The following is a 48,434-nucleotide window of genomic DNA, read 5'->3' as shown; positions in this document are numbered from 1 at the left end:
GGGGGGGGCGAGGTTGGGGGGGGAGGGGGGGGAGGCTTTTTGTGGGGGAAGGAGGACGAACGGAGAGAGGAGAGAAGGACGGGGGGGGGGGGGGGGGCGGTGGTCCCCCCCCCCCCCCCCCCCCCCCCCACCGTCGTACGGTCGTCGGCCCTTGACGTATGGCGTCGGTCCTCGGCCTGTGGCGTCAGTCCTTGCGGTGCCTGCCGCCGCGTGCGGCGTCCACGGCGGGCTCCACGGATGCGCCCTCCAGGGCCTCGCGCTCGGCCTTCTCGCGCTCCGCCTTCTCCTCCGCGGCCTTCTCGGCCTTCTCGGCCGCCTCCATCTCCGCGAACACGTCGATGGGGGCCGGCGCCTTCGCCAGGAACACCCAGGTCAGCCACACGGCGAGCAGGAACGGCGGGATCTTCAGGGTGACCAGGACCCACCCGAGCTGCTCGGTGTCGGCCCACCAGTACAGCGGGAAGAGGATCGCGCTCTTGCCGAGCAGGATCAGACCCCAGGCGTAGCTGGCCTTGGTGTACGCCTTCTTGCGGCCCGGGTTGCGGGTGCGCCAGGAGAGGTTCTCCTTGAAGACCGGGCCGAGAATCAGGCCGATCAGCGGTACCCCGGCCAGCGAGGTGACGATGTACGCCATGGCCAGGCCCAGGGTGTAGAGCATGCCCGGCAGGTAGAAGTTCTTGGCGTTGTCGGTCATCATCGCGAAGACCACGCCGAAGGCGACGCCGAAGACCCCGCTGAAGGCGTGCTTGACGGTGTCCTTCATCGCCAGCCGGACCACGACCAGCACCAGCGAAACGGCCAGCGCGGCGATCGCCGACATGTGCAGGTCGTTGTTGAGCGTGAAGATGGTGACGAAGAGCAGCCCCGGCAGCACCGTCTCGACCATGCCCCGCACGCCGCCGAACGCTTCGAACAGCGCGGCCTCCGTCACCGCCCGGGCGTCGTCCGCTTCCGTCTCTTCGGTCGGCTTGTCGAGCGACGTCACCGGCTACTCCCGTCCGAGGGGTCTCAGTTCGTATTTCGGGTTGAAGAGCACCCGGCGGCCCCGGCTCATCGAGATCCGGCCCGATGCGATGAGCTTGCGCCCCGGCTCTATGCCCACGATCGAGCGTCTGCCCAGCCACACCACGTCCAGGGCGGCGGAACCGTCGAAGAGCTCGGCCTCCAGCGCCGGGACGCCCGCACGCGGTCGCAGGGTGACCGTGCGCAAGGTACCAGTAACCGACACGATCTGCCGGTCCTGACAGTCACAGATGCGGGTGCAGCCGGCGGTGTCGGCGTCCTCGCGCAGTTCCTCCGACTCCAGGTCCTCCTGCGACGAGGAGAGCCGGTCGAACATGCGCCGGAACCGGCCCACCGGCTTGTCGGGACGCGGAGCAGCACTCATATCTGAAGCGTACCGGGGCGCGCCGACAGCCAGACACCCTCTTCGGGCCGGTATCGCGAGGCTCACTCTCCGCACGCCTCGCTTCCCCGTCCCGCCCGTCACCCGCTCACTCCTCCGCCCCGCCTCCCGCTCACTTCTCCGCCCCGCCTCCCGCTCACTTCTCGAAGCGGTACCCCATGCCCGGCTCGGTGACGAAGTGCCGCGGGTGTGCGGGGTCCGCCTCCAGCTTGCGGCGCAGCTGCGCCATGTAGACCCGCAGGTAGTTCGTCTCCGTCCCGTACGACGGCCCCCACACCTCCTGCAGCAGCTGCTTCTGGCTGACCAGGCGACCGGTGTTGCGCACCAGCACCTCCAGCAGATGCCACTCGGTGGGGGTGAGCCGTACGTCCTTCCCGCCCCGGTTCACCTTTTTCGCGGCCAGGTCGACGGTGAACTCCGCGGTGTCCACGACCACGTCGTCCTCGCCGCCCGGGACCGGCTCGGCCCGGCGGACGGCGGCGCGCAGCCGGGCGAGCAGTTCGTCCATGCCGAAGGGCTTGGTGACGTAGTCGTCGGCGCCCGCGTCGAGCGCCTCCACCTTCTCGTCCGAGGACTGCCGCGCGGAGAGCACCAGGATCGGCACCCGGGTCCAGCCGCGCAGCCCTCTGATCACCTCGACACCGTCCATGTCGGGCAGGCCCAGGTCCAGGACGATCACGTCCGGGTGGCGGGCGGCGGCGAGCTGGAGGGCGGTGGCGCCGTCGTGGGCGGCGTCGACCTCGTAGTGCCGGGCCTTGAGATTGATCACGAGGGCACGCACGATCTGCGGTTCGTCGTCGATCACGAGCACCCGGGTCATCGGGCGGCCTGCCTTTCTGCTGTCGTGAGATGGGGGGCGCGGGCGGGTGATCCCGCCGCGCGGAGGGTGAGCACCATCGTGAGGCCGCCGCCGGGGGTGTCCTCGGCGTTCAGGGTGCCGCCCATCGCCTCGGCGAAGCCGCGGGCCACGGCCAGGCCGAGCCCCACGCCGGCGCCGCGCGGGGCGTCACCGTAACGCTGGAAGGGCTCGAAGATGCGGTCCTTGGCCTCGTCCGGCACCCCCTGCCCCCGGTCGACGACCCGTACCTCGACGCGGTCCGCGAGGGCGCTGGCGGCGACCAGGACGGTCCGGCCGCCGGGGCTGTACTTGACGGCGTTCTCCACCAGGTTGGCCATCGCCCGCTCCAGGAGACCGGCGTCGACGGCGGCCATGGGGAGGGTCTCGGGGACGTCCAGCTCGACGCTCCCCTCGGGCACCCCGCCGAGCGCCATGGGCACCACCTCGTCGACGTCGATCTCGCGGATCAGGGGCGTGACCGTGCCGGTCTGGAGGCGGGACATGTCGAGCAGGTTGCCGACCAGGTGGTCGAGCCGGTCGGCGCCCTCCTCGATGCCCTCGAGCAGTTCCGCCTCGTCCTCCTCGGACCACGCCACGTCGTCGGACCGGAGGCTGGTGACCGCCGCCTTGATCCCGGCGAGCGGCGTACGCAGGTCGTGGCTGACGGCGGCGAGCAGCGCGGTGCGGATGCGGTTGCCCTCGGCCAGCGCGCGGGCCCGGTCGGCCTCCTCGCGCAGGCGCCGCCGGTCCAGGACGACGGCGGCCTGGTTGGCGAAGGCGGCCAGTACCCGGCGGTCCTCGGCGGGCAGGACCCGGCCGGACAGCGCGAGGGCCATGTGGTCCCCGACCGGCATGTCCACGTCCGCGTCCTCCGGGCGCCGCACCGGCGGCCCCGTCCCGGCCCGGCCGGCGCAGGTCCAGGGCGCCACGTCGCCCTCCCGTTCCAGCAGGGCGGCCGACTCCATGCCGAAGGTCTCGCGGACCCGTTCCAAAAGCGCCTCCAGGCTGGTCTCGCCGCGCAGGACGTTGCCCGCGAGGAAGGAGAGGATCTCGGACTCGGCGCGGAGCCGGGCGGCCTGGTGGGTGCGGCGGGCCGCGACGTCGACCACGGAGGCCACGGAGAGCGCCACGCCCACGAATATGGCGAGTGCAAGCATGTTCCTGGGGTCGGCGATGGTGATCCGGTTGACCGGGGGTGTGAAGTACCAGTTCAGGAGAAGGGACCCGACCGCGGCCGAGGCGAGCGCCGGGTACAGTCCGCCGAGCAGGGCCGCGGCCACGGTCAGCGCCAGGTAGAGCAGGACGTCGTTGGCGAGGCCGAGGTGGACGGTGTTCAGCAGCAGCGTCAGCAGCACGGGCCCGCCGAGTCCCGCGAGCCAGCCCCACACGATCCGGGAGCGGCCGAGCCGCGCACCCCTGGCCACCGGCAGTCCGCGGCCCTTGGCGGCCTCCTCGTGGGTCACGATGTGGACGTCCAGGTCGGCTCCGGACTCGCGGGCGACCGTGGCGCCGACGCCGGGACCGAAGACGTACTGCCAGGCCTTGCGGCGCGAGGAACCGAGGATGATCTGGGTGGCGTTGACGCCGCGCGCGAAGTCGAGCAGGGCGGCCGGTATGTCCTCGCCGAGCACGTGGTGGAAGGTGCCGCCGAGGTCCTCCACCAGGGTGCGCTGCACCGCGAGTTCCTTCGGGGAGGCGGAGGTCAGCCCGTCACTGCGGGCTATGTAGACGGCCAGCACCTCACCGCCGGCGCCCTTCTCGGCGAGGCGCGCGGCCCGCCGTATCAGCGTCCTGCCCTCGGGGCCGCCGGTCAGGCCGACCACGATGCGCTCGCGCGAGCCCCAGATCTTCGACACGCGGTGCTCGCTGCGGTACTGCTGCAGGTACTCGTCGACCCGGTCCGCCACCCACAGGAGCGCGAGTTCCCGCAGGGCGGTGAGGTTGCCGGGCCGGAAGTAGTTGGAGAGGGCGGCGTCGACCTTGTCCGGCTGGTAGACGTTGCCGTGGGCCATGCGGCGGCGCAGTGCCTGCGGTGACATGTCGACCAGTTCCACCTGGTCGGCACGCCGCACCACCTCGTCCGGCACGGTCTCCTGCTGCCGCACCCCGGTGATCGACGCCACGACGTCGCCGAGCGATTCGAGGTGCTGGATGTTGACGGTCGAGATCACGTCGATCCCGGCGGCCAGCAGCTCCTCCACGTCCTGCCACCGCTTGGCGTTGCGGGCGCCCGGGATGTTGGTGTGGGCCAGCTCGTCCACCAGCGCCACCCGGGGGGCGCGGGCCAGCACCGCGTCCAGGTCCAGCTCCGTGAAGACCGCGCCGCGGTGCTCCAGCTCCCGGCGCGGCACCTGCTCCAGGCCGTGCAGCAGCACTTCGGTGCGCGACCTGCCGTGGTGTTCCACGAAGGCCACCACGCAGTCGGTGCCCCGTTCCGCGCGGCGGTGCGCTTCGGACAGCATCGCGTACGTCTTGCCGACGCCCGGCGCCGCGCCGAGGTAGATCCGAAGCTTGCCACGTCCCATGGCCTCATTGTCTTCCGGTCAACGCTGATCGCGCAGCGTCGACCCTACGGCGAGCAATCCCGACAAATCAGGGCGGGGGACGGGATGCGGGTGCTCTTTGACGGAACCCTGACGTCCGCGGCCGTCATGACTTGGCACTCGCTCGGTTACGAAAGCTGCGGCGACCGTCTGTGGTGTCCAGTGGCGCGGGGGTGTCCAGCGGCGCGGGCATGTCCAATCGGCGCGGGCATGTCCAGTGGCGCGGGCATGTCCAGTGGCGCGGGGATGTCCAGTGGCGCGAGGATGTCCGGTGGCGCGGTTCGTGGGCGGCGACCAGGACGGTGGCTCTCCCCTCATGGCCAGGGCGGCCTCGGGTGCCCCCGGCCCCGGGCAACGACCCGCCGCGGCTCCACCACGGCGTGCCGGTCTCCGCGTACGGCCGGCCGGTGGGATCGTCGGCCCGAACAGCGACGGAGCTGTCGGCGAGAGCCTCACGAACGCGTGCCGCTCCACTCGGCGGCCCGGCCCGGATCACCACCGGTGCCCCAGTACGGCAGGAGGGCCGCGTCCCGTACGGGACGCGGCCCTCCGTTGGGAGTCGTTGCCTAGCGGACCTCGGTGATCTCCGGTCCGCGCTGGAGCTGGCCCATGCCGCCGGAGAAGCGGGAGCCCTCCTCCTGCTGGACGCCCTCGGGGACCATCTGCGCGTCGTTCGGCAGCTTGAGGACGATCGGGTCGCGGGGGGCCATCGGGCCGTCACCGCGGACCACGACCGTGTCCCGGAAGATCTGCTCCAGCAGACCGGCGGCCTGGGGCTGCACCGCGCCCTGGCCCGAGATCACTCCGCGCAGGAACCAGCGGGGGCCGTCCACACCGACGAACCGCACGACCTGGAAACCGCCCGTGCCGTCCGGCAGCTGCACCGGCACCTGGGCCCGCAGCTCCCAGCCCAGCGGGCCCTCGACCTCGTCGATGATGCCACCCTGCTGGGTGATGCCGGAGCCGATCTCCTCGCGCACCTCGCCCCAGATGCCCTCCCGCTTGGGCGCCGCGAAACCCTGCAACTGGATGGCGCTGTCGCGCAGCACGACGGTCGCGGCGACGATCGCGTCACCCGCGACCTCCACGCGCAGTTCCATGCCGTCGACTCCGGGTACGAACAGGCCGCCCAGGTCCACCCGGCCCTCCGCCGGGTCGCGTACCTCGGTGCTGTCCCAGGGCCCGTCGGGCCGCGGTTCGGGCTCGAGTCGCACGCGCTCGCGCTCTTCGTCCGCCTCGGTGTCGACGCTGTCGACGACCTGCTCGGTCTCGCCGGCCGCGTCCTCGGCGGCATCCCTCTTCTTGCGACGTCCGAACACGTCACTGTCCTTCCCGGTCGGATACGACCGAAGCGTATCGATTCCCACCCGTCGGGCCGCCTTCGGCGACCTGACCGCTTGTGCCGCTTGCACGGTCCGTTCCGGCGTGGCCGCCGGTGGACCCGAAGCCCCCTCCGGCCCGCGCCGAGTCGGGAAGCTCCGCGACCTGGCGGAAGCGGACCCTCTCGACCTGCTGGACGACCAGTTGGGCAATCCGGTCGAAGCGCTCGAACCGCACGGTCTCGCGCGGGTCGAGATTCACCACGATCACCTTGATCTCCCCACGGTACCCGGCATCAATCGTCCCCGGGGCATTCACGAGGGCGACACCGCAGCGGGCGGCCAGCCCGGAACGTGGATGCACGAAGGCCGCGTACCCCTCCGGGAGCGCCACAGACACGCCCGTGGGCAGTACGGCCCGCTCGCCGGGAGCGAGTTCGCAGTCGGCGGTGGTGCGCAGGTCGGCGCCCGCGTCGCCGGGCTGCGCGTACGCGGGAAGCGGTACGTCGGGGTCGACGCGGCGGATCAGGACCTCGAGGTCCGGCCTGGACTCCCGGCTCACGGGTTCACCTCGAAGGCGCGGGTGCGGCGGACCTGGTCCGGGTCGTCCATGGCGGCGCGGATCTCCTCCTCGCGGCCGTGGTCGACGAAGTGATCGATCTTGACCTCGATGAACAGCGCGTCGGCGCGCACGGCCACCGGTCCGTCGGGGCCGCCGATCCGGCCGGTGGCGGTCGAGTAGATCTTCCGGCCGGCCACGGCGGTCACCTCGGCCTCCAGGTGCAGCGTCGTGTCGACGGGCACCGGCCGCAGGAAGTCGGTCTCCAGCCGTCCGGTCACCGCGATCGTGCGCAGCAGCCAGTTCAGCGAACCGAGGGTCTCGTCCAGGGCCGTGGCCAGCACGCCGCCGTGCGCCAGTCCGGGGGCGCCCTGGTGGGCGGGCTGCACGGTGAACTCGGCGGTGATCGACACGCCTTCGCCCGCCCGCGCCTGGAGGTGCAGTCCGTGGGGCTGGTCGCCGCCGCAGCCGAAGCACTGGCCGTAGTGCGCGCCGAGCAGTTCGCCGGGGGCGGGCGCGTCGGGGTGCCGTACGGGTTTCACGGCGTCGGCGGGGGGCTGAAGACCTGGGGAAGTACCACTCACAGGCGCAGACCTTACCCGCGCGTCGGCCGAACACCGATACCGTGCCAAGCTTGGTTCATGCAGCTCTCCACCGCCCCGTACGAAGAACGCCTCACCGCGCCCCGCTCCTGGTGGCTGGTCTCCTTCCTGGTGGGGCTCTCGTTCGCCCTGATCCTGCTGCCCTTCGGCACGCTGCCGATGCTGGGCGGCCTGGCCGGCGGGACGGCGGTGGCGGCGGTGGCCGCCAGTTCGTACGGCGCGGTCCGCATCCGTGTGGTGGGGGACTCGCTGATCGCGGGCGAGGCGAAGGTGCCGGTCTCGGCGTTGGGCGAGGCGGAGATCCTCGACCCGGAGGAGGCCCGCGCCTGGCGCACCCACAAGGCCGACACCCGCGCCTTCCTGCTGCTGCGCGCCTACATCCCGAGGGCCGTGCGCGTGGTGGTCACGGACCCAGAGGACCCGACTCCTTACCTGTACCTGTCGACCCGCGAGCCGGAGCGGCTGGTGGAGGCCCTGACCGCGGCGAAGGCCGCGGCGTAGCGCACGCGCGGGTCAGTGTCCGTCGTCCCCTCCGGGACGGCGGCTGAGCCCTTTGGGGTCGAATCCCTTCGTGAGTGCGCCCATGTCCAGCGCGTCCCGCGGTCCCTCCAGCGCCGGGAGTTCGCCGAGAGCGCTCCACGGCACCTGCTTCCCGCGCAGGTCCGTCCGGATTCTGGTGGCCAGCTTTCTGGTGTCGTGGCGGTTCATGACGGCGCCGACGGCCGCGCCCACCATGAAGGGCATCAGGTTCGGCAGGTCACGCACCATCCGCTTCATGATCTGCTGACGCAGCTGGCGCTTCATGTGGCTGTTCATGGCCGAGCCGAGAGTCGACGGCTTGGACACGTCGACGCCGCGCTCGTCCGACCAGGAGTTCAGGTAAGCGGTGCTGCGCTGCGCGAGGTTGCCGGGCGGTCGTACGCCGTAGACCTCGTGGAGTTCGGCGATCATCTTGAGTTCGATCGCCGCGACGCCGGTGATCTCGGCGGCCAGTTCCGTGGGCATCGCGGGCGGTACGGGCATCATCGCGGCCGCGCCGATGCCCGCGCCGACGGTCGCGGTGCCCTTGGCGGCGCCCGCCACCAGCCGGTCTGCGAGCTCCTCGGGTCCCAGGCCCGGGAACTGCCTGCGGAGCGTCGCCAGGTCCCGTACGGGCACGCGCGGGGCCAGGTCGATGATCCGGTCTGCGAGGTGCGCCAGGGCGGCCCTGGCGCGCTGGCCGCCATTGCGGACGCCCTGTCCGGCCTTGCGCCGGAACGCCGCTGCCCGGCGCCGGGCAGCGGGTACCGGCGGCTCCGCGGTCGCCGGGAGGTCACCCCGGTCGACCACTGATTCGAGCGAGGCCGTCCCCGTATCGGTCGGGCCCCGCTCGTCGTCACGCGCTCTGTAGGGACCGTCGGACGGTCCTTGGTCCGCTCCCCGCCGGGAGAAGCGGCGCTTCCAGGGAGGGGTCGAGCCAGTCACGGCCGACCCCGCCTCAGTCGCAGTCGCGGCAGATCGGCTGGCCGTTCTTCTCCCGGGCCAGCTGGCTGCGGTGGTGCACCAGGAAGCAGCTCATGCAGGTGAACTCGTCCTGCTGCTTCGGAAGTACACGGACGGCCAGTTCCTCGTTCGAGAGGTCGGCGCCGGGAAGTTCGAGGCCTTCCGCGGCCTCGAATTCGTCGACGTCGACGGCCGAGGCGGACTTGTCGTTCCGCCTGGCCTTCAGCTCTTCGAGGCTGTCCGAGTCGACGTCGTCGTCGGTCTTGCGTGGAGTGTCGTAATCGGTTGCCATGGTCGCTCTCCCCCTCTGGGTGTCTGCGGGTGTCTCCAGCGCACGTAACGCGTGAGAGGCCGGACTTGTGCCCGACCTGAGGCGGAGATTTTGCCTCACATCAAGGTCTGTTACTCAATCGACACCCAACCGGACCCCTCATGAGTGATCGGCTTGGATGGCGATGGGGACCGTACACGGTCCTAATACCGCACTTCAAAGGCGTCCCACCGTGTACTTCCCGTGATCAGGACCCCTGAAAACCGGGATTTTCCCGGCTTTCCGACAGGGTGCATGATCACCGAGAGTGAATAGCAGGAAAACCTTCGCTGTGATCGATCACACAGGCGACTCCGGGGCCGATGGCCTGCGAATTCCGCTCAAAGCGAACATCCTTGGGTCTCGGCGAGATGTCGGGGTCATGATCTCAGACTGGCAGCGTCACTCGCATCACGAGCCCTCCGCCCTCGCGCGGCTGTGCGTAGATGTGGCCGCCGTGCGCCCGGGCCACGGACCGGGCGATGGACAGGCCCAGGCCGACGCCCTTGTCGCTGCCCGTGCGCTCGGTGCGCAGCCGCCGGAACGGCTCGAAGAGGTTGTCGATCTCGTACGCCGGCACGACCGGGCCCGTGTTGGTGACCACGAGGACCGCCTGACTGTTCTCGACGGCGGTGGTGACCTCCACCCAGCCCTGTTCGGCCACGTTGTAGCGCACGGCGTTCTGCACCAGGTTCAGGGCGATGCGCTCGAGCAGGACGCCGTTGCCCTGGACCACGGCGGGCTCGCGGGCTCCCCGGATCTCGACGCCCTTGGTGTCCGCCTCGGCACGTACCTGGTCGATGGCCTGGCCGGCTACCTCGGCGAGGTCCACCGGCTTGCGCTCGACGATCTGGTTGTCGCTGCGGGCCAGCAGCAACAGGCCCTCGACGAGCTGCTCGCTGCGTTCGTTGGTGGCCAGCAGCGTCTTGCCGAGCTGCTGGAGCTCCACCGGGGCGTTCGGATCCGACAGATGCACTTCCAGGAGGGTGCGGTTGATCGCCAGCGGCGTGCGCAGCTCGTGGGAGGCGTTGCCGACGAAGCGCTGCTGGGCGGTGAAGGCCCGTTGCAGCCGCTCCAGCATGTCGTCGAAGGTGTCCGCCAGCTCCTTCAGCTCGTCGTCCGGGCCGTCCAGCTCGATCCGCCGGGACAGGTCGGAGCCCGCAACAGCGCGCGCGGTGCGGGTGATCCGGCCCAGCGGCGACAGGACGCGTCCGGCCATGGCGTAGCCGAAGGCGAAGGCGATCACGGCGAGGCCGAGCAGGGCCAGCAGCGAGCGGCTGAGCAGCCGGTCCAGGGCGACCTGGCGCTGGTGGTCGATGCAGTCGCTGATCGCGGCGTTGAACTGCGACAGCGACAGATTGCCGTTGGTGACTCCGGGACAGTCGTTGCTCGCGACCTGGAGGTCCTGGAAATCGACGATCTTGTAGAGCGGCTGGTTGCCGGTGCGTACCGCCTGGGCGGCGAGCAGGTAGATGATCGACAGCAGCAGTATGCCGGCGATCAGGAACATGCCGCCGTACAGCAGCGTGAGCCTTATCCGGATGGTGGGCCGCAGCCACGGCAGCGGGGTGGCCGACCGCGGGTCCCAGGTGGGCTTCGGAGGCGCCCCGGGGGGCGCGGGTGTCGTCGCCACGGTCGATCAGATCCGGTAACCCGAGCCGGGGACGGTGACGATGACGGGCGGCTCGCCCAGCTTGCGGCGCAGGGTCATCACCGTCACGCGCACGACGTTGGTGAACGGGTCGGTGTTCTCGTCCCAGGCCTTCTCCAGCAGCTGCTCCGCGGAGACGACCGCGCCCTCGCTGCGCATGAGCACCTCCAGCACGGCGAACTCCTTGGGGGCGAGCTGTACCTCCTTGCCGTCCCGGAACACCTCTCGGCGGTTCGGGTCGAGCTTGATGCCGGCCCGCTCCAGGACGGGCGGCAGGGGCACGCTGGTGCGCCGGCCCAGGGCGCGCACGCGCGCGATGAGCTCGCTGAACGCGAAGGGCTTGGGCAGGTAGTCGTCGGCGCCGATCTCCAGGCCCTCGACCCGGTCGCTGACGTCGCCGGAGGCCGTGAGCATCAGCACGCGTGTGGGCATGCCCAGCTCGACGATCTTGCGGCAGACGTCGTCGCCGTGTACGAGCGGGAGGTCGCGGTCGAGGACGACCACGTCGTAGTCGTTGACGCCGATGCGCTCCAGGGCGGCCGCACCGTCGTACACGACGTCGACGGCCATGGCCTCCCGGCGCAGTCCGGTGGCCACCGCATCGGCGAGCAGTTGCTCGTCCTCGACGACGAGTACGCGCACGTCGCTTGTCCTTCCTGTGTCCACCCGCGTAGCGCTTCTCGGGCGCACGAGGGCAGGGGGCTGGTGGGTGTGTTGCCTCCATCCTGCCCTTTTCGGCCATAAGTCGGCTGTAAGGCGGGGGAGACCGGCGCCGGCCCGGCGGCGAGCCGACGGCGAACCCGGAGCGGACCGCGCCGGTCGGGACGGCCCGGGAAGACGGCGGACGCGGGAATGCGAGATTTTCTCTCACGGTTGAGGTTTCCGCGGAAGGGAGTGGGGGGAGGACGGCTTTACACCCCGCGATCACGCTCTGCCTGTACCGCGTTACCGCGCGGTATGCCGCGGTCCGCTTCCGCAGAGCGGGCGTGGGTGTCCGGCACCGCCGCCGCCCGGCAGGGCAGCGCTGGGCACTCCACCGGAGACGTGATCGTCCCTTTCGAACGGCACACCCCCGTGCCACCGACCCACGACCCAGGACGAGGGGGCGCAGCATGGACGCTTTCACCGCAGGACTTCTGCAGCGCATAAAGACGACCGAGTCCGACCTGTCCCGGGCCCGCGACGAGGGGGACGAGTTCCTCGTCGAGGTGGAGCTGGGAGAGCTCGACGATCTGCGCCGTCTCGCTGCCGAGCACGGTGTGGAGGTCGGCGCGACCAGCGTCTGATCTGCCCGTGAACGACAGGCCCCGGCGGGATCCAGCGCCGGGGCCTCGTCGTGCGTGTCGCCTTCCGCCGGTGATCGGTTGGAGACGTCGGCGGTGATCGAGGGGAAGGCGTCGCCGGGGCGGAGGCGCCTGGGCTTGCGTGAGTGCTCAGTGCCTGGGCGTGTCTGAGTGCCTGGGGGCCTGGGTGTGCCTGAGTGCCTGGGGGCCTGGGCGTGTCTGAATGCCTGGGGGCCTGGGCGTGTCTGAATGCCTGGGGGCCTGGGCGTGTCTGAATGCCTGGGGGCCTGGGCGTGTCTGAATGCCTCGGTGCGCCTGGCGGCACCAGCGTGCCGAGCGGGCAATGGCGCCTGGCGGCGCGAGGGGAGCCTGGCGATCCCGATACCGCGATACGGGTTCCTGCCATATCCAGCAGTACCAGAGCGTGCCGACCAGCGGCACGGCGCCCAGCAGTACCAGGGGCAAGCAGCAGTACCAGGGGCAAGCAGCAGTACCAGGGGCACCCGGCGGTACCGGCGGCGCCCGGCGGCACCAAACGCCCCGGCGGCACCAAGGGCCCCGGCGGCGCCAGCGTGCCGCCTGGTGCCCGCGCAGGACCGTGCCCTGCCGATCACGCCGCAGACTCGGGAGACCGGCACCCCCTCCGCGCTGATCGGGCGCGCCGCTCTCCCCCGGCCCGATCCGCCGGACAGGCTTACGCGCCGAAGTCCACCAGGAGCCGCTGGAGGGGGCCGAACACGTCCGGGGTGGCGGCGATCGTCAGGTCGCCGGACGGGCGCTCACCGGGGCGTCCGCCGGTCACCGCGCCCGCCTCCCGGGCGATCAGGTCGCCCGCCGCCAGGTCCCAGGGGTGCAGTCCACGCTCGTAGTAGCCGTCGAGGCGCCCCGCGGCCACGTCGCACAGGTCGATCGCGGCCGAGCCGCCGCGCCGGATGTCGCGCACCAGCGGAATGAGCCGCCGCGCGATCTCGGCCTGTTCGGCGCGGACGTCGGCGACGTAGTTGAAGCCGGTGGAGACCAGCGCCTGGTCGAGCGGGGCCGCGGAGCGGCAGGCGAGCCTGCGCTCACCGTCCCAGGCGCCCGTGGCCCAGGCTCCACCGCCCAGTACCGCGTGGTACGACTCGCCCCGCATGGGGGCGACGACCACCCCGGCCACCCGCTCGCCGTCCTGCTCGGCGGCGACGGAGACCGCCCAGGTGGGCAGTCCGTAGAGGTAGTTGACCGTGCCGTCGAGCGGGTCGATCACCCAGCGGACGCCGCTCGTGCCCTCGGTGGCGGAACCCTCCTCGCCGAGGATCCCGTCGTCGGGGCGGCGGTCGGCGATCAGGCCCGTGATCAGCTTCTCGGCCGCGATGTCCATCTCGGTGACCACGTCGATGGGGCTGGACTTGGTGGCGGCGACCGCGAGGTCGGCCGGGCGGCCGTCGCGCAGCAGCTCGCCCGCGCGGTGGGCGGCCTCCTGGGCGATCTTCAGCAGCTCGGTGTGGAGGGGGTCGGGCGTCACGTCGGTCACGGGGCTCCTCACGCGTAGGTGCTGTCGGCGCCCGCGGCGGCGGGGCGGGGGGCGCGGGCGGGGCAGCAGCCGACCGGGCAAAGGTTGTGGCTCGCGCCGAGCGCGCCGAGGGCACACGGTGCTGTCTCCTGCCCGCGCTCGTCGGCGGCCCGCTCCAGGACGAGGTTCCGGACCGCGGCGGCGAACCGCGGGTCGGCGCCGACGGTGGCCGAGCGGCTCACCGGCAGTCCCAGCTCCTGCGCCTTGGCCGTGGCCTCCGTGTCGAGGTCGTACAGGACCTCCATGTGGTCGGAGACGAAGCCGATGGGCGCCATCACCACGGCGGGGACGCCGGCCGCGTGACGCTCCTCCAGGTGGTCGCAGATGTCCGGCTCGAGCCACGGGATGTGCGGGGCGCCGGACCGCGACTGGTACACGAGCTGCCAGGGGTGGTCGACGCCGGTGCGCTCGCGGACGGCGTCGGCGATCACCTGCGCCACGTCCAGGTGCTGGCGTACGTACGCCCCGCCGTCACCGTGCTCCTCGACCGGGCCGGAGGTGTCCGCTGCCGAGGTGGGGATCGAGTGGGTCGAGAAGGCGATGTGCGCGCGGTCCCGGACCTCCTCGGGCAGCTCGGCGAGGGACCGGACGACTCCGTCGACCATGGGCTCGACGAAGCCCGTGTGGTTGAAGTAGTGCCGGAGCTTGTCGATCTCCGGCAGCTCCAGTCCCTCCGCCTCCAGGGCGGCGAGCGCGTCCGCGAGGTTCTCGCGGTACTGGCGGCAGCCCGAGTACGAGGCGTAGGCGCTGGTGGCCAGGACGAGGACGCGGCGGCGGCCGTCGCGGACCATCTCGCGCAGGGTGTCCGTCAGGTACGGCGCCCAGTTGCGGTTGCCCCAGTAGATCGGCAGGTCCAGGCCGTGCTCGGCGAAGTCCTTGCGGAGGGCGTCCAGCAGGGCGCGGTTCTGGTCGTTGATGGGGCTGACCCCGCCGAAGAGGAAGTAGTGCTGACCGACTTCCTTGAGGCGTTCCTTGGGGATGCCGCGCCCGCGCGTCACGTTCTCCAGGAACGGGACCACGTCGTCCGCGCCCTGCGGGCCGCCGAACGAGAGCAGGAGCAGGGCGTCGTAGGGGCTGGCATCGAGCACGTCTGGCATGTCTCGATCCTGCCACCCGGCACTGACAGCGGGAAAACGGCGGGGTGCCGACCGTGCGTTTCGCCAGGTTCGCGGGGCTGTTTCCGGGCGGTCGGCCGAGTAAGCTGTATCGACTGCGTTCGCACCTTACTAAGCCACTTCTGAGCTGTCACTGAGCCGTTCCGGAGACCTCGTTGCCCAGCCCCTACCGCGCCCTGTTCGCCGCCCCCGGCACCAAGGCCTTCTCGACCGCGGGCTTCCTCGGCCGAATGCCCCTGTCGATGATGGGCATCGGCGTGGTGACGATGATCTCGCAGCTCACCGGGCGGTACGGACTGGCCGGGGCGCTGTCGGCCACCATCGCGCTCGCCGCCGCCGTGGCCGGACCCCAGGTCTCCCGCCTGGTGGACCGGTACGGCCAGCGACGGGTGCTGCGCCCGGCGACCCTCGTGTCGCTCACCGCGGCGGCCGTGCTGCTGCCGGCCGCGCACTACGGATGGCCGGACTGGGTGCTGTTCGTCGCCTGTGTCGGCATCGGCTGCGTGCCGAGCCTCGGCGCGATGGTCCGGGCCCGCTGGGCGGCCCTGTACCGCGGGACCCCGAAGTTGCACACCGCGTACTCCTTCGAGTCCGTGGTGGACGAGATCTGCTTCATCTTCGGGCCGATCATCTCCATCGGCCTGTCCACGGCCTGGTTCCCGGAGGCCGGGCCGCTGCTCGCCGCCTGCTTCCTCGCGACCGGCGTCTTCTGGCTGACCTCGCAGCGCGCCACCGAGCCGGCGCCGCACCCGCGCGAGCACAAGGGCGGCGGCACCGCGTTGCGCTCCCGGGGGCTCCAGGTCCTGGTCACCACGTTCGTGGCGACGGGCACGATCTTCGGAGCCATCGACGTGGTCACCGTGGCCTTCGCCGAGGAGGAGGGGCACAAGGCCGCCGCCAGTCTGGTGCTCGCCCTGTACGCGGCGGGGTCCTGCACGGCGGCCATGGTCTTCGGGCTGCTGCGCTTCGCCGGGCCGCCGGAACGTCGCTGGCTGCTGGGCGTCTGTGCGATGGCCGTGAGTATGATCCCCCTCCTACTGGTCGGAAACCTGCTGTTTCTGGCCGCGGCGCTGTTCGTTGCGGGTCTGTCCATCGCTCCCACGATGATCACGACGATGTCCCTCATCGAAGAGCACGTACCACGCACGCAGCTCACCGAGGGCATGACCTGGGTGAGCACCGGCCTCGCGGTCGGGGTCGCGCTCGGCTCCTCCGCGGGCGGCTGGGTGATCGACGCCTCCGGGGCGCGTGCGGGGTACGGGGTTCCGGCGGTGGCCGGGGCCGTCGCGGTCGCGGTCGGTTTCCTCGGGTACCGCCGGCTCAAGCGGCCGGATCCGCGTCGGGGAGGGACCGTTGAGCAGTACACGCACGGCGAGCGGGATGACGAGCGGGAAGAACGGCACATGGCGTAACTGGGGCGGCAACGTCTCCGCGCGCCCCACGCGGGAGGTCACTCCCGCCTCCGTGGACGAACTGGCCGAGGCCGTTCGCCGGGCGGCCGAGGAGGGACAGCGGGTCAAGGCCGTCGGAACCGGGCACTCCTTCACGTCCATAGCCTCGACGGACGGTGTGTTGATACGCCCTCAACTGTTGACCGGCATCCGCAGTGTTGATCGCGGCGCCATGACGGTCACGGTCGAGGCCGGCACGCCGCTCAAGAGGCTCAACCTCGCCCTCGCTCGGGAGGGTCTGTCGCTGACGAACATGGGCGACATCATGGAACAGACCGTCGCCGGGGCCACCAGTACCGGCACCCACGGTACGGGGCGCGACTCGGCCTCGATCGCCGCCCAGATCCGGGGCCTGGAACTGGTCACGGCGGACGGCTCGGTGCTGACCTGTTCCGAGCAGGAGAATCCCGAGGTGTTCGCCGCGGCCCGGATCGGCCTGGGCGCGCTGGGCGTCGTCACCGCGATCACCTTCGCGGTGGAGCCGATCTTCCTGCTCACGGCCCGCGAGGAGCCGATGCCCTTCGACCGGGTCCTCGCCGACTTCGACGAACTGTGGACCGAGAACGAGCACTTCGAGTTCTACTGGTTCCCGCACACCGGCAGCACCAACACCAAGCGCAACAACCGCAGCGCCGGCCCCGATCAGCCGGTGGGGCGGCTCCAGGGCTGGTTCGAGGACGAGTTCCTGTCCAACGGTGTCTTCCAGGCGGCCAACTGGGTCGGCCGCGCGGTGCCCGCCACCATTCCCTCGATCGCCCGGATCTCCAGCAGGGCGCTGTCCGCGCGGACGTACACGGACACCCCCTACAAGGTCTTCACATCTCCGCGCCGGGTGCGCTTCGTGGAGATGGAGTACGCCGTTCCCCGCGAGGCCGTCGTGGAGACGCTGCGTGAGCTGAGGGCGATGGTGGACCGGTCGCGGCTGCGGATCAGCTTCCCGGTCGAGGTGCGTACGGCTCCGGCCGACGACATCGCGCTGTCCACGGCATCGGGCCGCGACAGCGCGTACATCGCCGTCCACATGTTCCGGGGCACGCCCTACCAGGCGTATTTCACCGCCGCCGAGCGCATCTTCACGGCGCACGAGGGGCGGCCGCACTGGGGCAAGATCCACACCCGGGACGCCGAGTACTTCTCCCGGGTGTATCCGCGCTTCGGCGAGTTCACGGCGCTGCGGGACCGTCTTGACCCTGATCGTCTGTTCCGGAACGACTACTTGCGCCGGGTTCTGGGGCCGTAGCCGAGGCGTCGGGGGCCGGGCTCGCGGCGTCTCCGGAGCCGTCGGTTCCGGGGGCGTCCGGGGTGGGCGTCGGCGTCGGACTGGACGCCGTACCGCCGTCCTCGGTGGAGGCGCCGTCCGACGACGTGCCGTCGGCGGTTTCGCCCGGGGCTCCGGACGGGGTGGCCACCGGGGTGTCGCCGCCGGAGCCGGAGTCCTTCGAGCCGTCGGGCCCGCCGGATTCCTGATCGCCCTGGTTGCCCTGGGGGTCCTCTCCGGACTCGTCGGAATCGCCGGAATCCCCCGCATCCGAGGCGGACTTGCCATGACCGGTGAAGGCACTGCCGACCGTGGTGTCGGGGCCGCCGCTCAGGCTCTCGCCGGAGGCGAGTTCGTAGGTGGTGATTCCGGCCATGGTGACGCCGAAGACGAGGGTCGCCGCGATCACCGGGCGCTTCCAGCCCTTGGCTCGCGCGCGGTAGACGGTGCCCTCCGTGAACTCGGTGAACTCGCCGGGAACCGGCGCGGTTTGCCCGCCGCTCCGCACGGCGCCGACGGTGCGCTTCACTCTGAGCTGCTCGCCGGTGCGCTTGAAGAAGTGCTGGAGGACCGAGCCTCCACACGTGGCGACGACACTGATCAGGCCGGCCCCGAGGATCGTGCCGTACACACCGAAGGAGGAGGCGAGTTTCGCGGCCACCACCGCCGCGAGGGCGCTGCCGGCGACCTGGGGCACGCTCAGATCGATTCGCTTGGGCTTCACCTCCTCAAGCGCGTCCGTTTCGCCTGTGCCGTCGGGCTTTTCACGCATCCCCGGACCTTGCCTGTCTTTCCCGTACATGATCGATCAACTGCACGAGAAAGGGACGTGCGGACGAAACCATTAGTTCCGTTTCTGGTGATTCCGTGAAGTACGCCACGCCCAAGATCGCGGAAATCGCACCGGGGCGGCCATGTGCCACTCCTTGCCGGAAGTTGGGCGGCGTGCCAATCCACGCACGTGGCCCGAATGGAGTACTGTTGCGAGCCCTGGGTCCGGTCTCCCGACAGGGGGTTCAGGGCCTTGAAGGACCGCCGGGAGGGGGCTAGTTGCACAGGGTGACGAAGTTGGTCACTTAGCGTTGCGAATAGGTAACCGTGCCATAACGGCGATCCAGGGCCCGTGCCCGACACGCCGGGCAACTCGGCAAGGTTGTGGCAGGCTGCACCCGGGCAGGCCACACTCGACAGAGCGGAAGCAGCGACGCACGTGACGTCGGCAGGCACCACCCGGGAGGTCCCCATGCCCGAACTGCGTGTCGTGGCCGTCTCGAATGACGGCACACGGCTGGTGCTGAAGGCTGCGGACAGCACGGAGTACACGCTTCCGATCGACGAGCGGCTCCGGGCCGCCGTACGCGGCGACCGTCCCCGCCTCGGCCAGATCGAGATCGAGGTGGAGAGTCATCTCCGCCCCCGCGACATCCAGGCGCGTATACGTGCCGGCGCGACCGCGGAAGAGGTCGCGCAGATGGCCGGCATCCCCGTCGATCGCGTACGGCGGTTCGAGGGTCCCGTGCTGGCCGAGCGCGCCTTCATGGCGGAGCGGGCCCGCAAGACCCCCGTCCGCCGTCCCGGCGAGAATTCCGGGCCACCCCTCGGGGAGGCCGTCCAGGAGCGGCTGCTGTTGCGTGGCGCCGACAAGGACACTGCCCAGTGGGACTCCTGGCGCCGCGACGACGGCACCTGGGAAGTTCTGCTTGTGTACCTGGTCGCGGGCGAGCCGCACTCGGCGAGCTGGACGTACGACCCGCCCCGGCGGCTGGTCCAGGCCGTCGACGCGGAGGCACGCACACTGATCGGCGAGTCCGACGACCTCGCCGCGGCCGAGCCCAGCTTCCCGTTCGTCCCGCGCATCGCCCGACTGCCGCGCGACCGGCCGCTGGACCGTTCCCTCGACCGGGAGCAGCGGGAGCGGCCGAGCCTGCCCCCGCCGCCGTCCGAACCGGCCGAGGAGACCACGACCGCGGCCACCGCCTCGGCCGAACGCGAACGCGATTCCCTCACCAGCCTGCTGGAGGCGGTACCGAGCTTCCGGGGCGACCTGGTGGTGCCCGAGCGCGTTCCGGAACCGGCGGAGGAGCCGGTCGAGGAGCCCGAGGTGGAGGAGCCCCCGGCGCCTGCGGCGTCGGCCGGGTCGGCCTACGCGGACGTGCTCATGCCGCGTTCCGTGGCCAGCCACCGCGACCGCCTCACCGGCTCCACCGACCGTCAGGCGGAGGCCGACGGCGTCCGCCCGGGCCGCCGGGCTGCGGTGCCGAGCTGGGACGAGATCGTGTTCGGGACGCGGCGGAAGAAGCAGGAGTAGGGCGGTCTGCGGTGATCGGGGCCGGGGCCGCACCCACGTGCGCGGCACCGGCCCCGATCACCGCGCCGGCCCCGATCACCGCGCCGGCCGGGCGCCGCACCGGGCCCCCTGCGACCGCGGCTTCATCGCACCGCTGCGGACGTGTTTCCCACCACGTCCTCGTCGGCACCGCCCGGCCCGATCCCCCCCCCACGTCCCCCTCGGCACCGCCCGGTCCGATCCCCCATGCCCTCGTCACATGCGTGCGGAGCCGCCCCCACCTGCTCGGAAGTCGGCTCAACCGCTCCTTGCCGGGTCTACTGCGGTTCCGGCCCCACCGCGACCGGTCGGCCCGGATCCGACGACCACTCCGACCACGAGCCCACGTACAGCGCCGCCGGGATGCCCGCCACGGCCAGCGCCAGCACCTCGTGAGCGGCCGACACGCCCGAGCCGCAGTACACGCCCACCGCACCGTCCGCCGTGGCGCCCAACGTCTTGAAGCGCGCCCGCAGTTCCTCCGCGGGCAGGAACCGGCCGTCCGCCGCCACGTTGTCGGTCGTCGGCGCGGACACCGCCCCCGGAATGTGACCAGCGACCGGATCGATCGGCTCGACCTCGCCCCGGTAACGCTCCCCCGCGCGGGCGTCGAGCAGCAGCCCGGTGCGGGCGAGGGCGGCGGCCCCGTCGGCGTCCAGCAGCCCCACCGCACCCGGCTCCGGAGTGAAGTCGCCCTCCGCGGGCGCGGGGACGTCCGTCGACAGCGGCGCCTGCCAGGCCGGCAACCCGCCGTCCAGGACTCGCACGTTCGGGTGACCCGTCCAGCGCAGCAGCCACCAGGCGCGGGCCGCCGCCCACCCCTGCCCGCCGTCGTACACGACTACGGGCCGGCCGGACGACACGCCCGCCCGGCGCATCGCCGCGCCGAACTCCGCCAGGCCGGGCAGCGGATGCCGACCGCGCCCGCCGGGTGCGGAGGCGAGTTCCCCGTCCAGGTCGACGAAGACGGCACCCGGAAGGTGCCCGGCCGCGTACTCGGCCCTGCCGTCGAACGGCGCGGCACCGGCCGCCTTGGCCGTGCTCAGCTGCCAGCGGATGTCGAGCAGGACCGGCGGGTTCCCACCCGCCAGTTCGGTCGCGAGTTCGGATGCGGAGATGATGGCGTTCATGGCCCCATCCTGGCGTACCGAGTGGCCGCCGCGTCGATGTCGGGCTACTCTGCCCGCCGGACAGTACCGATCACGAGGCGTACGGGTTCGGGCACAAGCTGTGCCACCCGGGCAGCCGGGCTGCCCCACGGGCGCGGCCGAAGCGCGCGGCACCGGGTCCGGTGCCGGCATCGGCGCGAAGGTCCGTCAGAGCGGAAGCGGACGCACGGCCCGCGGAGGGCCGAGAAGAGAGTGACGATGACCGACGCACGGGGGTCGGCCGGCCGGAACGGCGAGACGAACGCCCGGCGCACGCCCGGCACACCCTGCTGGGTGAGTCTGATGGTGCACGGGCCGGCCGCGACCCAGGAGTTCTACGGCGCACTGTTCGGCTGGGAGTTCCAGCCCGGCCCGCAGCAGCTGGGCCCCTACGTACGGGCTCTGCTCGACGGGCGCGAGGTGGCGGGTATCGGCCAACTGCCCCCGGACCGGCACCTGCCCATCGCCTGGACGCCCTACTTCGCCTCCGACGACGTCAACCGGACGGCCGAAACGGTACGCTTGTGCGGTGGCACGATCGGCGTGGGCCCGCTGGACGCGGGTGAGGCCGGCCGCCTGGCCATCGGCTCCGACCCCTCGGGCGCCGTCTTCGGCATCTGGCAGGCGGCGGCGCACCTCGGCACGGCCGTCACCGACGTGCCGGGCACCCCGGCCTGGAACGAGCTGATGACCTACGAGTCGGCGAGCGTCGCCAAGTTCTACGAGACCGTTTTCGGCTTCGAGCTGGAGCCGGAGGTCTCCGCCGACCTCGACTACGTGACCCTGTGCCTCGACGGCCGTCCCGTCGCCGGTATCCACGGGGTCGGAAACGCTTTGCCCCGCGACCGGGGGCCGCACTGGGTGACGTACTTCGAGGTGGCCGACGCGGAGGAGTCCCTGGAGCACCTCGCCGATCTCGGCGGGCACGTGCTCAAGCCCGCCCGGGACACGCCTCACGGCCGGGTGGCGATGGTGGCGGACCCGGAGGGGGCGCGGTTGTCGCTGCTGGAGCGCCGTCGGGGCCCGAGCGCGCGGTCCCGGGGTCGCTCAGGCGGGTGATACCGGCAGCACGTCCGGCGACAGCGCCGCCGCGTGGGCCGTCGCGGCGGTGGTACGGCGCCGGTGGTGCCGTCGGCACAGCACCTCGTAGCCGACCTCGTCGGGGGACTGCGCCACGTCGCCGACGACCACCTGGGCGCCCTCGACGACCATGACGCCGCCCACGGTGCGGGCGTTGTGCGTGGCGCGGGCGCCGCACCAGCACAGGGCCTCGACCTGGAGCACCTCGACACGGTCGGCGAGTTCGACCAGGCGCTGGGAGCCGGGGAAGAGTTTGGAGCGGAAGTCGGTGGTGATGCCGAAGGCGTACACGTCGATGCCGAGATCGTCGACCACGCGCGCGAGCTGGTCGATCTGGTCCGGCGTGAGGAACTGTGCCTCGTCCGCGATCACGTAGTCCGCGCGACCACCCTGCGAGAGGTGGTCGACGAGGTACGCGTACAGGTCCTGTCCGTCCTCGACCTCCACCGCGTCGGTGACCAGACCGAGGCGGGAGGAGAGCTTGCCCTCGCCCGCGCGGTCGTCACGGGTGAAGATCATGCCGGCCAGGCCGCGTGCCGAGCGGTTGTGCTCGATCTGGAGGGCCAGCGTCGACTTCCCGCAGTCCATCGTTCCGGAGAAGAACACCAGCTCGGACATGAGGGGTTGAGCACCTTTCGACAGCGGCGGGGCACGGCGGAACCGGGTGGGGCGGGCTGGAGCGGAGAATCAGGAGCGTACTTCGAGCAGGGGGACGAGTTGCTCGGCGGGGGTCATCGAACCGTGGTTGCCGACCATCGCCGATTCCTTCGGCTCCCGCTCGGAGGCGATGAGCAGGACGTCGTCCCGGGCGGCGGCGACTACGTCGCCGATGCGGTCGTACACCCGGTCGTCGATGCGGGGGCCGAACCAACCCGCCGCGACCGCCTCGTCCCGCGACGCCACCCAGAACTGCTCGCCGAGCACCTCGCGCCAGCACGTCAGCACGTCGTTCTGCGCGCCGGGGACGGCGTACACGTGCCGGGCGCGGCCCTCGCCGCCGAGGAGGGCGACGCCCGCCTTCAGTTCCCAGTCGTCGTCGAAGTCGATGCGGTGGTCCTCGTCGAAGGGCACGTCGATCATGCCGTGGTCGGCGGTGACGTACAGAGCGCTGCGCGGCGGCAGCTGTTCGGCGAGGCGCTGGACGAGCCGGTCGACGTGTCCCAACTGGCCGCGCCAGGTGTCGGAGTCGACGCCGAAGCGGTGGCCGGCGCCGTCGACCTCGGCGTAGTACGTGTAGACCAGGGCTCGGTCGGCCCCGGCCAGTTGCTCGGCGGCGCAGTCCATGCGGTCCTCGCCGGACAGCCGTCCGTGGAACGTGCCGCCACTGAGCGCGACCTTCGTCAGCGGGGTGTTCGCGAAGGTCGGGGAGGAGACCTGGGCGGCGCGCACACCCGCCTTGTGGGCGAGGTGGAAGACGGTGGGGTACGGCTGCCAGGCGCCGGGCGCGGTCCACGGCTGCCAGCGCAGCTGGTTCATCAGCGCGCCGGTGGCCGGATCGCGCACGGTGTAGCCGGGCAGGCCGTGGGCGCCCGGCGGCAGGCCGGTGCCGACGGAGGCGAGGGAGGTCGCGGTGGTCGCCGGATAGCCGGCGGTGATCGGGCGTCCGGTGCCGCCGCGCGAGGTGCCCAGCAGCGAGCTGAGGAAGGGGGCGTCCTCCGGGTGCGCCCGCAGTTGCTCCCAGCCGAGGCCGTCGATCAGGAACACGCAGTTCCGGTCGGCGGGGGCCAGCTCCGTGATGCCCGCGGTCATGCCGGGGACGCCGAGGCCGGCGGCCAGGGTGGGCAGCAGGTCGGCGAGCGAGCCCGTGCCGTACTCGGGTACGGGGGCGGAGTCTACGGGGAGGGGCTCCGGGTCGGTTTCCCAGGCGGCGGGCTGGACCATCAGCGGGCGGAGTCCGCGGTCGCTTCGGAGAGGGCCTGGGCGAAGCTGAGCGCCTGGCGCACCGTCTCCGGGCCGTCCCCGGCCTCGCTGACGCGCAGGCTGAGGTCGTCGGCCGTCGAACTGCCCGTGTAGCCGTGGTCGGCCTCGCAGTTGGGGTCACCGCAGGCGGCCGGCTCCAGGTCGATGCGGGAGACGGCGCCCCAGCCGATGGTCAGCACGATCTCGCGGGGCAGCGTGCCCGGCTTGTACTGCTCCGGGTCGGCGACCACGCGGCTGACGACGATGGACGAGATCCGGCCGAGCTTGACGGATTCCGTGGAGGTGGTGGCGTAGGGCGAGGGGGAGGTGTCGTCGGCGGCCTGCTCGTCGGTGTGGCTGACGATGAAGCGGTTGCCGGTGAGCACGAGCACGGTGACGTGCCGGCGCACCTCGTTCTGGTCGAACGTCGTCTCCTGGTGGACCAGGTACGACCTGACGGGCTCGCCGCCCACGGCGGCCTCCACCGCCTCGGCCACGAGGGCCGGGTAGTAGCCGCTGCGCTCGATCGCCGCTCGCAGCCCCTGGGTCGTCGTACTGGTCTTGGCCATGCCGTCCATCCTACGGGGGCGCACTGACTGCGAGGCACGCTCGTGCGGGACCCGCCCCCGGGCGGCGGGCGGTCAGTACGCCGGCAGGGTCCGCGGGCCGAGGTCGTCCCTGGCGGGAGGAGGCGCGAGGCGGACGGTGGCGCCGAGGACGCTCAGGCCGCGTGGGGCCACGACGACCGGTTCCAGGGTGACCGCGACGACCTCCGGGTGGTCGTCGACCAGCCGGGAGACCCGCAGAAGCAGCTCCTCCAGGGCGGAGCTGTCGACCGGCGCCGAGCCGCGCCAGCCGAAGAGGAGGGGCGCCGTGCGAATCGAACGGATGAGCGAAGTGGCCTCCCGGTCGGTGACCGGGATCAGCCGGTGCGCCATGTCGCCGAGCAGCTGGGTGGCGGCCCCGGCGAGCCCGAAGGACAGCACGGCACCGGCCGCCGGGTCGATGACCGCCCGCACGACCGTGTCCACGCCGCGCGGTGCCATGCCCTGCACCACCGGTCTCAGCTCCTCGGGCTTCCCGAACAGCTCGGTCAACTCCACGTACGCCCGCCGCAGTTGCTCCTCGTCCGCGAGGTCCAGGCGTACGCCGCCCAGGTCGGCGCGGTGGCGCAGGTGCGGAGCGGTGGCCTTGAGGGCCACGGGGTAGCCGATGGACCGCGCGGCCGCGACGGCGTCGTCGGGAGAGGGCGCGGGCAGGGCCCGGTGGACGTGGATGCCGTACCTGCCGAGCAGGTCGCAGGTCTCCTGTGTGCCGAGTGTGAGCCCCTGCCCGCGCGCGAGGTGCCCGGTTATCAGCTCGGCGGCGCCCTTCTCGTCGATGTCCTCGTACTCCGGCACCTTCCCGGGGTCGGCCGCGTCGCGTCGCCACTGGGCGTAGGCGACGGCCTGGGCGAGGGCGCGGACGGCCCGTTCGGCGGCGGGGTAGGCGGGGATGAGGCGGGCTCCTTCGGGAGCCCCTGCGGGCTCGGACGCGGGAGCGGCCGACGGGGCGATACTCGCCGGGGACGCCGGGGACGGCGAGGACGGCGAGGACGGCGAGGACGGCGAGGACGGCGAGGACGCCTGAGGGTGGGCGGGCGGCGCCGCCTGACGCCCGGAAGCCGAGGTCGTCTGCGGCTCGCCGGGCGGGATCGCCCCGCTCTCTCCGGGCGCGGTCGCCCGCGAGCCGGGTGTCTCGGCCGCCCGGGGCCGCGCGGGCGGGCCGGCCTCGGGGCCGGCGGGCGCGGCGGTCCGCGGCTCACCGGGCAAGACCGCCTGTGGCGCCGTGCTCGCCGCCGCGGACAGGGCTTCGGCCAAGCCGCCCAGTTCCACGTGGACCACCAAGACCGGCTTTGCGGGTACCGCGGCCGCCGCCGATCGCAGGGCCTCGGCCAGGGACGCGTCACCCGCCGCTCCCTCCCCCACCGTCGGGATGGCGGTCACCACCACCGCGTCGCAGGTGTCGTCGGCCAGGGCACGGGAGAGAGCCGCGTGGAAATCGTCCGCCGAGGCCGCCGTCGTCAGGTCCAGGGGAGGACGCGGACGCAGCCCCTCGGAGAGGCAGGCGTCATACGTCAGGAGGCCCAGTGATTCGGAGTTGCCCAGGATCGCCACCCTCGGCCCGGCGGGCAGCGGCTGGCGGGCGAGGAGCAGCCCCGCGTCGACCAGGTCGGTGATCGTGTCGACGCGGATCACGCCGGCCTGCCTCAGCAGCGCGGAGACCGTCGCGTGGGGCAGCCGTGTCGCCCGTACCGCGTGCCCCTGCGGCGCCACGCCGCCGTGCCGGGCGCCCTGGACCACCACCAGCGGCTTGACGGCCGCCGTCCGCCGGGCCAGGCGGGTGAACTTGCGCGGGTTGCCGATGGACTCCAGGTACATCAGCGCGACGTCGGTCTCCGGGTCGTCGTACCAGTACTGGAGGACGTCGTTGCCCGAGACGTCGGCCCGGTTGCCGGAGGAGACGAAGGTCGACACGCCGGTGACGCCGGTGACGCCGCCGCCTCGCCGGTGCAGCCGGGACAGCAGGGCGATCCCGATGGCGCCGGACTGGGCGAACAGACCGATCCGGCCGGGGCGCGGCATCTCGGGGGCGAGGGAGGCGTTGAGCCGCACGTCCGGGGAGGTGTTGATGATCCCGAAGGCGTTGGGGCCGATGATCCGCATGCCGTACGTGCGCGCGTGCCGCACGAGGGCGCGCTGGCGTTCACGTCCGTCGGGACCGCTGTCGGCATACCCGGCGGTGATCACCACGAGGCCCTGCACACCGTGCTCGCCGCACTCGGTGACGACCTCGGGGACCTGCTCGGCGGGCACGGTGACGACCGCGAGGTCGACCGGCCCGTCGATCTCGCGCACCGAGCGGCGGGCGGGCGCCCCGTCGAGCTCCTTCTGCCCCTCGGGAAGGGCCTTGTTCACGGCGTACAGCCGGCCGGTGTAGCCCGCGTCCCGGATGTTGCCGAGGATGCTGCGACCGACGCCTCCCGGTGCGCGGCCGGTACCGACGACCGCGACCGAACCGGGCTGCAACAGCCGCCGAACGGAACGCGCCTCCGCGCGGTGCTCACGCGCGTACTGCACGGCGAGCGAGCGGTCGGTGGGTTCGAGGTCGAACTCCAGGCGGACCACGCCGTCCTCGAAGCTGCGCTTCTGGGTGTACCCGGCGTCCATGAACACCTTGATCATCTTGGTGTTGGCAGGCAGCACCTCGGCGGCGAAGCGGCGGATGCCGCGCTCGCGGGCGACGGCGGCGATGTGTTCCAGCAGCGCGGAGGCGACGCCACGGCCCTGGTGGGCGTCCTGGACGAGGAAGGCGACCTCGGCCTCGTCGGCCGGTGCCGAGGCGGGTGTTCCACCGGCGCCGATCCGGTCGTAGCGTACGGTGGCGATGAACTCGCCGCCGATGGTGGCCGCGAGTCCCACCCGGTCCACAAAGTCGTGGTGCGTGAAGCGGTGGACGTCCTTGGCGGACAGGCGAGGGTACGGCGCGAAGAAGCGGTAGTACTTCGACTCGTCGGAGACCTGCTCGTAGAAGCTGACCAGGCGCTCGGCGTCATCAACGGTGATGGGGCGGACGCGCGCGGTGCCGCCGTCGCGCAGCACCACGTCGGCCTCCCAGTGGGCGGGGTACTCGTGCCGGTCCGACGAGGTCTGCATGGGCCCCAGAGTACGGCTCGCGTACGACAACGGCGCGAGGCAGTCTGTGGAGGACGGAAGGCCGGGCCGAGGCCGCGGTCCGGCGACCACACGGGACGGTGCACGGTGCCGTCCCGGCACGCTTCACGATGTGGGAAACTGGTCTAGACAAGACTGGTCTAGACAACATGAAACCTTGAACACCTGAAGGGCAGCATCACATGGCTGAGCGCCGCGTCAACGTCGGCTGGGCCGAGGGTCTCCACGCCCGCCCCGCCTCCATCTTCGTCCGAGCCGCCACGGCCACAGGCGTCCCGGTGACGATCGCCAAGGCCGACGGTTCCCCCGTCAACGCGGCCTCCATGCTGGCCGTCCTCGGCCTCGGCGCCCAGGGCGGCGAGGAGATCGTCCTCGCCGCCGACGCCGAGGGTGCGGACGCCGCCCTGGACCGACTGGCGAAGCTGGTCTCCGAAGGACTCGAGGAACTCCCCGAGACCGTCTGATCAACGGCAGCACCGAAAGGCCCGCCCGGAACACTGGGCGGGCCTTTCGCTTTCGCTTTCCGCTCCCCCACACTTTCGAGCACAACAGGAAATAGGCAGCAGAGAACACCCCCCCCCCGAATTACCCCCTCTTTGTATACGGCCCCCGTGTTAATGCCGCAGGCTCGGCGTGTTTACGGGACGTTGCGAGTTCCTCACACGCTCCGTCCGCCCGCCGCCGGAGGTGAATCGCAGTCTGAGCGCCGACGCCGACCGCTCGGTGTGCAGCGTCATGAGCGCCCGCGCGCGCTCGCCGTCGCCCCGGGCCACCGCGTCCACGATCGCGCCGTGCTCCGCCCAGCACTCCACGGGTCCGGCCGGCGCCTCAACGACGTACATCCAGGCGATCTTGTGGCGCAGCTGGGTCAGCAAGGCCGCCAGGGAAGAGCTGCCGGCGGACTGGGCGAGGGTCTCGTGGAACCATCCGCCCAGTGAGCGCAGGTCCTCGCTGTTGCCCTGCCTGGCACGCTCCTGCCCGAGCCTCACCAGCCCGCGGAGCACCTTGAGGTGCGCCTCGGTGCGGCGCCGGGCCGCGCGGGAGGCGCCGAGGGGCTCGAGGAGCGTACGCGTCTCCAGCAGGTCGGCGGCCTCCTGCTCGGTGGGTTCCGCGACGCACGCGCCCGCGTGCCGCCGCGTCACCACGAAGCCCTCGGCCTCCAGCGTACGCAGGGCCTCGCGGACGGGGACGCGGGAGACGCCGTAGCGGCGGGCCAGAAGTTCCTCGGTGAGCCGGCTGCCGCGTCCGTGGACGCCGGTGACGATGTCGTCCCGGATCGCCGTGCACACCGAGTGCGCCGGAATACGCATACCCGACCTCCGCCTTAATCCCCGTGAAACGTCGACGATTGACGCGTGTTCAGTGACTCTAGGCCAATCAAGCGGATATTCCGACGGTGCGGCGGATTTCATGGACGTTTTTTGGACGACGGCGCTTCCGGGACCCGCGCGGAAATGCGAAAGCCCCGGCTCGGGAAGCCGGGGCTTTCGGGTGCCGTACCCGCGCTACGTCAGAGGTTCACACCGTGGGAGCGGAGGTAGGCGACGGGGTCCATGTCCGAACCGTACTCGGAACTCGTGCGGGCCTCGAAGTGCAGGTGCGGTCCGGTGACGTTGCCGGTGGCGCCGGAGAGGCCGATCTGCTGCCCGGCGCCGACCGACTGGCCGACCGAGACGCCGATGGACGACAGGTGGCCGTACTGCGTGTACGTACCGTCGTGCATCTTGATGACGACCTGGTTGCCGTACGCCCCGCCCCAGCCGGCCTCCACGACGGTGCCGACGCCGACCGCGTGCACGGAGGTGCCGCTGGCGGCGTGGAAGTCGATGCCGGTGTGGCTGCCGGACGACCACAGAGAGCTGCCGGCCTGGTAGGCGGTGGAGACGTAGGAGGCGGTGATCGGCGACACGAAGGTGTTGAGGCGCTTGCGCTCCGCCTCGCGTGCGGCGCGCTCCTTGGCCTCGCGCGCCTCCTTCGCCGCCTCGGCCGCCCGCTCGCGCGCGGCCTCCTGGGCCGCCTCACGGGCGGCGGCGTGCAGGGCCGCCTGCTCCTGCGCGGTGGCCTGGGCGTCGATCTCGTGGGCTATGGAGTCGCCGATGGTGACGACCGGGGTGAGTCCGCTCTGCTCCGCCTCGGACTCGGCGGCGAGCGCAGGAGCCGCGAGGGTGCCGACGACGCCGGTGGTGGCGAGGGCCGCGACACCCGCCGCGCGGGCGGTGGTGCGGTGCACCCGGCTGGGACGGCGGTGCTTCCCGGTGGCGCGCGTGAACGCCATGTAGAGGCTGGTCCTTTCCTTCCCTCTCGCCTACCGGGTTAGCTGACGGGTTCGGAGGTGGAAGGTCTCCTACGGACCCCCTCGCTGCGCGCGGGCGTCCGATTCACCCCAGGGACTGCATGGGTCCCCGGCTCCCCTGGCTCGCGCCGTACGGGGACTCGGCGATGGCTGTCCGGTGCCGCGGGTGCGGCGCACTGCCTGACGAACAGCCCGGATGACGCTAAACGCGGCTGTCTTCAATCCTCAAACGCAACAAGCTTTTTGTAGCGCACGCCACAGGGCAGACGGGCAGCCTCTCCCTCAATTCGGACAAAAGGCGGCCCTGATGACACTCGGGTCACCAGGGCCGCCACGCGCGCGTGCCGCTACTCGGCCGCAACCACGGTGACTTCACCGATACCGAGAGCCTCGACGGGCTCCTTGATCTGCGCCGCGTCGCCGACGAGGACGGTGACCAGACGGTCGCCCGGGAAGGCGTTGACGACCGCGGCCGTGGCCTCCACCGTGCCGGTGGCGGCGAGTTGGCGGTACAGCGTCCCCTGGTAGTCGTCGGGCAGGTGCTGCTCGACCTGGTCGGCGAGAGTGCTCGCCACGGCCGCCGCCGTCTCGTACTTCAGCGGCGCCACGCCCACCAGATTCTGCACGGCCACGTCGCGCTCGGCGTCGGTGAGCCCTTCCGCGGCGAGCTTGCGCAGCACCGTCCACAGGTCGTCCAGGGCGGGACCGGTGTTGGGGGTGTCCACGGAGCCGCTGATGGCGAGCATGGCGGCACCCGTGCCGTCGGGCGCGGAACGCAGGACCTGCCCGAACGCCCGTACGCCGTAGGTGTAGCCCTTCTCCTCGCGCAGGACGCGGTCCAGGCGCGAGGTGAGGGTGCCGCCGAGGCAGTACGTCCCGAGCACCTGCGCGGGCCACACACGGTCGTGCCGGTCCGCGCCGGTGCGGCCGATGAGCAGCTGCGTCTGGACGGCACCGGGGCGGTCCACGATGACGACCCGGCCGGTGTCGTCGGCGGTCACCGGGGGTACCGGGCGCGCCTCGGCCGCGGAGCCGGTCCACGCGCCCAGCGTCTCGCCGAGCAGCGCGTCGAGGTCGACGCCGGTGAGGTCGCCGACGACCACGGCGGTGGCCGTGGCGGGCCGGACGTGCTTCTCGTAGAAGGCCCGCACGGCCGCCGAGTCGATGCTCGCGACCGTCTCCTCGGTGCCCTGCCGGGGGCGCGACATGCGCGTACCGGCCGGGAACAGCTCCTTGTACAGCTCCTTGGCCGCACGGCGGGCGGGGTTGGCCAGCTCGTGCGGGATCTCGTCGAGCCGGTTGCGGACCAGCCGTTCGACCTCGCCGTCCGCGAAGGCGGGCGCCCTGAGGGCGTCGGCGACCAGGCCGAGGGCCTTGGCGAGGCGCGAGACGGGCACCTCCAGGCTCAGCCGGACACCGGGGTGGTCGGCGTGTGCGTCGAGGGTGGCTCCGCAGCGCTCCAGCTCGGCGGCGAACTCCTCGGCGGAGTGCTTGTCGGTGCCCTCGGAGAAGGCACGCGCCATGATCGTGGCGACACCGTCGAGACCGGCCGGCTCGGCGTCCAGGGGCGCGTCCAGGAGCACCTCCACGGCGACGACCTGCTGACCGGGGCGATGACAGCGCAGCACGGTGAGGCCGTTGCCGAGGCTGCCGCGCCCGGGCGCCGGGAAGGCCCACGGCTTGGGCTCGCCGGCTTGCGGCTGGGCGTGGAATTCCATGGTGGCGAGCTCGGTCACTTGGCCGCCTCCTCGTTCTCGTCGGTGGCGTCGTTCGTGTCGGCGTCGGTGTCCTCTGCGGGGGCGGTCGGCTCGTAGACGAGCACCGCGCGGTTGTCGGGGCGCAGGCGGGCCTTGGCGACCTCCTGGACCTCCTCGGCCGTCACCTCGAGCACCCGCTGTACGGCGGTGAGGGCGAGCTGCGGGTCGCCGAACAGGACGGTGTACCGGCACAGTTCGTCGGCGCGGCCCGCGACGGTGCCCAGGCGGTCCAGCCACTCGCGCTCCAACTGGGCCTGGGCGCGCTCCATCTCCTCCGCCGTGGGTCCCTCCTCGGCGAACCGGGCGAGCTCCTCGTCGATGGCGGTCTCGATGACCGGCACCTCGACGTCACCGGACGTCTTCACGTCCAGCCACCCCAGGGAGGGCGCTCCGGCGAGCCGCAGCAGGCCGAATCCGGCGGCGACGGCCGTGCGGTCGCGGCGTACCAGCCGGTTGTACAGACGGGAAGACTCGCCGCCGCCCAGGACGGTGAGGGCCAGGTCGGCCGCGTCGCACGCGCGCGTGCCGTCCTCCGGCAGGCGGTAGGCGGCCATCAGGGCGCGGGCCGGGACGTCCTCCTCGAGGATCTCGCGCAGCTGCCCGCCCATGACGTCGGGCAGCGAGCCGTCCCGGGGGGCCTGCTTGCCGTCGTGCGAGGCGATGGAGCCGAAGTACTTCTCGATCCATGCGAGCGTCTGCTCGGGGTCGATGTCGCCGACGACCGAGAGCACCGCGTTGTTCGGCGCGTAGTAGGTGCGGAAGAACGCGCGCGCGTCCTCCAGCGTCGCCGCGTCCAGGTCGGCCATGGAGCCGATCGGCGTGTGGTGGTAGGGGTGGCCCTCCGGGTAGGCGAGGGCGGTCAGCTTCTCGAACGCCGTGCCGTAGGGCACGTTGTCGTAGCGCTGGCGGCGTTCGTTCTTGACGACGTCCCGCTGGTTCTCCATGGACTCGTCGTCCAGCGCGGACAGCAGGGAGCCCATGCGGTCGGCCTCCAGCCAGAGGGCGAGCTCCAGCTGGTGGGCGGGCATGGTCTCGAAGTAGTTGGTGCGCTCGAAGCTGGTGGTGCCGTTGAGCGAGCCGCCGGCCCCCTGCACCAGTTCGAAGTGGCCGTTGCCCTTGACCTGGGCGGAGCCCTGGAACATGAGGTGCTCGAAAAGGTGAGCCAGGCCGGTACGCCCCTTGACCTCGTGGCGCGAGCCGACGTCGTACCAGAGGCACACCGCCGCGACCGGGGTCAGGTGGTCCTCGGAGAGCACCACGCGCAGGCCGTTGGCCAGGCGGTGCTCGGTCGCTGTCAGGCCGCCGGAGCCTGCCTGGGCTGTGGCCGTGTGACCCATGGGCATGTACGTCCCTTCGATCGCGGAATCCTTGGTGGAAACACTTGGTGGATCATTGGGCGGAACTGCGGGATTCCGCCGATCCTGCCACTGTATGCAAGCGTGCGGGGCGCCGGTGGAGTTCCCGGACCTCGTACGCCGAGAGCGAGAACGGGCTCAGCGGCCCGACGGGGGCGAGCGCGTGTGACGAGGGCGTACTCTGCGGGCAGCGCCGGGCCGGGCAGCCCGTGACGGGTCCTGGTCGGTCGCTGTCAGTGCCGCAGTCCACAATGGACCGCGTCAGATCACCGTTCACGCTTCAGCAAGGAGCCGGCAGCGATGGCCCGCCGTAGTACGAAGACCCCGCCGCCCGACGATTCGTACGAGGAGAAGATCCTCGACATCGACGTCGTCGACGAGATGCAGGGCTCCTTCCTCGAGTACGCGTACTCGGTCATCTACTCCCGTGCGCTGCCGGACGCCCGCGACGGCCTCAAGCCGGTGCACCGCCGCATCGTCTACCAGATGAACGAGATGGGCCTGCGGCCCGAGCGCAGCTACGTGAAGTGCGCCCGTGTCGTCGGCGAGGTCATGGGCAAGCTGCACCCGCACGGCGACGCGTCGATCTACGACGCCCTGGTGCGCATGGCCCAGCCGTTCTCCATGCGCGTCCCCCTGGTCGACGGCCACGGCAACTTCGGCTCCCTGGGCAACGACGACCCGCCGGCCGCCATGCGGTACACCGAGTGCCGGATGGCCGAGGCCGCCAGCCTGATGACGGAGTCCATCGACGAGGACACCGTCGACTTCGGCCCCAACTACGACGGCCAGGAGCAGGAGCCGGTGGCGCTGCCCGCCGCCTTCCCGAACCTGCTGGTCAACGGCGCCTCCGGCATCGCGGTCGGCATGGCCACGAACATGCCGCCGCACAATCTGCGCGAGGTGATCGCGGCCGCCCGGCACCTGATCCGGTACCCGAACGCCGACCTCGAAGCCCTGATGAAGCACGTTCCGGGCCCCGACCTGCCCACCGGCGGCCGGATCGTCGGCCTGCCCGGCATCCGGGACGCCTACGAGACGGGCCGCGGCACCTTCAAGATCCGGGCGACGGTCGCCGTCGACACGGTGACGGCCCGCCGCAAGGGTCTCGTCGTGACCGAGCTGCCCTTCGCGGTCGGCCCGGAGAAGGTGATCGCCAAGATCAAGGATCTGGTCGGCGCGAAGAAGCTCCAGGGCATCGCCGACGTCAAGGACCTCACCGACCGCGAGCACGGGCTGCGCCTGGTCATCGAGATCAAGAACGGCTTCGTGCCGGAGGCCGTCCTGGAGCAGCTGTACAAGCTGACGCCGATGGAGGAGTCCTTCGGCATCAACAACGTCGCCCTGGTGGACGGCCAGCCGCTCACGCTGGGTCTCAAGGAGCTGCTGGAGGTCTACCTCGACCACCGGTTCAACGTCGTGCGGCGCCGCAGCGAGTTCCGCCGCAGCAAGAAGCGCGACCGTCTGCACCTGGTCGAGGGCCTGCTCACCGCCCTGGTCGACATCGACGAGGTCATCCGCCTCATCCGCTCCAGCGAGAACTCCGCACAGGCCAAGCAGCGCTTGATGGAGCGCTTCTCGCTGAGCGACGTCCAGACCCAGTACATCCTGGACACGCCGCTGCGCCGGCTCACCAAGTACGACCGCATCGAGCTCGAGTCGGAGAAGGAGCGGCTGAACGCGGAGATCGAGGAGCTGACCCGGATCCTCGACTCGGACGCGGAGCTGCGCAAGCTGGTCTCGGCGGAACTGGCCGCGGTGGCCAAGAAGTTCGGCACCGACCGCCGTACGATGCTGCTGGAGTCGTCCGGTGCACCGGTCGCCACCGTTCCGCTCCAGGTGGCGGACGACCCGTGCCGGGTGCTGCTGTCCTCGACGGGCCTGCTCGCCCGCACCGCGAACGACGAGCCCCTCGTCACCGAGGCCGGCGCCAAGCGCGTCAAGCACGACCTGATCGTCTCGGCGGTGCCGGCCACGGCCCGCGGCGAGGTGGGCGTGGTCACGTCGGCCGGGCGCCTGCTGCGGGTGAACGTCGTGGACCTGCCCCAGCTCCCGGAGCCCATGCCGACGCCGAACCTCTCGGGTGGCGCGCCGCTGGCGGAGTTCGTGACCCTGGAGGACGACGAGACCGTCGTCTGCCTGACCACACTGGACGAGTCCTCGCCGGGCCTGGCGCTCGGTACGGAACAGGGTGTCGTCAAGCGGGTGGTGCCCGACTACCCGTCCAACAAGGACGAGTTGGAGGTCATCACCCTCAAGGAGGGTGACCGGATCGTCGGCGGCGCCGAGCTGCGCACCGGCGACGAGGACCTGGTCTTCATCACGGACGACGCGCAGCTGCTGCGCTACCAGGCCTCACAGGTCCGACCGCAGGGCCGTCCGGCGGGCGGTGTGGCGGGCGTCAAGCTGACCGACGGCGCCAAGGTCATCTCCTTCACGGCGGTGGACCCGGCCGCGGAGGCGGTCGTCTTCACGGTCGCCGGTTCGCGCGGCACGCTGGACGACTCCGTCCAGACCACGGCCAAGCTCACGCCGTTCGACCAATACCCGCGCAAGGGTCGGGCCACGGGTGGCGTGCGCTGCCAGCGGTTCCTGAAGGGCGAGGACTGTCTGGCCTTCGCCTGGGCGGGCGCCACCCCGGCGCTCGCCGCGCAGAAGAACGGCACCCCCGCCCAGCTCCCGGACATCGACCCGCGCCGCGACGGCTCGGGCGTGTCGCTGCCGAAGACGGTGTCGGTGGTGGCGGGGCCGGCCTAGGGCCCGTCCTGGGGCCCGTCCTGGGACCCCCCGGGCGGCCGATCCTCGCCGCCCGGTTCCTCGACGTCGGGGGCCGGTACGGCGGGGTCCGCTCCGTCGGGGTCCGGTACGTAGCGCAGGACGCCCCACATGCCGTGCTCGTCGGCGTGCGGGGCGTCGGCGTCCCCGCGGCACGCTTCGAGTTCCTCGGCGAGGGCCGGCGCGTCGATGCCGGAGCCGATGAGGACGAGTTGGGTGCGGCGGGCGTCGGCGGGCCTCCAGGGCTCCGGGTAGAAGCGCAGGAAACGGCCGACGGCGTGGACGGCGTACCGATTGCGCGTGTCGTGTGGGCCGAAGTCCACGTATCCCTTGATCCGGTACAGGCCCTCGGGCCGGCTGTCGAGGAACCGCATGAGCCGGCGCGGGTCGAACGGCAGGTCGGAGACGAACGACACGGTGTCGTAGGCGGCGTGCAGATGCTCCGCGTGTTCGCCGCCCCTGGAGTGGTCGTGCAGGTCGTCGAAGGACAGCTGCCCCACACGCTCCTCGCTCGGCCGGCAGTCGTAGAGGAACTCCGGGTCGATCCGGCCGTAGGTCGCGGGCACGACGGCGGCCCGGTCGCCGAGCGACCGGACGAGCGCGAGCACGCGCTCGGCGTCCGGGGCCCGGTCGGTCTTGTTGACCACGACCAGGTCGGCGAGCGCCAGATGCCGGTCGATCTCGGGGTGCTTGGCGCGCGTGTCGTCGAACTCGGCGGCGTCGACGACCTCGACGAGCCCGCCGTAGACCACCCCGGGCTGCTCGCTGGCGAGGAGCATGCGCACGAGTTCCTGTGGCTCGGCGAGACCGCTGGCCTCGATGACGATGACGTCGATGCCCGCTTCCGGGCGAGCCAGCCGCTCCAAGTACCCGTCCAGTTCACTCGCGTCGACGGCACAGCAGAGACACCCGTTGCCCAGCGAAACGGTGGAGTCGCCGAGCGCGCCGGCGACGGCCATCGCGTCGATCTCGATCGAGCCGAAGTCGTTGACGATGGCGCCGATACGGCTGCCTCCGCTGCGGTGGAGGAGGTGGTTGAGGAGTGTGGTCTTCCCGGAGCCGAGGAATCCGGCGAGCACGACGACCGGGATCTGCTGCGGAGTCGGGCGATGCCCCACCGTGCGACCTCTCTCTCACCCACGCGTACGCCGGCCCGCGGCAAGGCGTACACCCATGTACGGAATTGCCTGCTCAGGATACGAGCCGGTGGAGTGCCCGCGGAGTGAACGATTGTTAGCAGCACTCGCTGGGCAGACGTTTTGCATGGCGCCGGACTGTGCGACCCTCGCTTCCCTCCGTGCGCCGCCTCTCCGCCTCCCCGCCGGTCAGCGCCGCTCGGCACTCTGGAGGCGGCAGCGCCACCCATCGCTCGCCGGTCCCCGTCAGCCGACCCGCACTCGACGACCGGCGGGCGGTCGCCTGATTCGGGGGTTGACATGGTCACACGGAAGAACGTCACGGGGAGGTTCGGCTCCGCCGCGGCCGGCATACTGCTGGCCACCGCGGGAGTGTCGCTGGCCGCCCGCCGACGAGGGCTGGAGAAGGCCCGTCTGCACGAGCGACAGCTGGAGCTGGAAGAGCTGGCGATCAGGCGCGAGTCGCTGCAGCATCAGCAGCGCACGCACTGGGAGTTGCTGGCCCGGGCGATCGACGATCCCTCCCTGGCCGAGGTCATCGACACGTACGACAAGGACATCCCGGCCGCGAGGCGCCGCCAGTTCTTCTACGCCAACGCCTGGTACGTGTACCTGTACCACACCCATCAGATGGGGCTGCTGGACCGGGAGGGGTTGTACAGGCACCTGCGTGAGTTCTTCCAGAGCCCCGTGTTCCGCGAGTACTGGCAGGCGTCGGGACACATGCGCGACTCCCTCAACGAGGCGTCCGAGGAAGCGCGGCTGGGACGCATGGTCGACGGCCTCGTCAGGGACCTCGACGAGGCCGATACGGAGGAATGGTGGGTCGTGGGGAATCCCCCGCCCGACTGACCAATCGCTCGCTCAGCGCACGGTCAACACCCCCGTCTCGGGGACACGACGGAGTGGGTTCGGCCTCCCAGTCACGAGAGTCCCGGAAACACCAGTACCGTGTGCTCGCCATCACTCCGCAGACTCTCTGTTCATAAGGACCGGTACCTTTGAAGATCGTGCGCCGCATCGGTGTGCCTCCCAGCGCCCGGGGCAGTAACTCGGGATCCACCTGCCCTGACGTGTTCGAACTGAGCGACGGCAACTTCGCCGTCATCGGCACCGAGGCCACCGAGGCGCTTGAGCGTGAACTGCCCGCCGACGCCGCCCGTGCCGACTACGAACGGATCGTCGTGGTCAGCCGGGAAACCCTGATCCGCGCCAAGGCGGACATCCCCGACGCCTGACGCCACCGCCCGCGTCTCCGGTCCGGCCGCCACCACCGTCACCCGCGCCGGACGCCCCACCGCCGAGCAGCCCGGCACCCCGTCCTCGCTCGACGCTTCCCCGACCAGGCCTGGCGCCCGAACGGCACCAGGCCACTCGCATGCTCCACCCCGCCGTATGCTCCAGCCCTGCCGCGTGCTCCAACCGCCGCATGGTCAACCCGCCGCGTGGTCAACCCGCCGCAGGCACCCCGACCGGGGCTCCCGGCCCCACGTACCGCGCCGCCGGACGGATGATCTTCGAGTCCCGCGCCTGCTCCAGGATGTTGGCGCTCCACCCCACCACCCGCGCTGCCGCGAACGTCGGCGTGAACATCTCGCGCGGCAGGCCGCAGAGCTCCATGACCACGCCCGCGTAGAACTCGACGTTCGTGTGGAGCTCGCGCCCCGGCTTCAGCTCCGCGAGGATCGCCTCGACCTGTCGCTCCACCTCGACGGCGAACTCCACGCGCGGACCGCCGAACCGCTGTGCCACCTCTCGCAGCATCCGGGAGCGCGGGTCCTCGGTGCGGTAGACCGCGTGGCCGAAACCCATGATGCGGTCGCCGGCGAGCACCCGCTCGCGGATCCACGAGTCGATGCGGTCGGGAGTGCCGATCGCGTCCAGGGTGTCCAGTGCCCTGCTCGGCGCCCCGCCGTGCAGCGGACCGGACAACGCCGACACCGCTCCGGCCAGGCAGGCCGCGACATCCGCCCCCGTCGAGGCGATGACCCGCGCGGTGAAGGTTGACGCGTTGAAACCGTGATCAATGGTTGAGATCAAGTATTGCTCGACCGCCCGCGTCCGCCACTCGTCCGGCTCCCTACCGGTCAGCATGTAGAGGTAGTTGGCGGCGTACGACAGATCCTCGCGAGGCTCCACGGGTTCGAGTCCCCTCCCCAACCGGTGCAGCGCGGTGAGCAGTGTCGGTACGGCCGCGGCGGCCACGAGGGTGTCCTGGCGGCGCTGATCGGCCGACAGGTCGTACACGGGCCGGAAGCCCCGGGCCGCGCCCAGCAGGGACAGGCCCGTGCGCATCCCGGCGAGCGGGCCGGAGTGGCCGCCGGCCGCAGCGACGGCGGGCAGTGCCGTGCGCACCGCGTCGGGGAGCCGGCGCAGGGCCGCGGTCTCCGCGGCGAAGGCGGCACCGCGACGGGCGTCCGGCAGTTCCCCGTGGACCAGGAGATGCCAGACGTCCTCGAAGCCACGGCTCCGTGCGAGTTCGACAGCCGAGTACTGGCGGTAGTGGTAGAAGCCCTCGAGGCCTCGCACGTCTCCGACCTCGGTGTCGGCCACCACGACGCCCGCGAGTCCTCGCGGCGCCTCGACGAGCGTTGCGGCGGCTGCGGCTTTGTTGACGGACATGATTACCTCCTCGGCCATGAGTCAACTGTCCATAGTTGACCAAAGCTCTGTCAATATTGATTGAATCAATACGACCACTCAAGACGGACGCGCAGAGTCGATACGGTGGCCCCATGCGCGATCAAGAGCCCGATCACCCCGACGACAGCGAGCGGCGCCTGACCACCAGGGAGGCGGCCGAACTGCTCGGAGTGAAACCCGAGACCGTGTACGCGTACGTCAGCCGCGGCCAGCTCGGCAGCCGACGCACGCCCGGCGGCCGGGGCAGCACCTTCGACGCGGAGGAGGTGCGGACCCTCGCCCGGCGCAACAGGCGCGTCAGCGGCGCCCCCGCTGGCTCCGGCCAGGAGTTGGCGGTGCGCACCCGCGTCACGCTCATCGAGAGCGACCGGTTCTACTACCGGGGCGTCGACGCGGTCGAACTCGCCGCGCGCCACAGCTACGAAGAAGTGGCCGAGTGGCTCTGGACCGGGCAGTTGCGCCCCGGCATCGCCTTCACCGCGCCCGACGCCTCCGTGGCCGCCGCCCGCCGGGCCGTCGACGCGCTGCCCGAGCACGCCGGCCCCACCGACAGGCTGCGCGTCGCGGCCATCGCCGCCGGGGCCGCGGACCCGCTCCGCTTCGATCTGTCCGAGGGCGCCGTGCTGGGCACCGCGCGCATCCTCATCCCGACCCTCGTCGCCGCGCTGCCGCCCGTACTCCACGACGGGCACGACCGGGGCCCGCTCGCGCATCGCCTGTGGACACGGCTCAGCGGACGGCCCGCCGACGAGGCAGCGCTGCACGCCCTCGACACGGCGCTCTCCCTGCTCGTCGACCACGACCTGGCCGCCTCCACGCTCGCCGTACGCGTCGCGGCGTCGGCCCGGGCGCACGCCTACGCGGCCGTGTCCGCCGGACTCGGCGTGATCGAGGGTCCGCTGCACGGCGCGGCCGGCGGACTCGCCCACCGGCTGCTGCTGGAAGTGCTCGACCAGGGCAGCGCGGCACCGGTGGTCGCGGAGGAACTGCGGGCAGGCCGCCGCATCCCCGGACTCGGCCATCGGCTCTACCCCGGCGAGGACCCACGCGCGCGTGCCCTCTTCGCCCTCCTGGAGGACATCCCCCGCGCGGCGCCCGCGCTCGCGGCGGCCCGCGACATCCAGGCCACCGCCGCCCGCCACACCCCTTTGCACGCCAACGTCGACCTGGCGCTCGCCGTGCTCACCGCTTCCTCCGGCATGCCCTCCACGGCGGCCGAGACGATCTTCGCAGTGGCCCGGACGGCGGGCTGGATCGCGCATGCGCTGGAGGAGTACGGGGAGCGGCCGCTGCGTATGCGTCCAAGCGGGCTCTACTCGGGTCCGAGACCGCCTCAGCCACTGCCGGAGTAGCGTTCAGGCGCGGCTGGAAGTCACCGCGGCGGAAGTCAGGTTAGGCTCACCTCTGTGAGTACGTGCTCAACCGTCTCCCGGAGCCTCGCCGAGCCCGTCTCGGGCACCGCGCCCGTCGCGAGGACCTGGTTGCTGCTCGAACAATCCGGCCCGTGGGGCTCCAAGGCGCTCACGTCGAGCCACCTGGACCCCGCGCTGGGGCGCGCCCTGGAGGCGGCGGCGAAGGGCACGGGAGTGCGCATCGCGCTCATCCGCCGTCCCGGCCGCCACGCGGACGCTGACCGTGGCACCCCCGCAGAGCGCCGGGTGTACGCGGCACACACCGTGCCGGGAAACGTGTGGTTGCACGCCACCAGGCTCACCGACCCCCGTCGGCTGCTCGACCTCGACTTCGCCGCGCTCGGCAGGGGGGATCGCCGTACCTTCGACTCGGCGCTCGAGGGCGGTCCCCATCCGGGTGATCCGCTCGCTCTCGTCTGCACCAACGGCAAGCGCGACCGGTGCTGCGCGCTCCTCGGCCGGCCGCTGGCGGCCGAACTCGCGGCGTCCGGGGCCGAGGGCGTCTGGGAGGTCACCCATCTGGGTGGTCACCGATTCTCACCGACGGTGCTCGTACTGCCCCACGGATACGCGTACGGCCGGGTCCAGACCCACACCGTCAAGGAGGTCCTGCACGGGGCCGCCGAGGGGCGGATCGTCGTCGAGGGCTGCCGCGGCAACTCCGCGTGGGAGCGTCCCGGCCAGGCGGCCGAGCTGGCCGTGCGCTCGGCCGTCGGCGAGGACGCGGCCGAGGCGCTGAACGTCGTACGGACGGACGGTGCCGCTCCGCGCTGGGAGGTGACCCTGGCCCACGCCGACGGCCGGCACTGGCGGGTGACCGTCGAACAGGGCGCGTCGGCGCCGCCGCGTCCGGAGAGCTGCGGGGCCTCGGTGCTGGGCTCGCCGGCGCGGATGGAGGTCACGGCGGTGCGCGAACTCTCGGTGACGGCGGCGCTCGCGAGCTGACGCTCCGACCCCGCTCTGGAGGCGCCCGGGAGATCCGCGCCACACCCCATACGGCATGCCCCCGCCTCCCACGTACCGTCATGGGTATGAGCCCCACTCCCTCCGTACGCCGCCTGCGCCTCGGCCTGCCGCGGCGGGTGTTCTCGCAGGTGCTGCTGATGCAGCTGGCGATCGCCGCGGGAGTCGCCGTGCTCGCGACCGGGCTGTTCCTGGCGCCGCTCGGTGACCAGCTGGACGACCAGGCGATGCGCCGTGCGCTCGCGATCGCGCAGACCACCGCGCAGCAACCGCAGGTCGTACGGGACCTGCGGACGACCCGTCCGGCGCCGGACGGCCCGGTGCAACGGGAAGCGGAACGGGTCCGGCAGGCCACCCATGCGGAGTACGTCGTCGTGATGGACCGGCAGGGCGTGCGCTGGTCGCACACCGACCCGGAGCGGATCGGCGAGATCGTCTCGACCGACCCCGGGCAGGCCCTGGCCGGGCGCGAGGTCATGGAGATCGACGACGGCACCCTGGGCCGGTCCGCGCGCGGCAAGGTGCCGCTGCGCGACAGCGACGGCGACATCGTCGGCGCGGTCTCGGTCGGCATCGCGTACGACAGCGTCCGGGCCCGGCTGATCCACGCCATCCCCGGACTGTTCGCGTACGCGGGTGGTGCCCTCGCCGTGGGCGCGGTGGCCGCCTGGCTCATCTCGCGCCGTGTCCAGCGGCAGACCCGTGACCTGGCCTTCTCGGACATCGCGGGGCTGCTCGCGGAGCGAGAGGCCATGCTGCACGGCATCCGGGAGGGCGTCGTCGCCCTGGACCGCGGCGGCAGGGTGCGCCTGCTCAACGACGAGGCGCAGCGCCTGCTGGGCATCGGCGGCGAGGCCGTCGGCAGCTCCCCCGAGGAAGCACTCGGCGGCGGGCGTACGGCCGACGTCCTGGCCGGCCGGGTGACCGGCACCGACTTGCTGACCGTGCGCGGCCAGCGGGTCCTGGTCGCCAACCGGATGCCGACCGACGACGGTGGCGCCGTCGCCACCCTGCGTGACCGCACCGAGCTGGAGCAGCTGGGCCGGGAACTCGACTCGACGCGCGGCCTGATCGACGCCCTGCGCGCGCAGGACCACGAGCACGCCAATCGCATGCACACCCTGCTGGGGCTGCTCGAACTCGAGATGTACGACGACGCCGTGGAGTTCGTCGGCGAGGTGGTCGGCGACCACCGGGTCACCGCTGAGCAGATCACCGAGCGGATCCAGGACCCCCTCCTCGCCGCCCTGCTGGTAGGCAAGGCGACCGTCGCGGCCGAACGCGGAGTCGTGCTGTGGGTGTCGGACCGGACGCGGCTGCCCGACCGACTGGTCGACCCCACAGGCCTCGTCACGGTGGTCGGCAACCTGGTCGACAACGCGCTCGACGCCGCCGCGGGAACGCCGCACGCGCGCGTGGAGGTCGAATTGCGTGCGCGAGGGCGTGCCGTCACGCTCCGGGTGCGTGACACGGGACCCGGGATTCCGGAGGAACACCGCGAGCTGGTGTTCACGGCGGGGTGGTCCACCAAGGAGCCGCCGGCGCACCGCCAGCGCGGCATCGGACTGTCGCTGGTACGCAGGTTCGCCGAACGGCAGGGCGGCAGCGCCACCGTCCGGGAGGCGCACGGTGGGGGCGCCGAATTCGTCGTCGTCCTGCCGGAGGCGCTGGCCGAACCGGACCTGGACCCCGCCCTCACCGGCCCCGCCCTCGCCGGCCCCGCCCTCGCCGGTCCGGCCCGCACCACCCCCGTGAGCACCACTGCCGAGGAGGAGTCCCGATGATCGAGGTCTTGGTCGTGGACGACGACACGCGGGTCGCGCGGGTCAACGCCGCCTACGTCGGGAAGGTACCGGGCTTCCACGTCGCCGGCGAGGCGCACAGCGCGCTGGAGGCGCTGCGGAGGGTGGAGACGCTGCCCCGCCTGGACCTGATCCTGCTGGACCACTACCTGCCCGACCGGACCGGTCTGGAGGTCGTCCAGGAGATGCGGCGACGCGGCCACCAGACCGACGTGATCATGGTGACGGCGGCCCGGGACGTGTCGACCGTCCAGGCGGCGATGCGCCAGGGTGCCCTGCAGTACCTGGTCAAGCCGTTCGCGTTCGCGGGGCTGCGCGCCAAGCTGGAGGCGTACGCGGAGCTACGGCGCACTCTCGACGGCGGTGGCGAGGCGGAGCAGGCGCAGGTCGACCGCATCTTCGGCGCCCTGTCGGCGCCGTCGGAGCCAGGGCTGCCCAAGGGGCACTCTCCCACCACCGCCGAGCTTGTGCGCCAGTGTCTGATCAAGGCGGACGGTGCGCTCTCCGCCCAGGAGATCGCCGAGCGGACCGGGGTGAGCCGGCAGACCGCTCAGCGCTATCTGAAGCTCCTGGAACGCACGGGTCGGGCCCGGCTGACCCTCAAGTACGGCGACGCCGGCCGACCGGAACACCGCTACGAGTGGGCGACCCACGTCTGAGGAGAACCGGGGACGATCGCGCCGCCGCCTACACGGCGCCCGCCCCGGTCAGCGACCGCACCTCCGTCTCGGCGTACTTGGCCTCGTCCGGGGCCTCCCGTGAGGTGACCGTGCCGAGCCAGCCAGCGACGAAGCCCAGCGGGATCGAGACCAGGCCGGGGTTCCGCAGTGGGAAGTACTGGAAGTCGACGCCCGGGATCAGCGACTGCGGGCTGCCGGACACCACCGGGGACAGCAGCACGAGCACCACGGACGGTACGAGCCCACCGTAGACGGACCACACGGCGCCGCGCGTGGTGAAGCCGCGCCAGAACAGCGAATAGAGCAGCACCGGCAGGTTTGCGGACGCGGCGACGGCGAAGGCGAGGCCCACCAGGAAGGCGACGTTGAGATCGCGGGCGAGCAGGCCGAGAGCGATCGCGGCGGCGCCGATACCGACGGCGGCGACACGCGCCACGGCGACCTCACTGCGCGGTTTCGCGCCACGGCGGCGCAGGGACGCGTAGAGGTCGTGGGCCACGGACGCCGAGGAGGCCAGCGTGATGCCGGCGACCACCGCGAGGATGGTGGCGAAGGCGACGGCGGCGACGACCGCGAACAGGACCGCTCCCCCGGTGGACCCCGCGCCGCCGCCCAGGTCGAGGGCGAGCAACGGGACCGCCGTGTTCCCCGCGGCGTTCGACGCCCGTACGGCGTCCGGCCCGACCAGGGCGGCGGCGCCGAACCCGAGCACGATCGTCATCAGGTAGAAGCCTCCGATGAGGCCGATCGACCAGACGACCGACCGCCTCGCCGCCGGGGCGGTGGGCACGGTGTAGAAGCGGGACAGGATGTGCGGCAGCCCGGCCGTGCCCAGCACCAGGGCGAGCCCCAGACTGATGAAGTCGAACCGCGAGGTCCAGTCCCCGCCGTACGCCAGCCCGGGTGCCAGGAAGGCCTCGCCGTGACCGCTGCGCTCGGCCGCGGTGCGCAGCAGCCGGTCGAAGTCGCCGTGGAAGCGCACCAGGACGAGTGCGGTCAGGGCCACGGTACCGCCGAGGAGCAGCACGGCCTTCACGATCTGGATCCAGGTGGTGGCCCGCATCCCTCCCAGCGACACGTAGATCACCATGAGGGCGCCGACGCCGATGACCGTCCACGTCCGCGCCGCCTCGGTCGTACCGCCGAGGAGCAGCGCGACCAGGCTGCCCGCGCCCACCATCTGCGCCACCAGGTACATGACGGACACGGTGACCGAGGAGGTTCCCGCCGCGATCCGTACCGGCCGCTCGCGCATTCGTGCCGCCACGACGTCGGCGAGGGTGAACCTGCCGCAGTTGCGCACCAGTTCGGCTACGAGGAACAGCACGACGAGCCAGGCGACCAGAAAGCCCACCGAGTACAGCATGCCGTCGTAGCCGTAGAGCGCGATGAGCCCCGAGATGCCGAGGAAGGAGGCGGCCGACATGTAGTCGCCGGCGATGGCAAAACCATTCTCCAGCGGGGAGAACAGGCGGCCGCCCGCGTAGAACTCCTCCGCCGAGCCCTGCCTCTTGCGGCTCACCCAGGTCGTGATCGCCAGCGTGACGGCGACGAACGTGCTGAACAGCAGCAGCGCCAGCGTCTGGTGGTCGCTCGTCACGACGCACCGCCGCGCGCCCCGCGCGTCAGCTCCTGGGTGTCCCAGCGCAGTTCGAGCGCGGCCCGGTCCCGGCGCAGGCGGGCGTGCCGGGCGTACGCCCAGGTGAGCAGGAACGTGGTGAGGAACTGCCCGAGCCCGGCGACCATCGCCACGTTCACCGCTCCGGCCACCGGCCGGGCCATCAGCGCGGGCGCAGTCGTGGCGGCCACCACATAGGCGACATACCACGTGAAGAAGGCGGCGACGGCCGGCCCCACGAACCTCCGGTACCGGCTGCGGACCTCCTGGAAGGCCGCGCTGCGCTGGACCTCCAGGTACACGTCGGCCGCGGTCGGGGGTGGCTCCGCCACCGCTTCCCGGCGCATCGAGGGCAGCACGGGCTCGGGTCCCCCGGGGCCGGCCGGCTCGCCCCAGCCGGAGGCGAGGGCGTCGTACCACGGGTCGTCGTGCCCCAGCCCCGGAGAGGCCTCGGCGCGGACATCGTCCGGGGCCTGCCGGTGGTCGACCGCGCCGTCGGGGCCATCCCCGGCACCGTGGAGGCGATCGTTGCTTGACTGCATGCCCAAGGATGGACAGAACGGGAAGATCCCTGACTCTTCTTCCCTTCGCGCTTCACCCCATCAGGTGACTCGTCCCTTGAGCCCCGTCATGGCGGGCACGGGCCTCGCACACCGGGCCGGGCCCCGGTGTGCGACCCGGGCCCGGCTCGAAGGCTGCGCACGATTACGAATCGTCACGCATCGTTACGCGTCGATGCGCGACCGGTCCAGTGTCGCCGCCGAACTGGAGATGAACTCCTTGCGGGGAGCGACGTCGTTGCCCATCAGCAGGTCGAAGACCTGTTCGGCGGAGTCCAGGTCCGTGAGGTTGATCCGGCGCAGGGTGCGGCGTCGCGGGTCCATGGTCGTCTCCGCGAGCTGGTCGGCGTCCATCTCGCCCAGGCCCTTGTAGCGCTGGATGGAGTCCTTGTACCGGATGTTCTTGCTCTGGAACTCCATGAGCTTGTCGCGCAGCTCCCGGTCCGAGTAGGTGTAGACGTACTTATCCTGGCCCTTCTTCGGCTGGATGAGCTCGATGCGGTGCAGCGGCGGCACCGCGGCGAAGACCCGGCCCGACTCCACCATGGGCCGCATGTAGCGGTGGAACAGGGTCAGGAGCAGGGTGCGGATGTGGGAGCCGTCCACATCGGCGTCCGTCATCATGATGATCTTGCCGTAGCGGGCCGCGTCGATGTCGAAGGTACGGCCGGAGCCTGCTCCTATGACCTGGATGATCGCGCCGCACTCGGCGTTCTTCAGCATGTCGGTCACGGACGACTTCTGGACGTTGAGGATCTTGCCGCGGATGGGCAGCAGCGCCTGGAACTCGCTGTTCCGGGCGAGCTTCGCGGTGCCCAGCGCGGAGTCGCCCTCGACGATGAACAGCTCACTGCGGTCGACGTCGTCACTGCGGCAGTCGGCGAGCTTGGCGGGCAGCGAGGAGGACTCCAGGGCCGTCTTGCGGCGCTGGGCGTCCTTGTGCTGCCGGGCGGCGATGCGGGTGCGCGCCGCGGCGACGGCCTTCTCCATGACCACCCGGGCCTGCTGGGCCGCGTCACGCTTGGTGGAGGTCAGGAACGCCTTGAGTTCCTTGGTGATGACGTTGTTCACGATCCGGCGGGCCGCCGAGGTGCCGAGGACCTCCTTGGTCTGGCCCTCGAACTGGGGCTCGGCGAGGCGTACGGTCACGACCGCCGTGAGCCCCTCCAGGGCGTCGTCCTTGACGATGTCGTCCTCGGCGACGCGCAGCATCTTTTTGGTCCGCAGCACCTCGTTCATCGTCTTCGCCACCGCCTGCTCGAAGCCCGCGACGTGGGTGCCGCCCTTGGGCGTGGCGATGATGTTGACGAACGACTTGAGGGTGGTGTCGTACCCGGTGCCCCAGCGCATCGCGACGTCGACGCCGAGATCACGGGTGACCTCGGTGGGCGTCATCTGACCGTGCTCGTCGAGGACCGGGACCGTCTCCTTGAAGCTGCCCTGCCCGCTGAAGCGCAGAACGTCGCAGACGGGCCTGTCTCTGGCCAGGAACTCGCAGAACTCGCTGATGCCGCCGTCGAAGCGGAACGACTCCTCGCCCTTGCTGCCGCCGTCACCGAGCCCGTACTCGTCGCGGACGACGATGGTCAGCCCGGGCACCAGGAACGCGGTCTGGCGAGCCCGCTGGTGCAGGTTCTCCAGGGAGAGCTTGGCGTCCTTGAGGAAGATCTGGCGGTCGGCCCAGTACCGCACGCGCGTGCCGGTACGGCTCTTGGGGACTTTCTTGGCCTTGCGCAGCCCGCTCTTGGCCTCGAACTTGGCGTCCGGGCCCGCCCCCGTGAACGCGCCCGGGACGCCGCGCCGGAAGCTGATGGCGTTGGTGTGCCCGCCCCGGTCCACCTCGATGTCCAGCCGGGCGGACAGGGCGTTCACCACGGAGGCACCGACGCCGTGCAGGCCGCCGGAG

The 48,434-nt window shown here is 71.7% G+C and carries 42 protein-coding genes and 1 riboswitch (1 of these 43 cut by a window edge); of the genes, 14 read left to right on the top strand and 28 right to left on the bottom strand.

The features are described from left to right. Positions 1 to 184 precede the first annotated feature (184 nt). The 7 genes from ACZ4V1_RS27095 to ACZ4V1_RS27065 form a co-directional block, all read right to left on the bottom strand. Positions 185 to 985, bottom strand: coding sequence for a DUF3159 domain-containing protein (locus ACZ4V1_RS27095; RefSeq protein ID WP_468340700.1), 801 nt, complete (start codon positions 983 to 985; stop codon positions 185 to 187). Positions 986 to 988: 3 nt separating this feature from the next. Next, the gene (locus tag ACZ4V1_RS27090) at positions 989 to 1,387 is read right to left on the bottom strand and encodes an OB-fold nucleic acid binding domain-containing protein (protein ID WP_468340697.1); all 399 of its coding nucleotides are present in this window, start codon (positions 1,385 to 1,387) and stop codon (positions 989 to 991) included. Between the two features lie 154 nt (positions 1,388 to 1,541). Then, positions 1,542 to 2,225: a response regulator gene (locus tag ACZ4V1_RS27085; RefSeq protein ID WP_468340694.1), complete on the bottom strand. Its 684-nt coding sequence runs from the start codon at positions 2,223 to 2,225 to the stop codon at positions 1,542 to 1,544. Beyond that, the gene (locus ACZ4V1_RS27080; protein WP_468340691.1) at positions 2,222 to 4,768 is read right to left on the bottom strand and encodes an ATP-binding protein; all 2,547 of its coding nucleotides are present in this window, start codon (positions 4,766 to 4,768) and stop codon (positions 2,222 to 2,224) included. The genes ACZ4V1_RS27085 and ACZ4V1_RS27080 overlap by 4 nt, the downstream gene beginning before the upstream one ends. Before the next feature lie 584 nt (positions 4,769 to 5,352). Continuing rightward, on the bottom strand, positions 5,353 to 6,105 hold the full coding sequence (locus ACZ4V1_RS27075; RefSeq protein WP_468340689.1) for a DUF3710 domain-containing protein: 753 nt from the start codon (positions 6,103 to 6,105) through the stop codon (positions 5,353 to 5,355). A gap of 1 nt (position 6,106) precedes the next feature. Beyond that, a complete protein-coding gene (gene dut, locus ACZ4V1_RS27070) occupies positions 6,107 to 6,667 on the bottom strand; it encodes a dUTP diphosphatase (RefSeq protein ID WP_468340686.1) in 561 nt (186 codons plus the stop codon). Next, positions 6,664 to 7,248, bottom strand: a complete 585-nt coding sequence (locus ACZ4V1_RS27065; RefSeq protein WP_055419815.1) for a PaaI family thioesterase — start codon at positions 7,246 to 7,248, stop codon at positions 6,664 to 6,666. Before ACZ4V1_RS27065 ends, dut begins: the two co-directional genes overlap by 4 nt. Positions 7,249 to 7,305: 57 nt before the next feature. Here ACZ4V1_RS27065 and ACZ4V1_RS27060 point away from each other — a divergent pair, with 57 nt between their 5' ends. Continuing rightward, positions 7,306 to 7,767 carry a DUF3093 domain-containing protein gene (locus ACZ4V1_RS27060; protein WP_468340683.1) on the top strand — a complete coding sequence of 154 codons (462 nt, stop codon included), beginning with the start codon at positions 7,306 to 7,308 and terminating at the stop codon, positions 7,765 to 7,767. 12 nt (positions 7,768 to 7,779) lie between these two features. Here the strand turns inward: ACZ4V1_RS27060 and ACZ4V1_RS27055 are convergent, their stop codons facing one another. From ACZ4V1_RS27055 to ACZ4V1_RS27040, 4 genes are all read right to left on the bottom strand, one after another. Then, positions 7,780 to 8,730 (bottom strand): hypothetical protein, encoded by a 951-nt coding sequence (locus tag ACZ4V1_RS27055; RefSeq protein WP_468340680.1) that lies wholly within the window; start codon positions 8,728 to 8,730, stop codon positions 7,780 to 7,782. Between the two features lie 13 nt (positions 8,731 to 8,743). After that, on the bottom strand, positions 8,744 to 9,040 hold the full coding sequence (locus ACZ4V1_RS27050) for a DUF4193 domain-containing protein (RefSeq protein ID WP_003993510.1): 297 nt from the start codon (positions 9,038 to 9,040) through the stop codon (positions 8,744 to 8,746). 406 nt (positions 9,041 to 9,446) lie between these two features. Beyond that, positions 9,447 to 10,691 carry a sensor histidine kinase gene (locus ACZ4V1_RS27045; RefSeq protein ID WP_468340677.1) on the bottom strand — a complete coding sequence of 415 codons (1,245 nt, stop codon included), beginning with the start codon at positions 10,689 to 10,691 and terminating at the stop codon, positions 9,447 to 9,449. A 6-nt stretch (positions 10,692 to 10,697) separates the two neighbouring features. Next, entirely contained in the window at positions 10,698 to 11,351 is a 654-nt protein-coding gene (locus tag ACZ4V1_RS27040; RefSeq protein ID WP_003993508.1) for a response regulator transcription factor, read from the bottom strand. A gap of 470 nt (positions 11,352 to 11,821) precedes the next feature. On the opposite strand from ACZ4V1_RS27040, the gene ACZ4V1_RS27035 reads away from it, so the two are divergent. Continuing rightward, positions 11,822 to 11,995: a hypothetical protein gene (locus tag ACZ4V1_RS27035; RefSeq protein WP_279564697.1), complete on the top strand. Its 174-nt coding sequence runs from the start codon at positions 11,822 to 11,824 to the stop codon at positions 11,993 to 11,995. A gap of 691 nt (positions 11,996 to 12,686) precedes the next feature. Here the strand turns inward: ACZ4V1_RS27035 and ACZ4V1_RS27030 are convergent. Both ACZ4V1_RS27030 and ACZ4V1_RS27025 read right to left on the bottom strand, forming a co-directional pair. Beyond that, a complete protein-coding gene (locus ACZ4V1_RS27030) occupies positions 12,687 to 13,505 on the bottom strand; it encodes an inositol monophosphatase family protein (protein ID WP_468340674.1) in 819 nt (272 codons plus the stop codon). An 8-nt stretch (positions 13,506 to 13,513) separates the two neighbouring features. Beyond that, positions 13,514 to 14,641, bottom strand: a complete 1,128-nt coding sequence (locus ACZ4V1_RS27025; protein ID WP_468340671.1) for a ferrochelatase — start codon at positions 14,639 to 14,641, stop codon at positions 13,514 to 13,516. A 173-nt stretch (positions 14,642 to 14,814) separates the two neighbouring features. On the opposite strand from ACZ4V1_RS27025, the gene ACZ4V1_RS27020 reads away from it, so the two are divergent. Both ACZ4V1_RS27020 and ACZ4V1_RS27015 read left to right on the top strand, forming a co-directional pair. Continuing rightward, complete coding sequence (locus ACZ4V1_RS27020; RefSeq protein ID WP_468340669.1) at positions 14,815 to 16,071, top strand: MFS transporter; 1,257 nt, start codon at positions 14,815 to 14,817, stop codon at positions 16,069 to 16,071. After that, complete coding sequence (locus ACZ4V1_RS27015) at positions 16,040 to 17,350, top strand: D-arabinono-1,4-lactone oxidase (RefSeq protein ID WP_468340713.1); 1,311 nt, start codon at positions 16,040 to 16,042, stop codon at positions 17,348 to 17,350. Before ACZ4V1_RS27020 ends, ACZ4V1_RS27015 begins: the two co-directional genes overlap by 32 nt. Here ACZ4V1_RS27015 and ACZ4V1_RS27010 read toward each other — a convergent pair. Next, positions 17,274 to 18,140 carry a hypothetical protein gene (locus ACZ4V1_RS27010; protein WP_468340666.1) on the bottom strand — a complete coding sequence of 289 codons (867 nt, stop codon included), beginning with the start codon at positions 18,138 to 18,140 and terminating at the stop codon, positions 17,274 to 17,276. The two genes, ACZ4V1_RS27015 and ACZ4V1_RS27010, sit on opposite strands and share 77 nt — an antisense overlap. A gap of 471 nt (positions 18,141 to 18,611) precedes the next feature. Here ACZ4V1_RS27010 and sepH point away from each other — a divergent pair, with 471 nt between their 5' ends. Further along, positions 18,612 to 19,676 (top strand): septation protein SepH, encoded by a 1,065-nt coding sequence (sepH, locus tag ACZ4V1_RS27005; RefSeq protein WP_468340663.1) that lies wholly within the window; start codon positions 18,612 to 18,614, stop codon positions 19,674 to 19,676. Between the two features lie 296 nt (positions 19,677 to 19,972). Here the strand turns inward: sepH and ACZ4V1_RS27000 are convergent, their stop codons facing one another. Further along, positions 19,973 to 20,824 (bottom strand): sulfurtransferase, encoded by an 852-nt coding sequence (locus ACZ4V1_RS27000; protein ID WP_468340660.1) that lies wholly within the window; start codon positions 20,822 to 20,824, stop codon positions 19,973 to 19,975. A gap of 237 nt (positions 20,825 to 21,061) precedes the next feature. On the opposite strand from ACZ4V1_RS27000, the gene ACZ4V1_RS26995 reads away from it, so the two are divergent. After that, positions 21,062 to 21,901 carry a VOC family protein gene (locus tag ACZ4V1_RS26995; RefSeq protein ID WP_468340657.1) on the top strand — a complete coding sequence of 280 codons (840 nt, stop codon included), beginning with the start codon at positions 21,062 to 21,064 and terminating at the stop codon, positions 21,899 to 21,901. Here the strand turns inward: ACZ4V1_RS26995 and ACZ4V1_RS26990 are convergent. The 4 genes from ACZ4V1_RS26990 to ACZ4V1_RS26975 all read right to left on the bottom strand — a co-directional run bounded on the left by ACZ4V1_RS26990 (position 21,890) and on the right by ACZ4V1_RS26975 (position 27,516). Beyond that, on the bottom strand, positions 21,890 to 22,540 hold the full coding sequence (locus ACZ4V1_RS26990; RefSeq protein WP_468340654.1) for a thymidine kinase: 651 nt from the start codon (positions 22,538 to 22,540) through the stop codon (positions 21,890 to 21,892). The genes ACZ4V1_RS26995 and ACZ4V1_RS26990 overlap by 12 nt on opposite strands. Positions 22,541 to 22,609: 69 nt before the next feature. Continuing rightward, entirely contained in the window at positions 22,610 to 23,803 is a 1,194-nt protein-coding gene (locus tag ACZ4V1_RS26985) for an alkaline phosphatase family protein (RefSeq protein WP_468340651.1), read from the bottom strand. Beyond that, positions 23,803 to 24,399 carry a DUF5998 family protein gene (locus ACZ4V1_RS26980; RefSeq protein WP_468340710.1) on the bottom strand — a complete coding sequence of 199 codons (597 nt, stop codon included), beginning with the start codon at positions 24,397 to 24,399 and terminating at the stop codon, positions 23,803 to 23,805. The genes ACZ4V1_RS26985 and ACZ4V1_RS26980 overlap by 1 nt, the downstream gene beginning before the upstream one ends. Before the next feature lie 63 nt (positions 24,400 to 24,462). Next, positions 24,463 to 27,516: a bifunctional acetate--CoA ligase family protein/GNAT family N-acetyltransferase gene (locus tag ACZ4V1_RS26975; RefSeq protein ID WP_468340648.1), complete on the bottom strand. Its 3,054-nt coding sequence runs from the start codon at positions 27,514 to 27,516 to the stop codon at positions 24,463 to 24,465. Between the two features lie 200 nt (positions 27,517 to 27,716). Here ACZ4V1_RS26975 and ACZ4V1_RS26970 point away from each other — a divergent pair, with 200 nt between their 5' ends. After that, positions 27,717 to 27,998 carry an HPr family phosphocarrier protein gene (locus ACZ4V1_RS26970; protein WP_055419832.1) on the top strand — a complete coding sequence of 94 codons (282 nt, stop codon included), beginning with the start codon at positions 27,717 to 27,719 and terminating at the stop codon, positions 27,996 to 27,998. Positions 27,999 to 28,148: 150 nt separating this feature from the next. Here the strand turns inward: ACZ4V1_RS26970 and ACZ4V1_RS26965 are convergent, their stop codons facing one another. The 4 genes from ACZ4V1_RS26965 to ACZ4V1_RS26950 form a co-directional block, all read right to left on the bottom strand. Then, on the bottom strand, positions 28,149 to 28,844 hold the full coding sequence (locus tag ACZ4V1_RS26965; RefSeq protein ID WP_468340644.1) for a GntR family transcriptional regulator: 696 nt from the start codon (positions 28,842 to 28,844) through the stop codon (positions 28,149 to 28,151). 200 nt (positions 28,845 to 29,044) lie between these two features. Next, entirely contained in the window at positions 29,045 to 29,809 is a 765-nt protein-coding gene (locus ACZ4V1_RS26960; protein ID WP_468340642.1) for a M23 family metallopeptidase, read from the bottom strand. 12 nt (positions 29,810 to 29,821) lie between these two features. Beyond that, positions 29,822 to 29,983, bottom strand: a riboswitch (cyclic di-AMP (ydaO/yuaA leader). A 191-nt stretch (positions 29,984 to 30,174) separates the two neighbouring features. Continuing rightward, complete coding sequence (locus ACZ4V1_RS26955; RefSeq protein WP_468340639.1) at positions 30,175 to 31,563, bottom strand: M16 family metallopeptidase; 1,389 nt, start codon at positions 31,561 to 31,563, stop codon at positions 30,175 to 30,177. Further along, positions 31,560 to 32,927, bottom strand: a complete 1,368-nt coding sequence (locus tag ACZ4V1_RS26950) for a M16 family metallopeptidase (RefSeq protein WP_468340636.1) — start codon at positions 32,925 to 32,927, stop codon at positions 31,560 to 31,562. Before ACZ4V1_RS26950 ends, ACZ4V1_RS26955 begins: the two co-directional genes overlap by 4 nt. A 312-nt stretch (positions 32,928 to 33,239) precedes the next feature. Here ACZ4V1_RS26950 and ACZ4V1_RS26945 point away from each other — a divergent pair, with 312 nt between their 5' ends. After that, complete coding sequence (locus ACZ4V1_RS26945) at positions 33,240 to 35,696, top strand: DNA gyrase/topoisomerase IV subunit A (RefSeq protein ID WP_468340633.1); 2,457 nt, start codon at positions 33,240 to 33,242, stop codon at positions 35,694 to 35,696. Here ACZ4V1_RS26945 and ACZ4V1_RS26940 read toward each other — a convergent pair. Continuing rightward, positions 35,693 to 36,832, bottom strand: coding sequence for a CobW family GTP-binding protein (locus ACZ4V1_RS26940; protein WP_468340630.1), 1,140 nt, complete (start codon positions 36,830 to 36,832; stop codon positions 35,693 to 35,695). The two genes, ACZ4V1_RS26945 and ACZ4V1_RS26940, sit on opposite strands and share 4 nt — an antisense overlap. A gap of 318 nt (positions 36,833 to 37,150) precedes the next feature. Between ACZ4V1_RS26940 and ACZ4V1_RS26935 the strand changes: the two genes are divergently transcribed. Together ACZ4V1_RS26935 and ACZ4V1_RS26930 are read left to right on the top strand one after the other, a co-directional pair. Further along, positions 37,151 to 37,702: a DUF6082 family protein gene (locus ACZ4V1_RS26935; protein ID WP_468340627.1), complete on the top strand. Its 552-nt coding sequence runs from the start codon at positions 37,151 to 37,153 to the stop codon at positions 37,700 to 37,702. A 149-nt stretch (positions 37,703 to 37,851) separates the two neighbouring features. After that, entirely contained in the window at positions 37,852 to 38,088 is a 237-nt protein-coding gene (locus ACZ4V1_RS26930) for a hypothetical protein (protein ID WP_100048050.1), read from the top strand. A gap of 211 nt (positions 38,089 to 38,299) precedes the next feature. On the opposite strand, the gene ACZ4V1_RS26925 is transcribed toward ACZ4V1_RS26930, so the two are convergent. Then, positions 38,300 to 39,472, bottom strand: coding sequence for a citrate synthase/methylcitrate synthase (locus ACZ4V1_RS26925; protein WP_468340623.1), 1,173 nt, complete (start codon positions 39,470 to 39,472; stop codon positions 38,300 to 38,302). Between the two features lie 113 nt (positions 39,473 to 39,585). Here ACZ4V1_RS26925 and ACZ4V1_RS26920 point away from each other — a divergent pair, with 113 nt between their 5' ends. The 4 genes from ACZ4V1_RS26920 (at position 39,586) to ACZ4V1_RS26905 (ending at position 44,329) form a co-directional block, all read left to right on the top strand. Beyond that, positions 39,586 to 40,845, top strand: a complete 1,260-nt coding sequence (locus ACZ4V1_RS26920; RefSeq protein ID WP_468340620.1) for a citrate/2-methylcitrate synthase — start codon at positions 39,586 to 39,588, stop codon at positions 40,843 to 40,845. 54 nt (positions 40,846 to 40,899) lie between these two features. Beyond that, positions 40,900 to 41,850, top strand: a complete 951-nt coding sequence (locus tag ACZ4V1_RS26915) for a sucrase ferredoxin (protein WP_468340616.1) — start codon at positions 40,900 to 40,902, stop codon at positions 41,848 to 41,850. A gap of 86 nt (positions 41,851 to 41,936) precedes the next feature. Continuing rightward, on the top strand, positions 41,937 to 43,652 hold the full coding sequence (locus ACZ4V1_RS26910; protein ID WP_468340613.1) for an ATP-binding protein: 1,716 nt from the start codon (positions 41,937 to 41,939) through the stop codon (positions 43,650 to 43,652). After that, positions 43,649 to 44,329, top strand: a complete 681-nt coding sequence (locus ACZ4V1_RS26905) for a response regulator (RefSeq protein WP_468340610.1) — start codon at positions 43,649 to 43,651, stop codon at positions 44,327 to 44,329. Before ACZ4V1_RS26910 ends, ACZ4V1_RS26905 begins: the two co-directional genes overlap by 4 nt. Before the next feature lie 28 nt (positions 44,330 to 44,357). On the opposite strand, the gene ACZ4V1_RS26900 is transcribed toward ACZ4V1_RS26905, so the two are convergent. From ACZ4V1_RS26900 to ACZ4V1_RS26890, 3 genes are all read right to left on the bottom strand, one after another. After that, entirely contained in the window at positions 44,358 to 45,950 is a 1,593-nt protein-coding gene (locus ACZ4V1_RS26900; RefSeq protein WP_468340608.1) for a solute symporter family protein, read from the bottom strand. Beyond that, positions 45,947 to 46,510: a DUF485 domain-containing protein gene (locus ACZ4V1_RS26895; RefSeq protein WP_468340605.1), complete on the bottom strand. Its 564-nt coding sequence runs from the start codon at positions 46,508 to 46,510 to the stop codon at positions 45,947 to 45,949. Before ACZ4V1_RS26895 ends, ACZ4V1_RS26900 begins: the two co-directional genes overlap by 4 nt. 183 nt (positions 46,511 to 46,693) lie before the next feature. Continuing rightward, positions 46,694 to 48,434 carry the 3' portion of a DNA gyrase/topoisomerase IV subunit B gene (locus ACZ4V1_RS26890; protein WP_468340602.1) on the bottom strand. Its footprint extends 383 nt past the window's final position, so only the last 1,741 of its 2,124 coding nucleotides appear in the window; the start codon falls outside the window, past its right edge — the gene reads right to left on this strand; the stop codon is at positions 46,694 to 46,696.

It is taken from the genome of Streptomyces sp. NPDC028991 (assembly GCF_055564775.1).
This window is presented reverse-complemented; position numbering and strand designations above follow the sequence as displayed.

Excerpts from the sequence above, each read along its gene's own strand:
- ACZ4V1_RS26965 (WP_468340644.1), bottom strand. The coding sequence starts at position 28,844 with ATGCGTATTCCGGCGCACTCGGTGTGCACGGCGATCCGGGACGACATC.
- ACZ4V1_RS26990 (WP_468340654.1), bottom strand. The coding sequence starts at position 22,540 with ATGTCCGAGCTGGTGTTCTTCTCCGGAACGATGGACTGCGGGAAGTCG.
- ACZ4V1_RS26975 (WP_468340648.1), bottom strand. The coding sequence starts at position 27,516 with ATGCAGACCTCGTCGGACCGGCACGAGTACCCCGCCCACTGGGAGGCC.
- ACZ4V1_RS27015 (WP_468340713.1), top strand. The coding sequence starts at position 16,040 with ATGACGAGCGGGAAGAACGGCACATGGCGTAACTGGGGCGGCAACGTC.
- ACZ4V1_RS26980 (WP_468340710.1), bottom strand. The coding sequence starts at position 24,399 with ATGGACGGCATGGCCAAGACCAGTACGACGACCCAGGGGCTGCGAGCG.
- ACZ4V1_RS26950 (WP_468340636.1), bottom strand. The coding sequence starts at position 32,927 with ATGCCCATGGGTCACACGGCCACAGCCCAGGCAGGCTCCGGCGGCCTG.
- ACZ4V1_RS27010 (WP_468340666.1), bottom strand. The coding sequence starts at position 18,140 with ATGCGTGAAAAGCCCGACGGCACAGGCGAAACGGACGCGCTTGAGGAG.
- ACZ4V1_RS27085 (WP_468340694.1), bottom strand. The coding sequence starts at position 2,225 with ATGACCCGGGTGCTCGTGATCGACGACGAACCGCAGATCGTGCGTGCC.
- ACZ4V1_RS27050 (WP_003993510.1), bottom strand. The coding sequence starts at position 9,040 with ATGGCAACCGATTACGACACTCCACGCAAGACCGACGACGACGTCGAC.
- ACZ4V1_RS27080 (WP_468340691.1), bottom strand. The coding sequence starts at position 4,768 with ATGGGACGTGGCAAGCTTCGGATCTACCTCGGCGCGGCGCCGGGCGTC.
- sepH (WP_468340663.1), top strand. The coding sequence starts at position 18,612 with ATGCCCGAACTGCGTGTCGTGGCCGTCTCGAATGACGGCACACGGCTG.
- ACZ4V1_RS26985 (WP_468340651.1), bottom strand. The coding sequence starts at position 23,803 with ATGGTCCAGCCCGCCGCCTGGGAAACCGACCCGGAGCCCCTCCCCGTA.
- ACZ4V1_RS27025 (WP_468340671.1), bottom strand. The coding sequence starts at position 14,641 with ATGCCAGACGTGCTCGATGCCAGCCCCTACGACGCCCTGCTCCTGCTC.
- ACZ4V1_RS26905 (WP_468340610.1), top strand. The coding sequence starts at position 43,649 with ATGATCGAGGTCTTGGTCGTGGACGACGACACGCGGGTCGCGCGGGTC.
- ACZ4V1_RS27000 (WP_468340660.1), bottom strand. The coding sequence starts at position 20,824 with ATGAACGCCATCATCTCCGCATCCGAACTCGCGACCGAACTGGCGGGT.
- ACZ4V1_RS26960 (WP_468340642.1), bottom strand. The coding sequence starts at position 29,809 with ATGGCGTTCACGCGCGCCACCGGGAAGCACCGCCGTCCCAGCCGGGTG.
- ACZ4V1_RS27060 (WP_468340683.1), top strand. The coding sequence starts at position 7,306 with ATGCAGCTCTCCACCGCCCCGTACGAAGAACGCCTCACCGCGCCCCGC.
- ACZ4V1_RS27035 (WP_279564697.1), top strand. The coding sequence starts at position 11,822 with ATGGACGCTTTCACCGCAGGACTTCTGCAGCGCATAAAGACGACCGAG.
- ACZ4V1_RS26925 (WP_468340623.1), bottom strand. The coding sequence starts at position 39,472 with ATGTCCGTCAACAAAGCCGCAGCCGCCGCAACGCTCGTCGAGGCGCCG.
- ACZ4V1_RS26935 (WP_468340627.1), top strand. The coding sequence starts at position 37,151 with ATGGTCACACGGAAGAACGTCACGGGGAGGTTCGGCTCCGCCGCGGCC.
- ACZ4V1_RS27090 (WP_468340697.1), bottom strand. The coding sequence starts at position 1,387 with ATGAGTGCTGCTCCGCGTCCCGACAAGCCGGTGGGCCGGTTCCGGCGC.
- ACZ4V1_RS26970 (WP_055419832.1), top strand. The coding sequence starts at position 27,717 with ATGGCTGAGCGCCGCGTCAACGTCGGCTGGGCCGAGGGTCTCCACGCC.
- ACZ4V1_RS26895 (WP_468340605.1), bottom strand. The coding sequence starts at position 46,510 with ATGCAGTCAAGCAACGATCGCCTCCACGGTGCCGGGGATGGCCCCGAC.
- ACZ4V1_RS26945 (WP_468340633.1), top strand. The coding sequence starts at position 33,240 with ATGGCCCGCCGTAGTACGAAGACCCCGCCGCCCGACGATTCGTACGAG.
- ACZ4V1_RS26920 (WP_468340620.1), top strand. The coding sequence starts at position 39,586 with ATGCGCGATCAAGAGCCCGATCACCCCGACGACAGCGAGCGGCGCCTG.
- ACZ4V1_RS26910 (WP_468340613.1), top strand. The coding sequence starts at position 41,937 with ATGAGCCCCACTCCCTCCGTACGCCGCCTGCGCCTCGGCCTGCCGCGG.
- ACZ4V1_RS26995 (WP_468340657.1), top strand. The coding sequence starts at position 21,062 with ATGACCGACGCACGGGGGTCGGCCGGCCGGAACGGCGAGACGAACGCC.